The 57,671-nt window shown below is 64.6% G+C and carries 50 protein-coding genes and 2 pseudogenes (1 of these 52 running past the window's edge); 25 read left to right on the top strand and 27 right to left on the bottom strand.

Features of this window, described 5'->3' with window-relative positions; genetic code table 11:
• Positions 1-96, bottom strand: the beginning of a protein-coding gene (locus tag ILT46_RS11110; protein ID WP_199504714.1) for a hypothetical protein. Its footprint begins 423 nt before the window's first position; 96 of the gene's 519 nt are visible here — the first part of the coding sequence; it begins with the start codon at positions 94-96; its stop codon lies beyond the left edge, outside the window.
• 425 nt (positions 97-521) lie between these two features.
• Between ILT46_RS11110 and ILT46_RS11105 the strand changes: the two genes are divergently transcribed.
• The gene (locus ILT46_RS11105) at positions 522-1,130 is read left to right on the top strand and encodes an SOS response-associated peptidase (protein ID WP_199504713.1); all 609 of its coding nucleotides are present in this window, start codon (positions 522-524) and stop codon (positions 1,128-1,130) included.
• Between the two features lie 293 nt (positions 1,131-1,423).
• Here the strand turns inward: ILT46_RS11105 and ILT46_RS11100 are convergent, their stop codons facing one another.
• Positions 1,424-1,603 carry a hypothetical protein gene (locus tag ILT46_RS11100; RefSeq protein WP_199504712.1) on the bottom strand — a complete coding sequence of 60 codons (180 nt, stop codon included), beginning with the start codon at positions 1,601-1,603 and terminating at the stop codon, positions 1,424-1,426.
• Between the two features lie 182 nt (positions 1,604-1,785).
• On the opposite strand from ILT46_RS11100, the gene ILT46_RS11095 reads away from it, so the two are divergent.
• The 5 genes and pseudogenes from ILT46_RS11095 to ILT46_RS11075 all read left to right on the top strand — a co-directional run bounded on the left by ILT46_RS11095 (position 1,786) and on the right by ILT46_RS11075 (position 10,444).
• Positions 1,786-3,396, top strand: coding sequence for a carbamoyltransferase C-terminal domain-containing protein (locus ILT46_RS11095; protein WP_370592428.1), 1,611 nt, complete (start codon positions 1,786-1,788; stop codon positions 3,394-3,396).
• A gap of 26 nt (positions 3,397-3,422) precedes the next feature.
• Positions 3,423-4,256 (top strand): glycosyltransferase, encoded by an 834-nt coding sequence (locus ILT46_RS11090; protein WP_233397206.1) that lies wholly within the window; start codon positions 3,423-3,425, stop codon positions 4,254-4,256.
• Positions 4,257-4,281: 25 nt separating this feature from the next.
• The gene (locus ILT46_RS11085; protein ID WP_370592427.1) at positions 4,282-6,423 is read left to right on the top strand and encodes a family 16 glycosylhydrolase; all 2,142 of its coding nucleotides are present in this window, start codon (positions 4,282-4,284) and stop codon (positions 6,421-6,423) included.
• Positions 6,424-6,513: 90 nt separating this feature from the next.
• Positions 6,514-8,964: an SIR2 family protein gene (locus tag ILT46_RS11080; protein WP_199504710.1), complete on the top strand. Its 2,451-nt coding sequence runs from the start codon at positions 6,514-6,516 to the stop codon at positions 8,962-8,964.
• 201 nt (positions 8,965-9,165) lie between these two features.
• A pseudogene (locus tag ILT46_RS11075) lies at positions 9,166-10,444 on the top strand (transposase).
• A gap of 174 nt (positions 10,445-10,618) precedes the next feature.
• On the opposite strand, the gene ILT46_RS11070 reads toward ILT46_RS11075, so the two are convergent.
• From ILT46_RS11070 to ILT46_RS11055, 4 genes are all read right to left on the bottom strand, one after another.
• The gene (locus ILT46_RS11070) at positions 10,619-11,152 is read right to left on the bottom strand and encodes a hypothetical protein (protein WP_233397205.1); all 534 of its coding nucleotides are present in this window, start codon (positions 11,150-11,152) and stop codon (positions 10,619-10,621) included.
• 296 nt (positions 11,153-11,448) lie between these two features.
• Positions 11,449-12,891, bottom strand: a complete 1,443-nt coding sequence (locus ILT46_RS11065; protein WP_199504708.1) for an efflux transporter outer membrane subunit — start codon at positions 12,889-12,891, stop codon at positions 11,449-11,451.
• Positions 12,888-16,124, bottom strand: coding sequence for an efflux RND transporter permease subunit (locus ILT46_RS11060; RefSeq protein ID WP_199504707.1), 3,237 nt, complete (start codon positions 16,122-16,124; stop codon positions 12,888-12,890). The genes ILT46_RS11065 and ILT46_RS11060 overlap by 4 nt, the downstream gene beginning before the upstream one ends.
• Positions 16,125-16,127: 3 nt before the next feature.
• A complete protein-coding gene (locus tag ILT46_RS11055) occupies positions 16,128-17,309 on the bottom strand; it encodes an efflux RND transporter periplasmic adaptor subunit (RefSeq protein WP_199504706.1) in 1,182 nt (393 codons plus the stop codon).
• Positions 17,310-17,405: 96 nt separating this feature from the next.
• Here ILT46_RS11055 and ILT46_RS11050 point away from each other — a divergent pair, with 96 nt between their 5' ends.
• Positions 17,406-18,014 carry a TetR/AcrR family transcriptional regulator gene (locus ILT46_RS11050; RefSeq protein ID WP_233397204.1) on the top strand — a complete coding sequence of 203 codons (609 nt, stop codon included), beginning with the start codon at positions 17,406-17,408 and terminating at the stop codon, positions 18,012-18,014.
• A gap of 38 nt (positions 18,015-18,052) precedes the next feature.
• Here ILT46_RS11050 and ILT46_RS11045 read toward each other — a convergent pair whose 3' ends face one another.
• On the bottom strand, positions 18,053-18,529 hold the full coding sequence (locus ILT46_RS11045) for an Lrp/AsnC family transcriptional regulator (RefSeq protein WP_199504704.1): 477 nt from the start codon (positions 18,527-18,529) through the stop codon (positions 18,053-18,055).
• Between the two features lie 76 nt (positions 18,530-18,605).
• Here ILT46_RS11045 and ILT46_RS11040 point away from each other — a divergent pair, with 76 nt between their 5' ends.
• From ILT46_RS11040 to ILT46_RS11020, 5 genes and pseudogenes are all read left to right on the top strand, one after another.
• Entirely contained in the window at positions 18,606-19,529 is a 924-nt protein-coding gene (locus tag ILT46_RS11040; protein WP_199504703.1) for an EamA family transporter, read from the top strand.
• A gap of 280 nt (positions 19,530-19,809) precedes the next feature.
• Entirely contained in the window at positions 19,810-20,097 is a 288-nt protein-coding gene (locus tag ILT46_RS11035) for a hypothetical protein (protein WP_199504702.1), read from the top strand.
• The gene (locus ILT46_RS11030; protein ID WP_199504701.1) at positions 20,097-20,879 is read left to right on the top strand and encodes a Hachiman antiphage defense system protein HamA; all 783 of its coding nucleotides are present in this window, start codon (positions 20,097-20,099) and stop codon (positions 20,877-20,879) included. The genes ILT46_RS11035 and ILT46_RS11030 overlap by 1 nt, the downstream gene beginning before the upstream one ends.
• Positions 20,866-24,285 (top strand): DEAD/DEAH box helicase, encoded by a 3,420-nt coding sequence (locus ILT46_RS11025; RefSeq protein WP_199504700.1) that lies wholly within the window; start codon positions 20,866-20,868, stop codon positions 24,283-24,285. Before ILT46_RS11030 ends, ILT46_RS11025 begins: the two co-directional genes overlap by 14 nt.
• Positions 24,286-24,514: 229 nt before the next feature.
• Positions 24,515-25,408, top strand: a pseudogene (locus ILT46_RS11020) (YifB family Mg chelatase-like AAA ATPase); the annotation flags it as partial.
• Here the strand turns inward: ILT46_RS11020 and ILT46_RS11015 are convergent.
• Together ILT46_RS11015 and ILT46_RS11010 are read right to left on the bottom strand one after the other, a co-directional pair.
• Positions 25,377-25,664 carry a hypothetical protein gene (locus ILT46_RS11015; RefSeq protein ID WP_233397203.1) on the bottom strand — a complete coding sequence of 96 codons (288 nt, stop codon included), beginning with the start codon at positions 25,662-25,664 and terminating at the stop codon, positions 25,377-25,379. The pseudogene ILT46_RS11020 and the gene ILT46_RS11015 overlap by 32 nt on opposite strands.
• 59 nt (positions 25,665-25,723) lie before the next feature.
• Positions 25,724-26,209 carry a winged helix-turn-helix transcriptional regulator gene (locus ILT46_RS11010; protein WP_199504699.1) on the bottom strand — a complete coding sequence of 162 codons (486 nt, stop codon included), beginning with the start codon at positions 26,207-26,209 and terminating at the stop codon, positions 25,724-25,726.
• Between the two features lie 139 nt (positions 26,210-26,348).
• On the opposite strand from ILT46_RS11010, the gene ILT46_RS11005 reads away from it, so the two are divergent.
• Positions 26,349-26,660, top strand: coding sequence for a CC_3452 family protein (locus ILT46_RS11005; protein ID WP_199504698.1), 312 nt, complete (start codon positions 26,349-26,351; stop codon positions 26,658-26,660).
• 51 nt (positions 26,661-26,711) lie between these two features.
• Here ILT46_RS11005 and ILT46_RS11000 read toward each other — a convergent pair whose 3' ends face one another.
• The 3 genes from ILT46_RS11000 to galE form a co-directional block, all read right to left on the bottom strand.
• Entirely contained in the window at positions 26,712-27,299 is a 588-nt protein-coding gene (locus ILT46_RS11000; RefSeq protein ID WP_370592426.1) for an HAD-IA family hydrolase, read from the bottom strand.
• Positions 27,300-27,396: 97 nt separating this feature from the next.
• Positions 27,397-27,522: a type B 50S ribosomal protein L36 gene (ykgO, locus tag ILT46_RS10995; RefSeq protein WP_095998341.1), complete on the bottom strand. Its 126-nt coding sequence runs from the start codon at positions 27,520-27,522 to the stop codon at positions 27,397-27,399.
• 85 nt (positions 27,523-27,607) lie between these two features.
• Positions 27,608-28,648 (bottom strand): UDP-glucose 4-epimerase GalE, encoded by a 1,041-nt coding sequence (gene galE, locus ILT46_RS10990; RefSeq protein WP_199504697.1) that lies wholly within the window; start codon positions 28,646-28,648, stop codon positions 27,608-27,610.
• 108 nt (positions 28,649-28,756) lie between these two features.
• Between galE and ILT46_RS10985 the strand changes: the two genes are divergently transcribed.
• A complete protein-coding gene (locus tag ILT46_RS10985) occupies positions 28,757-29,905 on the top strand; it encodes a M14 family metallopeptidase (RefSeq protein WP_199504696.1) in 1,149 nt (382 codons plus the stop codon).
• 193 nt (positions 29,906-30,098) lie between these two features.
• Here the strand turns inward: ILT46_RS10985 and ILT46_RS10980 are convergent, their stop codons facing one another.
• The 3 genes from ILT46_RS10980 to ILT46_RS10970 form a co-directional block, all read right to left on the bottom strand.
• Positions 30,099-30,515, bottom strand: a complete 417-nt coding sequence (locus ILT46_RS10980; RefSeq protein WP_199504695.1) for a cytidine deaminase — start codon at positions 30,513-30,515, stop codon at positions 30,099-30,101.
• A 76-nt stretch (positions 30,516-30,591) separates the two neighbouring features.
• Positions 30,592-31,293, bottom strand: a complete 702-nt coding sequence (locus ILT46_RS10975) for a glycoside hydrolase family 25 protein (RefSeq protein WP_199504694.1) — start codon at positions 31,291-31,293, stop codon at positions 30,592-30,594.
• A 9-nt stretch (positions 31,294-31,302) separates the two neighbouring features.
• Positions 31,303-31,818 carry a UPF0262 family protein gene (locus ILT46_RS10970; protein WP_199504693.1) on the bottom strand — a complete coding sequence of 172 codons (516 nt, stop codon included), beginning with the start codon at positions 31,816-31,818 and terminating at the stop codon, positions 31,303-31,305.
• 155 nt (positions 31,819-31,973) lie between these two features.
• On the opposite strand from ILT46_RS10970, the gene ILT46_RS10965 reads away from it, so the two are divergent.
• Positions 31,974-33,482, top strand: coding sequence for a replicative DNA helicase (locus tag ILT46_RS10965; RefSeq protein WP_233397210.1), 1,509 nt, complete (start codon positions 31,974-31,976; stop codon positions 33,480-33,482).
• A gap of 42 nt (positions 33,483-33,524) precedes the next feature.
• Here ILT46_RS10965 and ILT46_RS10960 read toward each other — a convergent pair whose 3' ends face one another.
• Entirely contained in the window at positions 33,525-34,730 is a 1,206-nt protein-coding gene (locus ILT46_RS10960) for a phospholipase D-like domain-containing protein (protein WP_199504691.1), read from the bottom strand.
• A 117-nt stretch (positions 34,731-34,847) separates the two neighbouring features.
• Here ILT46_RS10960 and rpoZ point away from each other — a divergent pair, with 117 nt between their 5' ends.
• The 3 genes from rpoZ (at position 34,848) to ILT46_RS10945 (ending at position 37,167) form a co-directional block, all read left to right on the top strand.
• Positions 34,848-35,192, top strand: coding sequence for a DNA-directed RNA polymerase subunit omega (gene rpoZ / locus ILT46_RS10955; protein ID WP_199504690.1), 345 nt, complete (start codon positions 34,848-34,850; stop codon positions 35,190-35,192).
• A gap of 141 nt (positions 35,193-35,333) precedes the next feature.
• Complete coding sequence (locus ILT46_RS10950) at positions 35,334-36,068, top strand: ParA family protein (protein WP_199504689.1); 735 nt, start codon at positions 35,334-35,336, stop codon at positions 36,066-36,068.
• Between the two features lie 34 nt (positions 36,069-36,102).
• Positions 36,103-37,167, top strand: coding sequence for a DUF3667 domain-containing protein (locus ILT46_RS10945; RefSeq protein ID WP_199504688.1), 1,065 nt, complete (start codon positions 36,103-36,105; stop codon positions 37,165-37,167).
• A 146-nt stretch (positions 37,168-37,313) separates the two neighbouring features.
• Here ILT46_RS10945 and ILT46_RS10940 read toward each other — a convergent pair whose 3' ends face one another.
• Together ILT46_RS10940 and ftsH are read right to left on the bottom strand one after the other, a co-directional pair.
• Complete coding sequence (locus ILT46_RS10940) at positions 37,314-37,784, bottom strand: hypothetical protein (protein WP_199504687.1); 471 nt, start codon at positions 37,782-37,784, stop codon at positions 37,314-37,316.
• Positions 37,753-39,702, bottom strand: coding sequence for an ATP-dependent zinc metalloprotease FtsH (ftsH, locus tag ILT46_RS10935; protein WP_233397202.1), 1,950 nt, complete (start codon positions 39,700-39,702; stop codon positions 37,753-37,755). The genes ILT46_RS10940 and ftsH overlap by 32 nt, the downstream gene beginning before the upstream one ends.
• Positions 39,703-39,834: 132 nt before the next feature.
• On the opposite strand from ftsH, the gene ku reads away from it, so the two are divergent.
• Positions 39,835-40,749 carry a non-homologous end joining protein Ku gene (gene ku / locus ILT46_RS10930; RefSeq protein ID WP_199504686.1) on the top strand — a complete coding sequence of 305 codons (915 nt, stop codon included), beginning with the start codon at positions 39,835-39,837 and terminating at the stop codon, positions 40,747-40,749.
• Positions 40,749-43,283, top strand: a complete 2,535-nt coding sequence (ligD, locus tag ILT46_RS10925; protein ID WP_199504685.1) for a DNA ligase D — start codon at positions 40,749-40,751, stop codon at positions 43,281-43,283. Before ku ends, ligD begins: the two co-directional genes overlap by 1 nt.
• Here the strand turns inward: ligD and ILT46_RS10920 are convergent.
• Positions 43,280-43,732, bottom strand: coding sequence for a MaoC family dehydratase (locus ILT46_RS10920; protein ID WP_199504684.1), 453 nt, complete (start codon positions 43,730-43,732; stop codon positions 43,280-43,282). The two genes, ligD and ILT46_RS10920, sit on opposite strands and share 4 nt — an antisense overlap.
• Positions 43,733-43,743: 11 nt before the next feature.
• Positions 43,744-44,907 (bottom strand): acyl-CoA dehydrogenase family protein, encoded by a 1,164-nt coding sequence (locus tag ILT46_RS10915; RefSeq protein ID WP_199504683.1) that lies wholly within the window; start codon positions 44,905-44,907, stop codon positions 43,744-43,746.
• Positions 44,908-44,990: 83 nt separating this feature from the next.
• On the opposite strand from ILT46_RS10915, the gene ILT46_RS10910 reads away from it, so the two are divergent.
• Entirely contained in the window at positions 44,991-45,866 is an 876-nt protein-coding gene (locus ILT46_RS10910; RefSeq protein ID WP_199504682.1) for an alpha/beta fold hydrolase, read from the top strand.
• A 94-nt stretch (positions 45,867-45,960) separates the two neighbouring features.
• Here ILT46_RS10910 and ILT46_RS10905 read toward each other — a convergent pair whose 3' ends face one another.
• Both ILT46_RS10905 and ILT46_RS10900 read right to left on the bottom strand, forming a co-directional pair.
• On the bottom strand, positions 45,961-47,109 hold the full coding sequence (locus ILT46_RS10905; RefSeq protein WP_199504681.1) for a CaiB/BaiF CoA transferase family protein: 1,149 nt from the start codon (positions 47,107-47,109) through the stop codon (positions 45,961-45,963).
• 1 nt (position 47,110) lies between these two features.
• Entirely contained in the window at positions 47,111-47,872 is a 762-nt protein-coding gene (locus ILT46_RS10900; RefSeq protein WP_199504680.1) for a crotonase/enoyl-CoA hydratase family protein, read from the bottom strand.
• 94 nt (positions 47,873-47,966) lie between these two features.
• On the opposite strand from ILT46_RS10900, the gene ILT46_RS10895 reads away from it, so the two are divergent.
• Entirely contained in the window at positions 47,967-49,238 is a 1,272-nt protein-coding gene (locus ILT46_RS10895; RefSeq protein ID WP_199504679.1) for an acetyl-CoA C-acetyltransferase, read from the top strand.
• Positions 49,239-49,262: 24 nt separating this feature from the next.
• Here ILT46_RS10895 and ILT46_RS10890 read toward each other — a convergent pair whose 3' ends face one another.
• Positions 49,263-50,171 carry an acyl-CoA dehydrogenase family protein gene (locus ILT46_RS10890; RefSeq protein ID WP_199504678.1) on the bottom strand — a complete coding sequence of 303 codons (909 nt, stop codon included), beginning with the start codon at positions 50,169-50,171 and terminating at the stop codon, positions 49,263-49,265.
• Positions 50,171-51,325: an acyl-CoA dehydrogenase family protein gene (locus ILT46_RS10885; protein ID WP_199504677.1), complete on the bottom strand. Its 1,155-nt coding sequence runs from the start codon at positions 51,323-51,325 to the stop codon at positions 50,171-50,173. The genes ILT46_RS10890 and ILT46_RS10885 overlap by 1 nt, the downstream gene beginning before the upstream one ends.
• A gap of 94 nt (positions 51,326-51,419) precedes the next feature.
• On the opposite strand from ILT46_RS10885, the gene ILT46_RS10880 reads away from it, so the two are divergent.
• The 3 genes from ILT46_RS10880 to ILT46_RS10870 are packed head-to-tail and all read left to right on the top strand — an operon-like array spanning position 51,420 to position 55,386.
• On the top strand, positions 51,420-52,499 hold the full coding sequence (locus ILT46_RS10880; protein ID WP_370592425.1) for a S66 peptidase family protein: 1,080 nt from the start codon (positions 51,420-51,422) through the stop codon (positions 52,497-52,499).
• A 53-nt stretch (positions 52,500-52,552) separates the two neighbouring features.
• Entirely contained in the window at positions 52,553-53,770 is a 1,218-nt protein-coding gene (locus ILT46_RS10875) for an acetyl-CoA C-acetyltransferase (RefSeq protein ID WP_199504676.1), read from the top strand.
• Complete coding sequence (locus ILT46_RS10870) at positions 53,767-55,386, top strand: acyl-CoA dehydrogenase family protein (protein WP_199504675.1); 1,620 nt, start codon at positions 53,767-53,769, stop codon at positions 55,384-55,386. Before ILT46_RS10875 ends, ILT46_RS10870 begins: the two co-directional genes overlap by 4 nt.
• Positions 55,387-55,555: 169 nt before the next feature.
• Here the strand turns inward: ILT46_RS10870 and ILT46_RS10865 are convergent, their stop codons facing one another.
• The 3 genes from ILT46_RS10865 to ILT46_RS10855 form a co-directional block, all read right to left on the bottom strand.
• The gene (locus ILT46_RS10865; RefSeq protein WP_199504674.1) at positions 55,556-55,777 is read right to left on the bottom strand and encodes a hypothetical protein; all 222 of its coding nucleotides are present in this window, start codon (positions 55,775-55,777) and stop codon (positions 55,556-55,558) included.
• A gap of 139 nt (positions 55,778-55,916) precedes the next feature.
• Positions 55,917-56,366, bottom strand: a complete 450-nt coding sequence (locus ILT46_RS10860) for a hypothetical protein (RefSeq protein WP_199504673.1) — start codon at positions 56,364-56,366, stop codon at positions 55,917-55,919.
• Between the two features lie 153 nt (positions 56,367-56,519).
• A complete protein-coding gene (locus ILT46_RS10855; RefSeq protein ID WP_199504672.1) occupies positions 56,520-57,062 on the bottom strand; it encodes a recombinase family protein in 543 nt (180 codons plus the stop codon).
• Positions 57,063-57,671 lie beyond the last annotated feature (609 nt).

Below are 57,671 nucleotides of genomic sequence, written 5' to 3'. Positions count from 1 at the left end.
AGGCACTTGGATAACCGCAACAGGTGCCTCCTGCGCCACGGCCGGTACAGGCGAAACGGCTGCCAGCAACATGGCAGCGCCAAACACGTGCTTCATCGAATGACCCCCTAAAAATAGGCTGACCCCAGTCAGCCACTCCAAAGTGGTTATGGCTGCAGCTGGCGGCGGTCAATCGATTCGAGGTGTTGACCGCCGTTCCTGTTCCGTTCCATTCCGCAGCGATGGGGAATCACCGGCTCGATTTGCTCTGCGAGGTGGCGCGACATGGCTTCACCGTCGAGCTATCGTGCCGGTCTTGCCCGTGGACCATTGTGGTTGATCCCGACGAGTTGGGCAGGCGCTTCGACAAGCCAGGGGGGTTCGGGGTGAAGTTGTCGCTTGCTCAGGTCGGGCAGCGGGTCCGATGCAGCATCTGCGACCGGCGCGGGGCACGGGTCAATCCATCGCAGCGCCCTGTTGACCGGCAGCCCTCGGAGCGCAACATAAAGCGAATGCGCCGACTGCTGCGAGGGTAATGATTGATGTGCAACCTCTACAGCAACCGCCGCACCGCGGCCGAAATTGCCGACCTGTTCCGGGCGATCAATAACGCCGCCGGCAGCAATCATGGCGAGCTGGTCTATCCGCAATATCCGGGGCTGGTGGTGGCGGGGGGCGAGGTCCGTTCGATGACCTGGGGCTTTCCGCTGGCGCAGCGATCGAAGAAGACCGGTCAACCACTCAAGCCGCGCCCGGTCAACAATGCCCGCACCGACAAGCTCGACAGCTTTATGTGGCGCTTCAGTTTTGCCGAGCGGAGATGCCTGATCCCGGCTGATGCATGGGCCGAGGCCGAGGGCGAGCGCGGCGCGATGACGCGCACCTGGTTATCGCTGCCGGATCGCGAGGCCTTCGCCATTGCCGGCATCTGGCGCGATAGCGATGAATGGGGACCGGTTTATTCGATGGTGATGACGGATGCCAGCGAGGCGTTTGCCGCAGTCCATGACCGGATGCCGGTGTTGCTGGCCGCTGACGATCACGCTGTGTGGACCGATGGCTCACCTGAGGCTGCGTTTTCGCTGTGCAAGCCGTGGCGCGGGGCAGTGACCATAAAGCGCACCGAAGAAAGCTGGAGCCGGAGCAAATGAGAAAGCAGAAATAGCGCTTGGCCACCAGTGGCAAGTGCTTACCAATGCAGTGGAAAGTGCGGGTGGAGCACAATCGCCGTGAGTTCCGCTGCCTGTGGGGGCCCATGAGGGACGAAGGTGGGCACTCCAATCATGGGTGAATTTTCGTCAATCTGCCTCGCTGACGTCCGCTTTGGGCCCCAACTTTTGCCGTTGCATCATAGGGCCATGCAGCTTCAAAGCAGTCGTTGTGGCGTGGAGCCTTCCACACGCACTCGAGGTGAGTTGACGTCGCTTAATCGCAGGCCCGCCCTTTAAGTGCGCGCAAACTCTTTGAAGGAGGGTCCGTCATTGAGTCGGAACTCGACCTCGTAGCTTTTGAACGAGACTGAGGGCACCGCGATAAGCGCGTAGTGGAGCTTGTCTTCCGCGCCTGACGCGATCACTAGCCCCTCGACGATCTCACCGTCCTGACCGAGATGGGCCTTGATCACCCGGACAAGTCGTCTGACGCAGTCGTCGGCCAAATCCTCCACTAAATCGGATCCAGCGTACATTCACACGATTGGAAAGGAACTATTCGCTTGTCAAACCCGGAATGCCAGTAAAAAGTAAATCTCAGAGGGGGGAGGAAGACTTGCGCATCCTGTCGTACAATCCCGGCCATGACGGTGCCGTGGCCCTGATCGAGGAAACACGTCTGTGCTTTTCGATAGAGTCCGAGAAAGGATCGAACTACCGTCATTCCGCTGTCTCGGTGGCGGACGTTCTTGACGTCGCGGGCGAGCTGTCGAACGTTCCGGACGTCATTTGCATGAGCGGCTGGTGGCCGCTCGACCATTACGAGTTCCTCCACGGATCCCGCCGAAATGGGGGCTATCGCGGCACAGGCGAGGCGCTCGCCATCCACGAGACGGCACGGTTCCTGCGAGGGCAAGCCGACTATTTCTCGTCCTCTCACGAGCGCTCCCACATCATGTGCGCGTTTGGGATGTCGCCGCTGCCCAAGGGGACGCCCTGCTACGCCCTCGTGTGGGAAGGGGAGATGGGGACCTTCTACGAGATCGACATAAGGGGCGAAATCCGCATCCTCAGTGATGTCCTGACGCAGCCAGGCAACCGCTATGCCCTAATCTATGGGCTCGCGGATCCCACGTTCCCAAAGGACGGGCCCTATCCCCGGCAATCGGATGCCGGCAAGCTCATGGCGCTCGCCTCGTTTTCAAAGCGCTTGGCGGCCACGGCGGAAGAGCAGGCGCTTCTGGAGTTCCTCCTTGACGGACCTTACCGCAACCTTTCGGACTACCCGCTCCTAGAACAAGCTCCCCATCGCGATGCCGGGGTCGAAGATCCCGACTTTCGAGACTTCGCGGGTATCTATAGCGATGCCATCTTCTCGCGCTTCGAAGCTTTCGCGCGCGAGAACCTCGAGCCCGGACGCCCGCTCATCATCGCGGGCGGCTGCGGCCTGAACTGCGACTGGAATAGCGGATGGGCCAGGAGCGGCCTGTTCTCAGAGGTGTTCGTCCCTCCTGTCCCGAATGACAGCGGAGCAGCCATCGGCACTGCAATCGACGCCCAGTACCGGCTGACCGGCGACCCAAAGATCGCGTGGGATGTTTATGCCGGCCTCCGGTTCCGCGCAGATGTGCCGTTTGAGCGCGATGCCTACGACGTCCTCGAACGCGACAACGCGCTCGTGGCCGATCTCCTCGCGCACGACCTCATCCTGGGATGGGTACATGGCCGATACGAGATAGGACCGCGCGCGCTCGGCAACCGCTCGATCCTCGCCGCGCCGTTCCGCGATTCGACGCGTCAGCGGCTAAACGTCATCAAGCAACGTGAACAATTCAGGCCTATCGCTCCCGTATGCCTTATTGAGGATGCGGAGCGATGGTTCGGCTGCCACGGCGAGAGCCCGCACATGCTTTACACCTTTACGGCGACGACCGATCGCCTCTGCGCCGTCACCCACGTCAACGGGACGGCGCGCATACAGACCGTCACTGCGCAGTCCAACCGCGACCTGCACGCGCTGCTGACCTCCTTCCGGGCGAGAACCGGCTTCGGCGTCCTCTGCAATACCTCGCTGAACTTTAAGGGGAAGGGCTTCATCAACGACATCGGTGACCTCGACGTCTACACCAGGGATCACGGCCTCGATGGCTTCGTCGTGGATGGCCGTATACATCTCCTCAGGCAGTCGCCGAACTACCAAGCCTACCAGCGCCTCAGCGCAAAGGCACCCGTCCCGGTCCTATCGTGCCTTGCCACGCCAGCGTGACCCCGGGTGATTCCGAGAGGGCCCGGTTGCGCATCGCCTCGCTCCATCCCGGGTTCGAGAATGACGAGAAGCTTCGGTCATCCGCGATCCACGACATCGTCACGATGGAGATGGGCGCAGACCCTGCCTGCCAATCCTGCGGGCCTCCAGGAGACATACCGCGCAACCTAGTGCGCTTCTGGCACGACCACTCCGCGCTTCCGGAAGATGTGGCCGATTGCATGTCGACGTGGGATCGGCTTGCCGGAGACGGCTTCGCCATACGGATTTTCGATGATGCCGCTGCGCACGGCTACATATTAGAGCGCTACGATCACCTGCACGCACAGGCGTTCCTCCGCTGCAGCCATCCTGCGATGCGCAGCGACTACCTGCGGCTGTGCGTGCTGGCCTGCGAAGGCGGCCTGTACGTCGACTGTGACGACGTGCTTCTCGGCAACGGCTGGACCCGCCTTTTCGAGGACGGCAAGCTGAAACTGCAGCCACTGTGCTACGACATCTCCGCTGGCGGCATGATGGATTCCGCAAACATCTGGCGAAGCGACCTGCCAGCCGGCGAGCGCAACTTCTACGTGAACAACGATCCCATAGCCGGGCCTGCCGGACATCCGATCCTCCTGAAGGCCCTCCTGCGGGCGACTGATTTACTAGTGGCGGCCGAAGGCCGACCGGAGATTCAGGCCACGACCGGCCCCGGCAATCTCACGACGATCGTGGCCGCGCATGCCCGCGAGCTTCTCGCGCGAGACGACGCGTTAGACTTCAGCCTGATCCGCGACTGGGAGAAGATCGCGGAGATGCGCTGGGATCTCTCCTATCGCGGAGACGAGCGCAACTGGCGCAACGTCTACGGATGCTGAGGCGGTCGTTGGCAGGAATGGGAAGGTGAGGCTCGAGCGGCCCGCCAAGGCCTTCATGGCCGCCGCATTCCGGCTTTACCGTAGGCTGGCGACTACGCTGCCAGGTGGACGGTTGGACGCCTTCGGCAGCGGCGTTGGGCAGATCGGGACAATTGTCGTCATCAATCTCGACCGACAGCATCGTCGACTCACGCGGACGTTGCGCGAACTGAGCCGCTTCGAAAGCGCTGACGGCCGACGCCTAGCCGATTTGGTCACGCGTCTGCCGGCAGTTGACGCGCGGGATGGCAGGGCGATTGCCGCGACCGCGGACGTGGATCCGCGCTACGCATTGGAGCACCAGCTGCACGTGCAGCCGGACGAGAGGCTCAAAGCCTGCTTTGGAGGCGCCGCGGCCGTGACGATGACGCGCCAAGAGGTCGCAGTCGCCAAGTCCCACATCGAGGTCTGGAAGGCGATTGTGGCGGGCGACGCGGAGCACGTCCTCATCGTGGAGGACGACATTTGGTTCCGACTTGGGGCTGCCAAATCGATCGACCGGGCCTGGCGAGAGGCCACGAGCCGCAGCGATGGACGAGGGCCGACCATGCTCTATCTATCCTACGAGGACGCTGGCGGGACCTGCGAGCGCGCTGACGTCAGCGAGCACGTGTTCCGTCCAATTCGCGGTCTTTGGTTCCTGTGCGGCTACGTCATCTCCCGTCGCGGAGCCGAAATGCTCCTAAGCGCCATGCCGGTTGTGGGTCCCGTGGACATGTGGATGAACCGGCAATTCGATCGGATAGGGGCGCTCGCCATGACCAAGCCGGCGATCCTCCAGCGCCCAGACGCAGGATCCGACAACGCTTATTCCGTCTTACCCTTCCTCGCCACGGCGGGCATCGTCGATGCGCAGACCCTTCCCGGGCCCGTCAGGCCCTCCAAGGTCCGGTTGATCGCCTGGACTCGTCGCGGCGCGCGCGAGCCGCTAGCCATGGCGCTATCTATGCTGGGCCTGCGAGTGCTCGCGTGCGATGGCGCAGAGACGGTCACATGCGGAGATGCACTGGCAGACCTGTTCGACACTTTCGACGCCATCGTTGATCCGCCTTTTCCGCCTGAAGAGCTGCCCGCGCGGCTCGAAGAACTTGCCACCGGTCTGATCTTGGAACCCTCGAGCGCGAACGTGGTCGCTCCACCGCACGGTCGAGCCTTAGCATGGACCATCCTCCCGGAAGACGGCCCGGGGGATCACTGGTGGCCACCGATCTGCGCGCTTACGCAGACGAGTGCCCCGACCGAACCCTTCCCCCTCGGCCCGCCGAGCGATTGGCGGCTGTTCAGGGACGGCAGGATATCCGTCAGCTTCCCGACGGATGACCTTTCGACAGCCTCGCCTCTGCCGATGGACGATACTCCTTGGGCAATCGCCAATATGGAGGGCTGGCCAATACAGATTCGCAAATTGCGCTTCCCGAATTTCAGGGACCACCTCGAGGAACGGTGGCCGCTCACGACGCCTTCGAGCGAGATGCCAGCGATCCTCGGAACCTTTCCGGGCAATCGTGCCATGTTCCGACCAGACGCGGTCGATCACGGGGCATTGGGCGCGGCCGTCTCGCTAGCCCCGACTGACGCGGGCAATCGCCCCTTCCGCTCCGGCGCGCTGGCGTCGACGCGGCGTTTCCTTCACGGTTGCTTTGAGATCGAGATGCGCGCGGCGCGGGGCCCAGGCCTGGTGACTGGCTTCTTTCTGCACCGATCGGCTCCCCGACAAGAGATCGACGTGGAGATAACGGGCAATAATCTGCGACGCGTACTCCTCAACGTGTACTTCAACCCTGGGGATGAGGGGGCAGCTCTCGATTACGGCTATCGAGGCTCCCCCCACTCAATCGACCTTGAGTTTGACGCGAGCGAGGCGTTTCACCGCTACGCGATAGAGTGGTCACCCGACCGGATCCGCTGGTTCGTCGACGACATACTGGTTCACGAGCGCGGGAGTTGGGATCCGACGCCCATCCCCCACCTGCCGATGGCGCTTCACGCAAACCTGTGGGCACCACGCTCGGTAGAGCTAGCTGGAGCGGCAGAACCCTCCCTCCAAAAGGCGACGGCCTACTTCAGAAATGCAACGGTGAGCGATCAGCCGCAACAGCCAGGCGACACGAAATTTCGCCGCGCTTGATTCTTAAGTCGTTGCTTCTGCGTCCGACTTACAGCAACTTCATCGCTTGAAGCCGGTCGGCCGGCACGTTGAGCTTTGATCGGGGGATGCATGGAACTTGAGGCGCTTGTTCGGGAGTTGCGCCCGGATCATACCATTCTGTTGTTCGGAGCTGGCTCTTCGATACCCTCAAACGCTCCAACGCCCCAAGCAATCATCGATCACCTTTCGCGCCGCTTCTCAATTCCCTCTGCCGGGTTCAGCCTCGCCGAGTTTACGGAGCTCATAGAGCAACGCTCGAAGGACAGGCGGAGGATGATCACGGAGGTGCGCAGCCTCTTCAAGAACCTGAAGCCAACAGCCGGATTGCTAAATCTGCCTATCTACGATTGGAAATCAATCTACACGACAAACTACGATGACCTTATCGAGCAGACTTTCAAGAGAAAGGCGAAACCCATCGGCCTTTTTACCTCAAATTTCGACTTTGGAAACACGAGTCGGACTGCCGAGACTCGCCTCTACAAAATCCATGGAACGCTCGAAAAAGACGTCGCATTTGGTGACCAGTCTCGCATGATTTTGACGGAGTCAGACTACAATCTGGCCCAAGATTACAGAGAACACATGTTCACTGCGCTGCAGATGGACATGGCTGAGTCGGATCTGGTGATCATTGGCAGCTCACTGTCGGATGACGACATAAAGCCTCTCATCACTCGAGCACTTCAGCTTAACACCAAGGCGATGGTCGGCGGCCGAATTAGCCTGCTAATGTATCAGCGGGATGAGGCTCGCGCTGACCTGTACCGCGGCCAAGGGATTAATGTCGTTTTCGGCGGCATTGACGATTTCTTCGTTCAGTTGGCGAAAAGATCGCCGGGGCCTCAGTTCGACTACCTGCCTTCGGATTCAATCATCGAGAACTACCCCAAGCTGGTGCCGACCGTGACGGACGTTAAGCATCAGATCGATACGGCCGTTCCGGACGTAAGCCGCATGTTCACTGGTTGGCCGGCGAACTACGCTGACATTAACAAAGGGCTGACCTTCGAACGCTCTGTGGCGGCGAACATGATTGCGCAGGCGATGGGCGGAGAGAGCATTTGCCTGACGTTAGTAGGCGCTAGCGGCGTGGGTAAAACGACCGCAGGGCGCCAGGTGCTTACCTCATTGACGAAGCAGGGAATGAGCTGTTGGGAGCACCGCGTCGATCTCGCGCTAGACTCCTCGGAATGGGTTTCGTTAGCGCGTACGCTGGCAGAGGATGGGAGGAGGGGCGCGCTCTTCATTGATGAGGCTCATATGCACCTTCGTGAGGTCAACGACTTAGTCGATGGCCTTTCGCACGCTGAAATCTCATCTCTCGTCATAATTCTCGCGTCGAGCCGCAACCACTGGAAGCCGAGGATCAAGTCTCCGAATATTTACAAGCGCGGCAAGCTTTACATCCTCTCCAAGGTTGATGGCGCGGAGATCGAGAGGCTACTATCACTCGTGGACACCAGTGCCGATCTGGCAAAGATCGTGGAGACAAGTTTCTCAGGGTTTAGTCGAGCAGAGAAGCGCCGCCGTCTTACGGATCGCTGCGAGTCCGACATGTTCGTATGTATGCGTAACATCTTTGCATCCGAAAGCTTCGACAACATCATCCTACGCGAGTTTGCAGAGCTGCAGGAACAGTTCCAAGACGTATACCGTCTCGTGGCTGCCTTGGAGAACGCGGGCGTGAAGGTTCATCGCCAGCTGATCATCCGCCTGCTCGGCATCCCGATGCAGAGCACAATGGCCCTGCTCGACAACATGACCGATATCGTCAGCGAGTACACGATCAACGAAAAGCGCCATATCTATGGGTGGCGAGGACGCCACCCGGTCATCAGCGCTATCATCGCGAAATACAAATACGGCGAAGTGGACAAGGTCGTGGCTCTCTACGACCAGGTCATCGACACAGCGGCGCCATCCTACGATATCGAGGTACGTTCGCTGATCGAGCTCTGCAATGTCTACACCGGCATTCCGAAACTTGCGGACAAGAGCGTTCAGAACCGGCTGCTTCGCAAGATCGTATCTTTGATCCCGGGCCAACGCGTCCCTCGGCACCGCCTGATCCGAAACCTAACTGACATGGGCCACTATGATCAGGCCCAAACCGAGATCCGCATCTTCGAAAACGACTTCAAGATCGACGCGCCAGTCACTCGTATGAAGATCGAACTGATGATTGCACGGGCGACGAACAGCCTTGGCATTCTCCTCGAGGATCGGCTTGCCATCCTTGAAAAGGCGAAGGAGCTAGCGGTCGTGGGCACGCGGCGTCATCCCAACTCGGCCGGGGTCTTCTCGGCCTATTGCAAGGTTGGCATAAGTATTCTTCGCTATGGCGGAGAACGCGCGGCGTTCGATGATGCGATCGACAAGCTGTATAAGGCGGCAGACCGCTTGGCCGACCCGGAGATGAATTCGCTGATAAGGCACTTCGAGCGCCTCGAGGCGAATATCCTTTCCGAAATGGGGTCTGATCAGATGGAGGCAGAGCTGATTGGAGAGCTTGAATAACTGACGTCCGCTCTGAGGCGTTGGCCTCGGCAATTCGTCATGGGCATCTGCGATAATCAAGATCATAAAACAAAGGTCCGCTTACAACGCATAGTGACCCGAAATTTGTCAGACAGCTAACGGCCCTATTCTGTTGAAAAACTCCCCTTGCGGACGGGCTAACCTGCTGATTCATTTGACCCGGCATTCGGGAGATCGGTGATGATGGGTGAGCGGACGGTGATGCAGGAGGCGCTGTTCTACAGCTTCCGCATCGAGGACCATGTGCCGAACGATCACCTGCTGCGCGCGATCGACCGGTTCGTCGATCTTTCCGGCATCCGCGAGCACCTGCGGCCCTATTACAGCGAGACGGGTCGGCCATCGATCGATCCCGAGCTGATGATCCGGATGCTGATCATCGGCTATTGCATGGGCATCCGCTCGGAGCGGCGGCTGTGCGAGGAAGTGCACCTCAACCTCGCCTATCGCTGGTTCTGTCGGCTCGATCTGGACGGTGCGGTGCCGGACCACTCGACCTTCTCCAAGAACCGCCACGGCCGGTTCCGCAACAGCGACCTGTTGCGCAAGCTGTTCGAGATGACCGTCGAGCGTTGCATGGCCGAGGGGCTCGTTGGCGCCGAAGGCTTTGCGGTCGATGCCAGCTTGATCCGCGCCGACGTGCATCGCCAGCGTTCGGTGCCGGGCGAAGAAGGCCTGCCGCCCGAAGCCGCCGGACGTGCGGTCACCGAGTATCTCGAGGTGCTCGACGATGCCGCGTTCGGCGGATCGACCCCGGTTCGGCCCAAGCGCATCAACCTCACCGATCCCGCTGCGCGCTGGACCGCGGCGACGCGCGAGCGGGCGTTTTACGCCTACAGCACCAACTACCTGATCGATCTCGACCACGCCGTCATCGTCGACGTCGAGGCGACGACCGCCATCAGGCAGGCCGAGGTGCTCGCCCAGCGCCGGATGATCGAGCGCACGCAGGACCGCTTCGGCCTGTGGCCCGAGAAGCTGGTTGCCGATACCGCATATGGCTCCGCGCCGAACCTGGCCTGGCTGGTCGAAGAGAGAGGCATCGAGCCGCATATCCCGGTGTTCGAGAAATCCGCGCGCAACAACGGCACCTTCGAGCGATCGGCCTTCACTTATGACCACGAAGATGGNCCGCGCCCGGCAGCAAGACTGTCAGGCCTGCGCCCTGCGGCAACGGTGCACGCCCAACATGCCAGCCCGCAAGGTGACCCGGTCGGTCCACGAAGGCGCACGAGATCTTACCCGCGAGATCACCGCCAGCGATGCCTTCCTCGTCTCCAGTCGCCAGCGAAAGAAGGTCGCGATGCGGTTCGCGCACCTCAAGCGCATCCTCAAGCTGAACCGCTTGCGTCTGCGCGGTCCCAATGGAGCGAAAGACGAGTTCCACCTCGCCGCAGCAGCCCCGAACCTCCGCAAACTCGCCAAGACGAGGCCGAGGCCGGGCCTCGCACCCGCCTAGCCGGACGGCAAGGACGCTCGTCCGCTGTCAGTCGTCGCTGTCCGACCGCTTCAGCAGCGACTTCTTCAACGGACTAGGCCCAATTTCTGTCGGCGAAAATCTACAAAGAGGCCGCCAACGTCCAGACATCTGGTATTCCCATTGCAGGGTAGACGCTGCCGTAAATAAGGTGTCTCAGTGCAACTCGGCAACAAGCTTTCGCACCAATCTATCGATGCGTGCGTCATGGTCGGACTCTGCTTCAGGACTCCTCTTCGCACAGCCAGTAGTCCAATAGTCCGGTGGGACAGAGAAACCTTGGCTAAATTCTTCGCCACCCGGGGGGGCGTTGTACCAGCCGTAACCGAGAAACGCGTCTCCCTCCTCTATGCAATGGCAATCGAAAGCCAAAAGTGGAAAGTGATCTGCTAGGTCCTCAAAGAGATGAGTCGGAAATTCGCCATCGGTGTCGAAGCTAAATGAGAACTCGACAGGGCTATCCTGCGAAAATTGCTGAAAATTCAGGACCTCCTGGCCGTGACGTCGAACTGGCTCAGGTTCTGCGGAAGTCGATGCCGACGTCGGCACATCGATCGAGCACCAGCAACCGTCCCAGCCAGACTGGCCGTCCCTAATTACCGTCTCCATCGGATTCAGGCACTGGCTACGGAAACGTTCGATCTCGATCTGAGGACCGTATATGGTTACGTTGTTCCAGACATCGGACATGAGAATGTGCTCCACAGTTGAACAGTTATCCACCGGCGATTCTCGCTGGGTGTAGGCATATCCTACCTGCTCAACTTGGCGTCGCCGGTAGTTGCATTTAGCGCAATGACTGCTTTGCGCCCCAATTTCGGACATTCGCGTTGCTTGTGTCCGAACCCAAAAGCTGCCTTTCGCGTAGTTGTGAGGGATACAGGCTCAGCCATTGGAAGCCATTGGCTTGAAATTGCTAGCGATTGTGATTCGTCACCAAGCAATGGACGGGCCGGTCGCTGACGGCCGCTGTGCCTCGCTGATTCTCAGTCGGTTCGAACTGACCTCAGATTTGCATCTTCGAACCCACCGCCAAGTGTCACAAATAGCGTGGCCCTGTTTTGCAAGGCTGCCCTTCGCGTGGCGAGCAGCTGCTGGCGGGCGCTGAAAAGGTTGCGCTCGGCATCGAGCACTTCGAGATAGTCCGCAACACCTTCACGATAACGCAGTTGCGCAATCCGCGCGATCCGTTCCTGTGCCTCTACGGCCCGTTCCAGCGTGGCCACCTGTTCGTCGAGGTAGCGTCGGCCTGCCAGCGCGTCGGCCACCTCGCGGAAGGCACCCTGAACCGTCCGGTCGTAGATCGCGACTTGTTCAACCTCCAGCGCACGGGCGAGATCCAGATCGGCCTCGCGTGCGCCCCAGTCGAAGATGGGCAGGCTGATGCTTGGTCCGAAGCTCCATGTGAAGCCATCGTTATCGAACAATCCGTCGAGACTGCTCGATGCGATACCCGCACTGCCGGTCAGTGAAATCGACGGGAAGAAAGCGGCGCGCGCTGCACCGATATTTGCCCGTGCGGCGCGCAATTGCTCCTCGGCCTGGAGAATATCCGGGCGGACGAGCAGCAGTTCGGACGGCAGGCCCGCCTGCAACCTGCGGTCATCCATCTGCGCACCCAAGGTAAGTCCCAGCGGTAGCGCATCGGGGATCTGCCCGCCGACCAACACGGCAAGCTGGTTGCTGAGTTGGGCAAGCGCGAGGCGTTCTGCAGAAAGTTGCTGTTCTGCCTGCGTGAGCAGTGTCTCGGCCTGACGGAAGGGAAGCGCGGAGGTGACGCCGGCATCGAGGCGCAGCTTGGCGATGCGCAATCCTTCCTGCCGACTTTCCGCGGTCGCCTCGGCAAGGCGGACCTGCTGTTCGGTTTCGAGGATTTCGAAATAGGTCGTGGCCACATCGGCAACCAGCGATAGGTAGAACGCGCGCTGCGCCCAGATGGTCGACAGATACTGTGCCCGCGCGGCTTCGCTGAGATTGGCGACGCGTCCCCAGAAATCGAGTTCGAAACCGGTCACGCCCACACCGACCTGAAAGCGATTGGTGGTCACGGAATCGGTGATCGGCTGTCCATCGGCATCGACGCTGGACACAGGCTGCCGAGTGCGAACGCCGCTGCCATCGGCGACGACCGTCGGGAGGCTGCGGCTGTCCTGAATCTGGTATTGCGCCCGCGCCTGTTCGATCCGCGCGGTGGCGGCAACAAGATCGCGGTTGTTTTGCAGCGCGGCTGCAATCAATGCTTCGAGCCGCGGATCGGCGAACCAGTCGCGATAGGACAGCTGCGACGCGACTGCGCTGCCATCCGGACGCAAGCTTGCATCGAACGCCGGTGCGGTAGCAGGTTCGGGACGGACATGATCGGGGGCCATGTTGACACAGCCCGAAAGCGCGGCGGCCATGGCGACAACGCTTATCTGAAGCGGCTTCATGCGCTTTCTCCTTCGGCAGGTGTCGGGCTTGCACCGACACCGTGACCGGTTGGCTTGGGATTCTGGCGGCTCACCTTCCGGCGGACCAGCAGATACAGCATGGGGATCAGGAAAATACCGAACACGGTCGCGGCGATCATGCCACCTGCCACCCCGGTACCGACCGCGATGCGGCTGGCTGCGCCTGCACCGCTGGCGAGGATCAGCGGGACCATGCCCATCGTGAACGCAAGAGAGGTCATGATAATCGGGCGCAAACGCAGACGGGCCGCCGATTTGACCGCTTCTATTCGCGTCTTGCCTTCCGCCTCTTCCTCGATCGCGAACTCGACGATCAGGATCGCGTTCTTCGCCGCAAGCCCGATGATGGTGATGAGGCCGACATTGAAGTAGATATCCGCCGACAGCCCGCGCAACATCGAGAACAGGACCGCGCCGAGCACGCCCATCGGCACGATCAGAAGTACGGCAAAGGGCACTGCCCAGCTCTCGTACAACGCGGCAAGAACCAGGAACACGATGACGACGGACAGGCCCAGGAGAAGGCCGATCTGGCCACCGGCCTGCCGTTCTTCATAGGAAATGCCGGTCCATTCGAACCCGATGCCTGCCGGAAGCTGGCTGGCAAGCTGTTCCATCTCGTCGAGCGCGGCGCCGGAGGATTCTCCAGGCGCGGCCATCCCTGAAAGCGTCATCGAAGGATAGCCGTTATATCGCGCAAGGCTGTTCGGCGCGGCGGACCATTCGGCCTGCGCGAAAGTGCTGAACGGCACGAGTTCGCCCTGCTGGTTGGGGATACGCAGCGCCATCACGTCTTCGGGCGTCATGCGATATTGCGCATCGGCCTGTACCAGCACCTGCAACACGCGGCCATCGAGATTGAAATCGCTGGCGTATGCAGAACCGAAGTTGATCGACAGGGCATTGCTCACTTCCGTCAACGACAGTCCGAGCGCGCGGGCCTGAACACGATCGATGGTGACTTCGACGGTCGGGCTCGCGGCCTGGTCTTCTGGACGCAGGCCGGTGATGAGCGCGCTTTGCGATGCCATGCCCAAAAGCTGGTCGCGTGCCGCAGTAAGCTGTTCGCGCCCGACACCGCCGCGATCCTGCAGTTTGAGCGTAAATCCGCTCGCCTGACCGAGAGACTGGATCGACGGAGGCTGGATGACAAAAGCGATGGCGGAATCGAGCGCCGCGAAATTGCCCATTGCCTGCTGCATCAGCGATTCCGCGCTGCTTTCGGGTGCGGTGCGTTCTTCCCAGGGTTTGAACGAGGCGAACATCATTGCATTGTTTTGACCCTGCCCGAAGAAACTGAAACCGCGAATTACGACGAGGTTCTCGACCTCTTCGCGCGCCAGCCAGAATTCCTCGATCGGATCGACGGCCTCGTTGGTGCGGTCCACCGTGGCGCCCGAAGGCGCCTGGACGGCGGTGATCAGGTAACCCTGGTCTTCGGTCGGCAGGAAGCCACTGGGAAGCCGCATGAACAGCAGGAGAGTTACCGCGGCAAGCGCGAGGAATACGGCAAAGGCCCGCATCGGGCGCGCAAGTATGGTATCGTTGGCGCGCCCGTATTTTGTCGTCATGCGCGCGAACCACCGGTTGAACCGCGCGAAGAAGCGGGCGACCGCAGCGCGGACACGCTCCAGCATACCGCGCCAACCGGTTTTCGGTTCACTTTCAACAATTGATTCTGGGCTATCAAGTGCTTCATCCGCATCGTGATCGATCAGCTTGAGGAAGGTCGCGCACAAAGCGGGGGTCAAAGACAGCGCCAGCACGGCGGAGAAGAAAATCGAAATCGCCAGCGTGACTGAGAACTGGCGATAGATTCCCCCCGTCGATCCGGGGAAGAACGCCATCGGGATGAAGACAGCGATCAGCACCAGCGTGATACCGATGATGGCTCCGGTGATCTGGTCCATCGCCTTGCGCGTGGCCTGCAGCGGCGGCAGCCCCTCCTCGCGCATGATGCGCTCGACATTCTCGATCACCACGATGGCATCGTCGACCAGGATGCCGATTGCCAGCACCATGCCGAACAGCGACAACACGTTGATCGAGAAACCGAAAATCCACAGTCCCAGACAAGCGCCCGCCAGAGCGATCGGCACCACCAGTGTCGGGATCAGAGTCGCGCGCCAGTTCTGGAGGAAGAGGAACATGACGAGGAAGACGAGCGCCATCGCTTCGATCAGTGTTACGACAACTTCATCCACGGACGCCTCGACGAATGGCGTGGTATCGTAGGGAATAGACCAGGCGGTTCCTTCGGGTAGCCCGGTCGCTAGTTCCTCCATTCGAGCCTTGACGCCCTCTGCCGCAGCAAGGGCATTTGCCCCTGTAGCGAGCTGGATGGCCATGCCCGCCATGGGCTGGCCGTTCAGGGTGGTGGAGGTGGAATAGTTCTGTGCGCCCAGTTCGACGCGCGCGACCTCGCCAAGGCGCACGACTGCTGCGCCCGAATTTGCGCGCAGGATGATGTTTTCGAATTCCTCCGGCGTGGAAAAGCGCCCCTCGGTCGTGATGCTGGCCGTGATCTGCTGGTCGTCGACATAGGGCAGCGCGCCGATCGAGCCGCCAGCAGTCTGGGCGTTCTGTTCCTGAATGGCCGCTAGAACCGCGCTGGGAGAAAGATTGTAGGAAGCGAGTGCCTCGGGATCGAGCCAGATGCGCATCGCATATTGCGAGCCGAACAGCGTAACATCGCCAACACCTTCGACACGGCGCAACTCGTCGACCACCTGATTGGATGCGATATTGCCGAGATCGGTCGTGTCCAGCTGCCCGGATTCGGAGGTCAGCGCGACGATCATCAGGAAGCCGGCATTGGCCTGCCGCACCGTGATACCCTGACGCCGTACGGCCTCCGGCAAACGCGCCTCGACCGTGCTCAGACGGTTCTGGACTTCGGTCTGCGCAATATCGATGTCGGTTCCGGCCTCGAACGTCAGAGTGATGCTCGCCGTTCCGTTCGACTGGCTCGATGACGACATGTAGAGGAAGCCCTCCACGCCGTTGAGTTGCTGCTCGATGACTTGCGTTACATTCTGTTCGAGCGTTTCGGCATCAGCGCCCGGATAAGCCACGCTGATGGTCAGCGAAGGCGGGGCGACTTCCGGATATTGTTCGATCGGCAGCGAACGCAGGGCAATGAAGCCTGCCAGCAGGATGCCGAGAGAAACGACCCATGCGAAGATGGGCCGGTCGATAAAGAAGCGAGCCATGGCTTATTCGCCCCGACCGGCTGCACTGGATTGCTTGGCGGGCGTCGCAGGCTGCTTTCCGGCCGCAGGTTTTCCGCCAGAGCGCATGGCCTGGACGGGGACACCGGGGCGGATTTTCTGAAGATTGCTGACGATCACCGTATCGCCTGCCTTGAGACCTTCCTGCACGATCCAGCGACCGTCCACCAACGCTCCCAGTTTGATCTGGCGCACTGCCGCCATGCCTTCACCGTCGATCACGTAAACCGACCCGCCGGTATCGCTCACCGTTACCGCACGTTGGGGAATTGAAATTCCGTTTTGCCGTTGGCCAGCAAAGATCCGCGCACGCACGAACTCCCCGGGAAGAAGCAAGCCGCTGGGATTGGGAAATTCCGCACGAATTTCGACCGTACCGGTGTCCTGGTCGACGGAGAAGGCAAGAAAGTCTATGAAGCCTTCCACCGGGTGTTCCGCACCGTCCTGATAGGTCAGGCGGACAGGAACCCGATCGTTCTGGTCGAGGTCAATCTCGCCCGCGCGCACGGCACGGCGGATCTCGAGCACCTCGCTAGCCGATTGCGCAAAGCTGACATAGACCGGCGAAATCTGCTCGATAGTTGTCATCAGCGTACCTTCCGCCTGACTGACCAGAGCGCCTTCGGTGATGTCCGCGCGACCGGCGCGTCCTGCGATAGGGGCGCGTACCGTGGTGTAGCCGAGCTGGAGGTCTGCTGCTTCGAGCTGCGCGCGAATCTGCGCCACGTTGGCCGCCGCTTCGCGCGATGCAGCAACGGCGGCGTCGTATTCCTGACGGCTGATGGCGTTTTCGGCCACCAGTGGACGATAGCGTTCGACCACTGCGCTCGCGTTGGCAGCGGTGGCTCGGGCACGCTCGAGGCTTGCTTGCGTCTGGGCCCTGCTTGCCCGCAATTCACGCGGGTCGATGCGGAACAGCGGCTGGCCTGCACCGACATCGGTTCCTTCCTCGTATAGACGTTCCTGAACGATACCCGTCACGCGGGCGCGGACTTCGGCAGTGCGAACCGGCTCGACACGTCCCGGCAATTCGATGACGTTGGGAATCGACTGATTCGAAACGGTATAAACCTGAACGGGCACAGCCTGCTGTTGCGGGGCCTCTTCAGGCTGGGCACAGGCGGCGGCGAGCAGAGTAACGGCCATGCCGACGAACAGACGATTCATGCTAGGATTCCCAATACAGCTTGTGTGCAGGCTTCACGTGCAATGCTCATTACGCCATTTCTTCGCAAGTGCGGAAATTGCGGTTTGGAGATAAAATTGGCCGAATACGAATGTGGTAGGTTGGATAAACGCCGTGATGCGATCATTGCGGCAGCGCGAGACCTGTTTATCAAGAACGGTTATGAACGCACGACGCTCGGCCAGGTTGTTGAACAGGCGGGGGGATCTCTCGCAACGATCTACAAGCTGTTCGAGAACAAGGACGGGTTGCTCAGCGCGGTTGTGTTCGAAAGCGCGGCATCGAGCGAACTCCTGATCCAGAAAGCAGTGGCTGGATCTAGCGACCCGGCGACGATTCTGCATCGATTGGCACGTGACTTGAGGGACAGCTTTCTTTCAAACGAGGTGCTGGCACTCGTGCGGGTCGTGATTGCCCGAAGTGTAAGCGACGTGGATTTCGCACGCAGATTTTATGAAAAGACGGCAAGTTCCACGCGCACATCCTTGCAGGACCTGTTCGAGCATTGGCAGCGCGAGGGCCGCACGATGAGCTCCACACCCTTCGTCTTGACCGAAACTTTCCTGAGTATGTTTCTGGGCGACACGCACAAGGAGGCGATAACGCATGGAGCGGCACCGCAACTTTCACCCGAGGAACTGGATGCCCGGACCGACCTCTTCCTGAGAGGTGCGGGCCTGCTCTAAAGCAACAGGCCAGCCTCGCGTTCCGGCGCAACTGCCAGTCACTGCGTCGGCTTGACTAACGCCGAGTGGGCTTCGCGAATAACGACGAATGTCTTGAAACTCCGCACGCGTTCGTCATTGGCGAAAAGTTCGATCACGGCATCGTCGTAGTGCTCCATGTCACGCGCCACCATGCGGACGATCAGGTCGATTTCTCCCGTGACATTGGTGCAGTCGACCACCTGGGGGTGGTCCACGATCTTCGCCATCAGCTCGCGGATTGTCGGACCGTCTTCGCGGTCGAGCATCACGGTGACGATCACGGACAGGTTCCAGCCCAGCGTCCGTGGCTTCACGATCGCGACCTCGCCTTCGATCGCACCGATTTCGCGCAAGCGCCTGATACGGCGATAGCAGGCCGGCGCAGAAAGACCGACCGTCTCCGCAAGCACTGAGGCAGGCTGACGCGAATCGCGTTGTAGAAGTTCGAGAAGGTGGAGATCGAACCGGTCGAGATCGGATTTTTCAGCGGACATCGCTTACTCGATAAACTTTATCGCAAACGCTTCAACTTCGATCACGATTCAATCCGGCCGACGCTAAAATCAAGCGATGGAGAAACTCAGATCCCTACCTTCCGAAACCACGGAAAAATTCATGGCCTTAGGTGCGGTGCTGGTCGCGATGACCTGCATCAGTGGCGGAGCGACAATCGCCAAGCAGCTGTTCCCGTTAGTGGGACCGTCCGGAGCCACGACATTGCGACTTGGCTTCGCGGCGGTGATCATGGCCCTGGTATTCCGGCCCTGGCGGCTTTCGCTGAAAGGCAATTGGCGAACATTGGGCATCTACGGGCTGTGCCTCGCGGGCATGAACCTTGCCCTGTATTCGGCGTTGCAATTCATACCTCTTGGTATTGCCATTGCCATCGAATTCATCGGCCCCCTCGGCGTAGCCATCGCTACCTCACGGAAGAAAGCCGACTTTGTCTGGATCGGACTGGCAGCAACCGGCCTGGCCATGCTCCTGCCCATACATTCGGCTGCCACTGCGGTGGATTACCGTGGCCTAATTCTTGCAGCATTGGCTGGCCTGTTCTGGGCTTGCTACATAATCACCGGCAAGCGAGCAGGAGAACAGCACGGACCCGCTGCGAGTGCGGCCGGCATGATCGTGGCTGCAATCGTCGCTGCGCCTATCGGCATCGCGCAATCGGGTCAGGACCTACTGCTTCCGGGTGTCCTTGTTCTCGGACTGGTTGTCGCGATTGTGTCCAGCGCAATTCCTTACAGCCTAGAGATGGTCGCTCTGAGCAAGCTGCCTTCGAACACCTTTGGCACGATGATGAGCGCGGAACCGGCAATCGGCGCATTGATCGGGATGCTCGTTCTTGGCGAAGTTCTCGGCATCACCCAGTGGGCGGCAATCGGCCTAATAGCTGTGGCGTCGGCCGGAGCGGGGCTCAGGTCGAACCAGAAAAATCGTGAAGGGTCGTTGAAACTGGACCAGATTGGTCCGGGGCAGGCGCCTGTCTGACGCTGTTGTCGATGGCAGCTAAGATCGTGCACAGAGCCAATTCCAGACATTCCGCTACCGGCCCATTAGTTCGTCATCATCTTAGGTCCTCTAGATAAGCGAACAGTCGGATCGGTCACCACCATCAAGGTCGCTGAGCAGGACCAACCATCTGCCAAGACCGACGGCATCCCCATTGCGGCACAGTCGAATGACCCCCAAGGTTGTCCAGCCTTACGACGGGCAATTCGCGCAAGGCAGCGCGTGACACTGCAGGATGATCGCCTAATATTCACCCGTCATGCGCAGGAACATCCTCGTCACGTTCACCGATGGAGCGACACACGTCTATGAACCGGCCTCATCGGTGCGGATCGTCAACCGTGGCCCGCGATCCGGACCATACAAAGATTTCGAAAAGGTCTCGTCCGACCCTCCGCAGTGGGTCGGCTTCGGTTCGTTCGAGGCGCGCATCCTTGCCATCGGTCACGTCGTCGAGATGCACAGCGGATTGAAGACGGTCGTGAAGGTGACTCGGGACATCGACGCCCCGCCAGGCGACGCAGTTCCGCCGGGGATCTCGACCTGATGCCCATCTACGAGGAGTGGTGCGAAGTCGACAACACGGTCGATGGTCGGAAGCGGCTTTGGAAGCTGACCGAGCGTGACGGTGGACGCGCCGCCATCGCGAGTCGTCTCGCCGGCATCGTCCGCACCCACTATGACACGCAGGAGCGCATTGCCGACGACATCGAGCATCTTGGATACGAGCGGGCGGCAGAGATGTTACGCGCGCTCATGCCGCAGACGCCGCGCGCGCGAGCGGGTGACCTCGGCGAGATTCTGGCCGTCGAACTCACCGAGGAGCATTTGGAGTTCCGGGTTCCAGTCCGTCGGCTGCGCTACAAGGACGGTCGCGAGGTCCCGATGCGCGGCGACGACTTCATCGGGGTGAATTTCGCTGATGAGGACGGCGGCCTCTGGCTGCTGAAGGGCGAGGCGAAGAGCCGACGGCGGCTCGGGCGCCAGACCATCGAGGAGGCGCGAGAGGCACTGGCGCGCGATGGCGGCCGCTGCACGCCTCACTCTTTGCTGTTCATCGCCAATCGGCTGCTTGAAAGTGACGCCGAGGACAAGCGCGCGCTCGGACGGCTGATACGCAACGAGGTGGCGGAAAGTGCGCTTCCCCGGCGGCGCATAGACCACGCGCTCTTCACGATGTCCGGCAACGGAGTGCCCGCATCACTCGACGAGGACTTCGAGTCGGCCGACGGGCGGCGCGGACACGAGGTCGTCAACCTCCACATTCCTGACTACGACGAGTTCCTATTGGAAACCTACGAAGCGGCTGGCGCGCTTGGAGACGATTGAAGAGTTGACCGACTTCCTGCGCGACGCGACCGCGCCGGAGGCACGGGAGCGCCTGCTCGACCGCGGTGGCGCATGGTCGCTGATGCGGGAGGACGGCGTGCTACCCGACGGGGCACCCAACTTCGCCCGGAACATCGCCGTCGACCTGGCGGAATACGGCTTCTCGGTCCTGCGCGCAGCGCTTGCGCTCCAAGAACTCGGTGAGGAACGCGATCTCTCGCGAACGGGGTTCGAGAGAGCGGCGTCTGCCTTCGAGGCCCTCGTGCGGAACGGCGACCCGCAGGCCACCGAGCGGGGGTTCCATAGGACGGTGGCGGCGTGCTGCTACCACCTTGCAAGCTACTCCGCGATTGCATTCTCGATGTTCGCCGAGGCGCCGCCGGCTATCAACGCATCACCGGCCGAACAGGCACTTTCCGCCCTGATCCTGCGCGACCTCGACCGCCTGCGGCGCATCGCCCGCGATTGGCTCGAGGATCCCGAGCACGACGACGGGTTCCTAGCCGATGCGCTCGCCGAGCGAGACATCGCACCCGACGACGCCATCGCGACGATCCTCAACGGCGTGGTCTGCCGAGCGCTCGCCACCTTTGACCTGGCCCTGCAGTCTGGCGAAGCCGGGCTCGTCGCCGAGGCCATGGCGCTCCTCGCGCAAGGCCTTGCCATCGCGGACAACTCCGGCAACGTGCCGTTGTGGTGGATCCTCAAGCTCGCGCGAGCTCTTATCGGCGACCTGTGGTCGCACTCCCTCCACCAGACCCTGCCGCGCGACCCTCCGGCCGGCGGCGAGGAGCGATACGCCGAACTGCGGTCGCTGCTGATCTCGACGCTCTACGCGCGGAGGGCGGCCGAGCTCGAGCTCTGGCCTTCCCAGCTCGAGGCCGCGAGACGGGCGACCGATCTGACGGACGATCTTGTCGTCGCGCTGCCGACCAGCGCGGGCAAGACCCGCGTCGCCGAACTGACCGCGCTGATGACACTGGCGACCGGCAAGCGCGTGCTGATCGTCACACCGCTGCGCGCCCTATCCGCGCAGACCGAACGCTCGTTCCGTCGCACCTTCGGCCCGCTCGGCTTCGCGGTGTCGTCGCTCTACGGCGCCAGCGGGGTCTCGGAAGGCGACCAGGACGCGCTGCGCAGCCGGCCCATCGTCATTGCGACGCCGGAGAAGCTCGACTTCGCCCTTCGGTCGGACCCGGCCATAATCGACGACGTCGGGCTAATAGTGCTCGACGAAGGACATCTCATTGGACCGACCGAACGCGAGATCCGATACGAGATCCTCGTACAGAGACTGCTGCGCCGGGGCGACGCCGCCGATCGGAGGATCGTCTGCCTTTCGGCGATCCTGCCGGACGGCGAGGCGCTAGACGATCTTACCGCCTGGATCCGGGACGACGCGGAAGGAGAGCCGATCAGATCGCGCTGGCGCCCAACGCGGCAGCGGTTCGGGTCGATCGCCTGGTCTGGCCGGACTGCGAGGCTCGCATTCGACAATCGCGCCGACGGGCCCTTCGTCGGCCGCTTCCTTGATCGCCTGCCCGCGATACGGCCTGAACGGAACGCCCGGCCCCGGGACGTTAAGGACTTGACACTCATGTCGGCGTGGAAGTTCGCCGAGCAGGGTAAGCGCAGCCTCATCTTTTGCACGCAGGCCAACTGGGTGGAAGGATACGGGACCCGCGCCGTTGAGCTGGTCGAGCGCGGATATCTCGAGAGCCTGATCGACGACCAGGCGCCGCTCGCGCGCGCTGTTGAGGTCGGTGCCGAGTGGCTCGGCGCGGACCATCCAGTAGTCGCCGCCATGCGCGTCGGGGTCGCGATCCACCATGGGAAACTTCCGCAGCCGTTCCTGCGCGAGATGGAGCTACTGCTCGGCTCAGGTTCGCTGAAGGTGATCGTGGCCTCGCCGACGCTGTCGCAGGGCCTCAATCTGAACGCGGCCGTTCTCTTAGTGCCCTATCTCGTACGCGCGCAGCAGACGATCTCCGGGGAGGAGTTCGCGAACGTCGCCGGACGCGCGGGGCGCGCCTTCGTGGACGTCGAGGGGTATGTCGCGCATGTCATGTTCGACCGGCTCGACTACAGGCTCGGCGAGTGGAGGAGGTTGGTGCGGCGCGCGCGGGCGCGCGATCTCACGAGCGGCCTCTTTCAGGTCGTCGCCGCTGCTATCGACCGCCTCGCGGATCAAGGCGTCTTCGACCGCGACGACGCCTTCGAGTACCTCGCCAACTCGCGCGATGCTTGGACTGGCGTCGCAGATGCCGCGCCGGAAGAAGAGGAGGACGAGGACACCGAGGCGCAGTCGCTGGAGGACCTCGTCGACCGGCTTGATGCGATCGTGATCGGTCTGGTCGAGGCGCTAGATGCGGATAGCGCCGAACTACCGAAACTCCTCGACGAAGCGCTCAACGGCTCGCTATGGTCCCGCCGCCTCGCGCGTGAGGACGACGCGGAACGTGAGTCGCAGCGAGGGCTGATCATCGCGCGCGCCAAGCTCATCTGGCAATCGACGACGGCCGAGACCCGGCGCGGACACTTCGCTATGGGCGTCGGACTGGAATCGGGTCTCGCGCTGGACGCCGTCGCCGACGAGCTGGGCGACCTTGTCGACGCCGCCGACCGCGCCGCGCTAGGCGGCAATGCCGACGCCCTCGGTGACGCGCTGATGTCGTTAGCGGAACGGCTGCTCGCGATAAGGCCTTTCGTGCCCAATCAGGCGCTGCCCCCGGACTGGGGACGCACACTCAGGCGTTGGGTATCTGGCGGCACCGTTGCCGAGATTGGTCCACAAGGGGTCAGACTGGTGGAAGAGGCCTTCGCCTACCGGCTCGTATGGGGCCTAGAGGCCGTTCGCGCCCGCCGGATGGTGACCGGCTGGGATCCCGAACCCGGTGCGGGCGGAGCGGCCGCGTCGCTGGAAACGGGAGTGCCGCAGACGATGATGTCGATGCTCGTCCGCGCCGGACTGCCGTCCCGCGAGGCCGCGATGGCCGCCGTGCGAACGGGTGGCGCCCAATACGTCGACAGCGCGGAGATGCGAGAATGGCTGGCAAGCGAAGAAGTGGCAGAGCTAACCAAGGGCGCGTGGCCGACCCCGGCGACCGCCGAGCTCTGGCGGCGCTTTCGCGCGGAGGCGACAGGCGCGAGCGCCCCGCGCTGGAACCACGACGTCGTCAGGCGCCAGGTGGCAGGCGGCGAACTGCCCGCGACCGGGACCTACCGCGTCGAGCTCGATCCCGCGACGCGATCCGCATGGCTGTTGAGTGGCGACTTTAGGCGGGTGGCCCGCCTCAGGATGCCGGTCCGGGACAGGCGCGATGCTGTCTGGCGCGCGCGCGTGGAGGAGGGAGATGATCGCGTGATCGTCGAGCGGCTTGGGCCCGGCCACGCGCGATGGGGGTAGGCGGCAGTCCGCTTTGGCGGGCTGGAGCCGAGGGACACCGGCCCGATGCAGGAGGGCGCGTTACGGACACTACGCGCCCGAATGCCTGACAGTCGGGGAATTAAACGCCAGATGCGATAGCGCGCTAAACGATCGTCCGATCTCCATCTTCGGTAGCCCACGAGCCGCCATTCCGCTTTCGGCCCAATTCCCGCCATTTCGCCACTCTTCCACAGCAAATGTCTGAGTGAGTGTAGGCATATCTAACCTGCTGATGAGCGGGCCGCCGGGCGCGGGCAAATCGCTGATGGCGGCGTGCCTGCCGGGCATCCTGCCGCCATTGACCCCGGCCGAGGCGCTGGAGGTCAGCATGGTGCAATCGGTCGCCGGCACGCTCGAGGGCGGCGCAATCAGTCGCCGCCGCCCGTTCCGCGCGCCGCACCATTCGGCCAGCATCGCGGCGCTGACCGGCGGCGGGCTGAAGGTGCGGCCGGGCGAGGTGAGCCTGGCGCATCTGGGGGTGCTGTTCCTCGACGAACTGCCCGAATTCCAGCGTGCGGTGCTCGATTCGCTGCGACAGCCGCTGGAAACCGGGAAGGTCGATGTGGCGCGGGCCAACGCGCATTTGTCTTACCCTGCGCGGGTGCAATTGGTGGCGGCGATGAACCCGTGCCGCTGCGGCCATCTGGGCGACCCGGCGCTCGCCTGCAGCCGCGCGCCGCGCTGCGCGGCCGATTATCAGAGCAAGGTATCGGGCCCGCTGCTGGACCGGATCGACCTCCATGTCGAGGTGGACCCGGTGCGCGCCGCCGATCTCGCTTTGCCGCCGCCGGCAGAAGGCAGCGCCGAGGTCGCCGCGCGGGTGGCCGCCGCGCGCGCCCGGCAAACGGCTCGCGCCGCCGAATCCGGCGCGCGGACCAATGCGGAACTCGATGGCGAGGCGCTGGAACGCTTCGCCACACCCGACGATGCCGGCCGCACCCTGCTGTTCCAGGCGGCCGAAGCGATGCGGCTATCGGCACGGGGATATACGCGGATGCTGCGTGTGGCACGGACAATCGCCGACCTCGCCGGGGTGGAGCAGGTCGGGCGCATCCATGTCGCCGAAGCGCTCAGCTATCGGCGGCAGGCGCCTCGGGCGTAAGCGCGGCGTACCAATCGGCGTAGGGCGTGTTCTTCGCCATGCGGCGGTTGTAGTCGGGCGCGCCGTCGTCCCACCAAACCGGCCCGCGTTCGCCCAATGCCAGCTTGGCCTGATGGACCGAGGCGCGCGCCTCCTTGAGTGCAGCCTCGTCGCCGCCGCGCAACGCGGCTCCGACCGCGCGCCGCGCCGCCATCAGAGCGCGGACCAGCGCCTCGCGCTCAGTAGCTGGCAGAGCCGGATTCGTGCAGCGCCACAAGCGCCCCCGGACCACAAAATAGCGGCCGTCGGGCGTAATCGGCGGAGGCGCGGCCTCGCTCAGGCGGCTTCGGCGTGGGCATGATCCGGCTTGCCGACGCTCGCCCGGTCGATCAGGCACAGATCATGCGGGCCGAGCACGCGCCCGTCATGCGCCAGCATCGATACCGGACCGATCGGCATATGATCGCGCTCATCGACCAGCACCGGGTTTTCGATTACTTCGCCGCCATATTTCTGGCCCCATTGGCGCAGCGCGACCATCGCGGGGAGCAGATCCAGCCCCTTTTCGGTCAGCCGGTATTCCACCCGACGGCGGTCTTCCGGGCAGGGTTCGCGCAGCAGGATGCCGTGTTCGACCAGCTTGACCAAACGGTTGGAGAGGATGTTGCGGGCGATGCCCAGTTCCGACAGGAATTCTTCGAAATGGCTGACGCGGTTGAAGGCCGCGCGCAGGATCATGAACGACCAGCGTTCGCCCATGACCTCGAGCGCTTCAGGCAGCCCGCAGGCGCAGATTTCCTTCAGTGGTTCGCGCATAGCCATCGGCGATATCTCCCGGCCGGAATGTAACCGGTTTGCAAGGAACGGCAAATCGCAATGTAAGTTTCACATTGCAACTTTGTTCGCCGCAAAGTAGGTGGCGATTCGCAACTGACCATCCCTCTGCCAAGGAAGCTGTGTTATGTCCATCACCCATTACGCCCGCGCGCTCGCGCCGATTTTCGCCGCTGCCCTGTTTGCGGCGCCGGCGCTCGCCCAGACGAACGCGGCGCCATTCTACCGCGCCGAGCTGGCCGCCCCGGCCACCGCGCCGCGGGCCATCGCCGGCGGGGTCATCTGGCAGTGCAGCGGCACCACGTGCACCGCGGCCAAGGGCAATTCGCGCCCGCTGGTGATGTGCGCCCGCCTTGCCCGCGAAGCCGGCCCGATCACCAGCTTCACCGCTGGCGGGGAAGCACTGGCGGCCGAACAATTGGCCCGCTGCAACCGCTGAACCGCACCCTCTCCTCACCTCGCCCCCGGCCGCAACGCCGGGGGTTTTTTGTCAAAGCAAACCGCGCGTCACCAGCTCGGCTTCGAGCGCCCCCGCATCGACAAACAAATGCGTCTGCCACCCTTCGCGTGCTGCCGAGGCGATGTTGGCGGCATTGTCGTCGATGAACAGCATCTCGGCGGGGGCGAAGCCGAAGCGGCGGGCGGCGAGCGCGAAGATCGCCGGGTCGGGCTTGGCCAGCTTCTCCACCCCCGACACCACGATATCGGCAAAACGGTCGAGCATGGGCAGGGTCGGACGGAATTGCGCCCAAAATTCGGCCCCGAAATTGGTGATGGCAAACAATGGGATAGCGCCCACGGCCAGCCGTTCGACCAGCGCCTCCATCCCGGCAACCGGGCCGGGGATCGTCTCGAGAAAGCGGGTGCGATAGGCCTCGATCAGCGCGCGATGCTGGGGGAATGCGGCGATGCGTTCGGGAACCATCTCGTCGAGCGGGCGGCCGGCATCGTGCTGGAAGTGCCATTCAGGCGTGACGACCGTCGCCAGAAACGCCTCCAGCGCGGCCTCGTCATGGATCAGCTTGGCATAAAGATGGCGCAAGTCCCACTCGACCAGCACGCGGCCGACATCGAACACGACGGCCCGGATCTTAGCATCAACAGCAAGCGGCCCGCGCTCCGGCGTGGAGGGGGGCCTGCTGCTTGACGCGGCCGGCATTGCCGGCACCGGCGAATCAGCCCTGGCGGGCCTTGAACCGCCGGTTCGTCTTGTTGATCACATAGGTGCGCCCACGGCGACGGATCACGCGGTTATCCCGGTGGCGATCCTTCAGCGATTTGAGGCTGTTGACGATCTTCATGGCTATACCTGCAAAACAAACCGGCACCGGAAGACATATCCGGTGCCGTCATGGGCGGCGCAGGTAGAGGCCGCCCCCCAACAAGTCAAGCGCCCGGCGCGGGCGCGCGCTGGGCCAAGTGCCGCTCCCACGCCAGCGCATGGGCAACGATCGTGTCGAGCTCGGCAAAGCGCGGCTGCCAGCCCAGCTTGGCGAACAGCAGCGCGGGGTCGGACACCAGCTCGTCGGGGTCGCCTGGCCGGCGCGGGGCCAGCTCGCGCTTGATGCTGGTGCCCGCCACGCGGTCGACCGCATCGAGCACCTCGAGCACCGAAAACCCCCGGCCATAGCCGCAATTCATCACCAGCGACCGCGCCGGGTCGGCCATCAGCGCGCCCAGCGCCAACACATGCGCATCGGCCAGATCGGCAACGTGGATGTAATCGCGCACCCCCGTCCCGTCGGGCGTCGCGTAATCGGTGCCGAACACGCTGACCGCCGCGCGCTTGCCCAGCACCGCCTCGACCGCGACCTTGATCAGATGCGTCGCCCCGGCGGTGGATTGCCCGCTGCGCCCCGCCGGATCGGCCCCGGCGACGTTGAAATAGCGCAGCGCGCCGTAATTGAAGCCATGCGCGGCGCTGGCATCGGCCAGCATCCGCTCGGTCATCAGCTTCGACCAGCCATAGGGGTTGATCGGTACGGTCGGCGTGGTCTCTGTCACCCGGCTGACCTGCGGCACGCCATACGTCGCCGCGGTGCTCGAAAACAAAATATGCGGCACTCCGGCGGCCACCGCCGCGGCGATCAGCGTGCGGCTGCGACCGGTATTGTTGTCGTAATAGGCCAGCGGATCGGCCACCGATTCGGGCACCACCACCGAACCGGCAAAATGCATGATCGCCCGCGTGCCCTGTTCGGCAAAGATCCGCGCGAGCAGCGCGCTGTCGGCGATATCGCCTTCATAGAACGCCGCCCCGTCCGGCACCGCCCAGCGAAAGCCGGTGACGAGATTGTCGATCACCGAGACCGGCCAGCCCGCATCCAGCAGCGCCAGCACCGCGTGGCTGCCGATATAGCCAGCGCCCCCCGTGACAAGCACGGGGACGCGATCGGGTTGGGGGCAAGCGGAAAGTGCGTCAGTCATGCCCGCCGCCTAGCTGCCGTGCGGCCAGTTGCAAAGTGCCGCTGGCGCGGCCGCTGCGCCGGGGCTAGGACGCGGCCCGCATCCCTTCCCCAAGAGAGTGTCCCCAACGTGACCGATATCCAGATCGACGCCCAGTTCGACAGCGGCAATATCGAGGTGCTGAGCGTCAAGGGCGCCACCGCCCGCCTCGCCATCCGCCGCGATCACCAGTCCGAATTTGCCCAGTGGTTCCACTTCCGGGTGGCCGGCGCAGCGGGGCGCGAGCTGGAACTGAAGATCACCGGGCTCGAAGCGAGCGCCTATCCGGCCGGCTGGCCGGGTTACCACGCGGTCGTCACCGAGGATCGCGACTATTACGCCCGCGCCGCCTCGACCTATGACAAGGACGAGGATGGCGGCACGCTGACCATCCGCTACGCCCCAGCGAGCGAGCTCGCCTGGTTCAGCTATTTCGCGCCCTATTCGATGGAGCGCCATCACGATCTGGTGGCCGAAACCGCCGCCAGCGAAGGGGTCGATTATCGCAGCCTTGGCCGCACGCTGGATGGGCAACCGCTCGACTGTCTCGAACTGGGCGAAGGCAGCTTTCAGGTCTGGCTTTACGCCCGCCAGCATCCGGGCGAGAGCATGGCCGAATGGTGGATGGAAGGCGCGCTCGAACGCCTGACCGATCCGGCCGACCCCATCGCCCGCGCGCTGCGCCAGCAGTGCCGGTTCCACATCGTCCCCAATGTGAACCCCGATGGGTCGCGCCGCGGGCATTTGCGGACCAATGCGGCGGGCATCAACCTCAACCGCGAATGGGCCAATCCCAGCGCCGAAAAATCGCCCGAAGTGCTGGCGATCCTGGCCGCGATGGACGAAACCGGGGTCGATTTCGCGATGGACATCCACGGCGACGAGGCCATCCCGGCCAATTTCCTCGCCGGCTTCGAAGGAATCCCCAACTGGACCGACGTGCTCGGCGAGAAGTTCTATCGCTACCGCGCGATCCTCGCCCGCCGCACGCCCGATTTCCAGACCAACAAGGGTTATGCCGTCTCGGCGCCCGGCGAAGCGAACCTGACGATGAGCACCAACCAGCTCGCCAACCGCTTCGGCGCAGTGTCGATGACGCTGGAGATGCCGTTCAAGGACAATGACGATCTGCCCGATCCCGAACAGGGGTGGAGCCCGGAACGCTCGATGCAGCTCGGCCGCGACTGCCTCGGCGCGCTGCATGAATGGCTGGCGGGCGGCCAGCAGGGTGACAGTTGAGGGGGTCGCCGTAGTGTGACTTTCAGTGCGGACTTCCTTTCTCTATCCGTGGTTTAACCGTAGTTTCAGCGGCGGGCGTTGTGACCTTTCGGGGCATAGGTGTCACCCGCCGCTGGATTGCCACGGCGCCTTGCGGCGCCTCGCAATGACGAGCGGGCGCTTTGCCACAGTCCGCCCGCTGTAGGACAGTGCGCTAGACCAGATCGGCCGGGCCGAAAGCGTGCGGCAGCAAAGCGGAGAGCTTGACCCGCCGCACCTCGGCCGGTCCGACGCACAGGATATCGGGGTCGGTTCCGCCGAGCTGCGCCAATTCATTGAGCACCTGCCGGCAGCGGCCGCACGGGGTGATCGGCGCGTCGCCCTCGCCCATGCGCGGGCCGGTGACGGCGACCGCTTCCAGCCCGCCACGCAGGCCCTGCCCCAACGCGCGGGCGACCGCGACCGTCTCGGCGCACAGCGACAGGCCATAGCTGGCGTTTTCGACATTGGTGCCGGTCACCACCGCGCCCCCGGCAAAGCGCAGCGCCGCGCCCACCGGGAAGCGCGAATAGGGCGCATAGGCACGTTCAGCCGCAGCGCGCGCAGCGGCGATCAAGTCGTCGTCAGTCATCCCCGACCTATGCGGCGGCGGGAAGGCGGATGGCAATACCGGCGGCGTGTGGCGGCAAACGTCGCCCGCCGCCCCCCTACCGCCGCGCAACCACCCAGCGCAGCGGCTGTTCGCCGGCCAGCGTCGGCAGCGCCGCATTGGCGGTCCACAGCATCCACGGCCGCCCGGCATAATCGGGCTCGAACCGTGTGCGCGTCAGCCACAGATGCCGCTCGAACCGCGCGGCAAGGCCGTAGGTTTCCTCGAACGCCGGGGCGACTTTCAGGATCGCCGGTTTGCCGGCATGTGTTTCGAGCTGGTTGATGAGGATCGTCAGCTCGCTTTCCACCGCCGCATCGCTGACGGGCTGCGGGCACTCGCTGCCCAGCGCGGCGAGTTCGATCGCCGGGGGCAGCAGCCGGTCATCGCGCGGCACCAGCACCGAAAAGCGCGCGGTCTGCCGGTCGGCGGGGACGCACGGGTCGAAACTGTGCACCGCACCGACCAGCAGCCCCGCCTCGCGCGCGGCGGCGAGATTGGCGGCAAAGGCCGGGTCGCCCCGCCCGCCCCCGCGCGTCGCGTCGAGATAAGCGAAGCTGCCGCCCAATGCCTTGACCGCGCCGAAATCGACCGCCCCATCGGCGGCGGCAACCTCCACCCCCTGATCGGGCCAGCGTGCCTCGTCGGGGCGGAAATTGCGCGTCGTCCACCAGTACCAGCCGCCCGCCAGCAATGCGGCCAGCAGCACCGCGCCCGCCAGGTGCCAGCGCCACCGCGCGCGTGAAGCCTTGCGTCCCAACTTCGCCCCTCAGCCCTTGATATGCAGCACGCAGATCAGCGTGAACAGCCGCCGCGCGGTGGCGAAATCGGTTTCGACCTTGCCCTCCAGCCGTTCGAGCAGCAGCTCGGCGGCGTGATTGTGGATGCCGCGCCGAGCCATGTCGATGGTTTCGATCTCGGCCGGGGTCGCCTTGCGGATCGCCTGATAATAGCTGTCGCAAATGGCGAAATATTCGCGGACCGGGCGGCGGAAGCGCGCAAGGCCCAGCACCAGCACCTCGAGCGGCGCGCCGCTCTCGTCGGCGATCTCCATCGCCAGCCGCCCGTCGCGCACCGCCAGCAGCAAACGATAGGGGCCCTGATGCCCGGCTTCGGACGCGCGCAGCGGGCGGAAGGTATTTTCCTCGATCAGATCGAAGATCGCGATCCGCCGTTCCTGTTCGACATCGGCATTGCGCCACAGGATCGTCGCCTCGTCGAGCGCGATATGCGCGATCCGCCAGCTGGCGAGCGGCGGGGAAGAGGGCGTCGGGACGGCGGTCATGGCGCGGCTGCTTTCGCAGAGGTGGGGGGATCGGGGCAAGGGGCGATGATGCCATCCCCGCTATCCACAGGGCGGCCAGCGCGATTGCCGCCAGCGCCCCCTTGCGCCGCGCCCGGCCCGGCCGCAAGGCTGCCGACATGGCCCTTCCCGACCTGATGATCCGCCCAGAGAGCAGCGCCGCCGCCAGCGCGGGCGAATCGCCTGCCGGCCGTGCGCTGCCCGCCAATCTCGAGGCCGAGGCGGCGTTTATCGGCGCGGTGCTGATCGACAACCGCATCGTCGAGGATCTGCCGACTCCGCTGAGGGCCGAGCATTTCTTCGAACCCGTCCACCAGCGCATTTACGACCGGATGCTGACGCTGATGGATCGCGGCGCGGTGGTCACCCCGGTCACGCTGAAACCCTATTTCGACAGCGACGAAGGGCTCGGCGCGCTGGGCGGGGTGACCTATCTGGCCCGGCTGACCGCCGACGGGCAGGGGCTGCTGGCGCCGCGTGAACTGGCCGAACAGATTTACGATCTCGCCTTGCTGCGCGAACTGGTCAGCGTCGGGCGCGGGCTGGTCGAAGGCGCGCTCGACACCTCCGACGCGGTCGCCCCGATGGAGCAGATCGAAAAGGCCGAGGCCGCGCTGTATCAAGTCGCCGATGGCGCGGGCAATGCGAACGAGGCGGAAAGCTTCGGCGGCGCGACGCGCAAAGCGCTCGGCATGATCGAGCTGGCGATCCAGTCGGGCGGCAGCATTTCGGGCAAGACCACGGGCCTTGTCAGCATCAACGAGCGGATCGGCGGGCTGCACGACAGCGATCTGATCATCCTGGCCGGCCGGCCGGGCATGGGCAAGACCTCGCTGGCGACCAATATCGCCTTCAACTGCGCCGACCGTTTCCTGCGTGACAAGCGCGACGGGATCGACAAGTCGGTCGGCGCCGCGGTGGCCTTCTTCAGCCTCGAAATGAGCGCCGACCAGCTCGCCACCCGCATTCTGGCCGAACAGGCGGGCATCAGCTCCGAAAGCCTCAGGATGGGCAAGATCAGCCGCGACGAATTCCAGTCGCTGTCGTTTGCCAGCCAGCGTTTGGCCGAACTGCCGCTCTACATCGACGATACCCCCGCGCTGACCATGGCCGGCCTCCGCACCCGCGCGCGGCGGCTGAAACGGCGACATAATATCGGGCTGGTGGTGGTCGATTACCTTCAGCTGCTGCAAGGATCGGGCCGGGCGAACGACAACCGCGTCAACGAGATTTCCGAGATCAGCCGCGGGCTGAAAACGCTCGCCAAGGAACTGGGCGTGCCGGTGATTGCGCTCTCGCAGCTCAGCCGCGCGGTCGAACAGCGCGAGGACAAGCGGCCGATGCTGTCGGACCTGCGCGAATCAGGCTCGATCGAACAGGACGCCGACATGGTCTGGTTCGTCTATCGCGAGGATTATTACGTTGCCGCGCGCGAACCGAAGATTCCGCAGGGCGACGACGACATGAAAGCGCACGAAGCGCACGCCGCCTGGGCTGCCGAAATGGAGCAGGTGCATGGCCTGGCCGAACTGATCGTCGCCAAGCAGCGCCACGGCGCCACCGGCAAGGTGCGGCTGCGGTTCGAGGCCAAGATCACCCGCTTCTCCGACCTTGCCAGCGGGGAGCATCCGGGCGGCTACGACTGATCGCGCGGGCCGTCCGCGCGGCGGCGTCACTGGCCGAGCCCGTCACTGGCCGAGATTAAGCCGCCGCGTCACCGTGTAATCGACCACACCGACCAGCGCCCAGCTCGCCCCCCAGCGCAGCCGGTTGAACCAGGTCGCGTGCTGGCGATGGAGCGCCGGCGTGATCGCCTCCGCCCCCGCAAGGTGCCCGTCGATAAAGGCGCGCAGCTGTGCAGCCAGCGCCGCATCCTCGATCCGCACCATCAGTTCGAGATTGATCAGCAGGCTGCGCATGTCGAAATTGGCGCTGCCGAAATAGCAGACATCATCGACCACGATCAGCTTCGTGTGCAGCTTGCAGGCGCCGAATTCCCAGATCGCCACCCCGCGCTTGAGGAGATAGGTATAAAGCGAGCGACTGGCCCCGATGGTCGCGCCATTGTCCGACTTGCCGGCCAGCACCAGCCGCGCTTTGCCGCGTTTCTCGACCGCCGCGATCCGGTGCAGCAGGCGGGGCGGCGGGGTGAAATAGGCCATCATCAGATCGAGCCGGCTGGCCCTGATAAGGTCGCGCGCGACAGTGCGCGCCCAGCCGCGCCGCAGCCGCCTGGGCCCGCCCAGCAGCACCTGCACCGGCCCGTCACCCGGATCCCAATCGCGCAGCATCCGGCGAATCAGTCGCCACCGTTGATGTTCTGCGGCGGACCAGGTCTTTAGCTGATCAAACCACCGATCGATGGCTGCTGCCACCGGCCCTTCGATCACGATGCCAAGATCGGTCCACCTTTCGTTCGGACGGTCGGCGAAATAGGATTCCTCGACATTGAATCCGCCGATCATCGCCCGCGCACCGTCGGCGATGACCATCTTCTGGTGATTGCGCACCAGGTAACGGCGCGACCAGCGATCGGAAAACACCGCAAAGGCGCCTCCCGCCTGCAGCAAATCGGCGAAGAACGCCTCGCGTGCATCGGCCCCGAACCCGTCGACCAGCACGCGAACCTCAACCCCGCGCCGCGCCGCAGCGACCAGCGCGTCGCGCACCTGTGCACCCGCCTCGTCGCGGGCGTAGATATAGAAGCACAGATGGAGGCTCGCCCTGGCCCCCGCGATCAGGTCGAGCAGTGCGGCCAGTCGTTCCGCGCCCCTCGCAAGGAAGGTCAGCCGGTTGCCATGCGCCTCCGCGGTGAAGGCGGGGGGCTCGGTGAAACCTGCCGCCGCTACCGGCGCCGCGGCAGGCTGAGTGCAGGCGGGATCGGCGGGTTCCATCGCCGCCAATTTGCCTGCCCGCGCCGCCGCCAGCAACCGCGCGATTTCCTTGACTGCTCGCCCGCCTGCCGCTAGGGTGCGCGCTTTCCCGCAGCAACCGTATCTATGGAGTGCCGGATGGCGCGCGTTACCGTCGAAGATTGCGTCGACAAGGTTCCCAACCGTTTCGACCTCGTCCTGCTCGCCGCCCAGCGCGCGCGCGAGATTTCGGGGGGTAGCGAGCTGACCATCGACCGCGACCGCGACAAGAACCCCGTCGTTGCCCTGCGCGAGATCGCCGAGCAGACCGTCCGTCCGGGCGAACTGGGCGAAGCAATCGTGAGCGGGTTGCAGCGCATCCTTCCCGATGAAGAGGACGAGGCGGATGAAATCGGCAGCCTCAGTCAGTCGGCCGAAGCGTTGCGGATCACCGCTGCCGCACCCGCCCGCTCCAATTCGGTCGGCGGCGATTACGACGGCTGATCGGCTGCCCGTCATTCAACACAACAGGCCCGCCCGGCACCGCCGCGGCGGGCCTTTTGTTTGCGACACGCATCTGACCGCGATGTTACCACGACGCCGGGGGCTTGCGCGCAGCGCCCTTCCCGCGCCACAAGCGGCGCCATGGCGGTAATCGCGATCCATTCGGCCAAGGGCGGCGTCGGCAAGACCACGCTGGCCGCCAACCTCGCCTGGTGCGCGGCGACCATTTCGTGCCGGCGGACATTGCTGTGGGATCTCGACCCGGCCGGCGGGGCGGGCTTCCTGTTCGAAATAGAGGCGAAAGCGGGCAAGGATGCCGGCGCCGTGTTCGACAAGAGCCGTGACCCGGCCAAGCTGATCCGCCGCACCGCCTATCCCCGGCTCGACCTGCTGCCCGCCGATGAAAGCATCCGCGCGCTCGACAGCCAGCTTGCCACCATCGGCAAGCGCAAGCGGCTGGCCAAGCTGACTGCCGGCCTGGGCAAGGATTATGACCGGATCGTGCTCGATTGCCCGCCCGTGTTGGGCGAATTGGCGGCGCAGGTGATCCGCGCGGCAGACCTGGTGATCGTTCCCCTGCCGCCCTCGCCGCTATCCGTCCGCGCGCTAGATCATGCCCGGGCAGCCATCGGCGCGGAAGAGGGCCATGCGCCGACCCTGCTGCCGGTCATCACCATGCTCGACCGGCGGCGCGCGCTGCACCGCGATTTCGCCGCGGCCAACCCCGATTGGCCGGTCGTCCCGCTCGCCAGCACGGTCGAACAATGCGCGGTGCGCCGCCAGCCGGTTGGCGCCTTTGCCCCGCGCAGCGCCGCTGGCCGCGCCTTTGCCCAATTGTGGGCGGCCATCGAACGGCGGCTGGCCGAACGGCGCTGACCCGCGCTATGGCGCCGCGGCGGAGGGCGCGTGAATGAGCGATATGAGTGAGCTTGCTGGCGATGCGGCAAGCGGGGCGTTGCTGGCCGGCGCCGTCGAACCGGCAACCGGCCATGCGCGGCCCGCCAACGCCGGAAACTGCGCCAATTGCGCGGCGCCGCTCACCGGTGACTACTGCGCGCAATGCGGGCAGAAGGCGCATCTCCACCGCACGATCGGCGGCTTCCTGCACGATCTGGTGCACGGCGTGCTCCATTTCGATGGCAAATTGTGGCGAACCTTGCCGCTGCTCGCGCGCCGTCCCGGGCAACTGACCCGCGATTACATCGACGGCAAGCGCGCCCGCTATATCTCGCCCGTCGCATTGTTCCTGTTCACCGTGTTCGTCAGCTTTGCGCTGTTCAACGCCGCTGGCGGAACCCATCTGCGGACAATGGCGCCGGAAAGGGTTGCTGCTGATGCCGAGGCCGGTGTCGCTAGCCTCGAGCGGGAGATTGCCACGCTCGAACGGCAGCGGAACGCTGCGGTTGCGCAAGCGGCATCGACGGCTAAAATCGAAGCGGACCTTGCCGAAGCCCGCGCGGACCGCCACGCGATGCGTCGGATTGCCGCGAGCGAGGACCCGGTCGCCGCCGCGCTCGATTTTGCAGGCGATCAGAGCGCGAGCGGTTCGCTATATGGCATGGTCAGCAACGCGTGGCGCAAGGCCAAGGCAAATCCCGGCCTGCTGATCTACAAATTGCAGACCAACGCCTACAAGTTCAGCTGGCTGCTGATCCCGTTAAGCCTGCCTTTCATGTGGGCGCTGTTCCCGTTCAGCCGCCGGTTCCGAATGTACGACCATCTGGTGTTCGTCACCTATTCGATAGCGTTCATGACCATGCTGGTAGTGGCGGCGAGCCTGCTTTATGCCGCCGGGCTGAGCGCGCTGGTGGCCATCCCTGCGCTGTATGCCCCGTTCCACCTCTATCGCCATCTACGCGGCGCCTATGGGCTGACCCGCGCAGGTGCCTTGTGGCGCACAGCGGCGCTGCTGGCGGTGATCGTCGCCGTGCTGGTGCTCTTCGGGCTGGCGATGGTCGCGCTGGTGATGAGCTGACCCCGCTGCCGGCGCTCCACGCGCGGTCCGCAACCATCCGGTAATCGAATGGCGTTGCCAAGGCGCGGGGTCAGGCGCCTTCCAGGCACGGCGCGGGGACCTTGAGCACGAAACTCCCCGTCACCGACAGGGATAGCGGCGGCGCATCAGGTCGGCAAAGGCCTGCGTGACGGTGACGCGCGGGCGCTGGGCGGCGGGATAGCTTTCGAAATGGCCGAGAAATTCGTTCTGGCCAATCTGCTCGCGCGGCGGTGGGCAGGAATGCGGCGCGCGGCCGGCCGCGCGGTCAGCGGCGAGGCGCCCCCGGTAGAGACGCGCGCCCGCCCCGCTTCGGACCGCAATAAGCGGTAATCGGCATGAACCAGCGCCAGCGGCCCACGCCGTTTGAGCCCATTGGCTTTCTCAAGGAAGGTCGCGACGCTCATGTCACCAGGCGCGGCCAGCGCCGGCGGGGCGAGCGCGGCCAGCGGCAGGGCCAGCGCCAGCGCGAAAAGAGCCAGGCGACAGGTCATACGAGGTCCGTTCAGGAAAGCTCCCGCGATCTGACGGGCGCTGCCTGTATGGCGCATGACCGGCGCCGCGTTATCAGGCACCTTGCGGGGCAGCGTCGCCTTCACCGCGAAACCGCTTGCCCGCGCGCGGGATCGACGATCCAGTCACCGGGCGCACCACCGCTGGGCCGCTCGGCTCGTCGGGCCGGTCGAGCTTGCCGTCAGCCAGCAGCTGCTTGATTTCCTCGCCGTTCAGCGTCTCGTATTCGAGCATCGCCTGGGCGAGTAGATGGAGCTTGTCCTCCTGTCCCTTCAGCACCTCGGTCGCGCGGGCGTGGGCACCATCGACCAGGGCCTTGATCTCGCTGTCGATCAGCTTGTTGGTCTCGTCGCTGCCCATGGTCCGGGCGCGCCCGCCCATGCCGAGATAGCCTTCCTGCTGCTCTTCGTACTGGAGCGGCCCCAGCTTGTCGCTCATGCCCCATTTGGTGACCATGTTGCGCGCGAGGCTGGTGGCGTACTGGATGTCGGAACTGGCCCCGCTCGATACCTTGTCGTGCCCGAAGATGATCTCTTCGGCCACGCGGCCCCCCATGCTGACAGCAAGGTCGGCGTGCATCTTGTCGCGGTGGTACGAATAGTTGTCGCGCTCGGGCAGGCGCATCACCATGCCCAGCGCGCGGCCGCGCGGGATGATCGTTGCCTTGTGGATCGGGTCCGATGCCGGCTCGTTCATGCTGACCAGCGCATGGCCCGCCTCGTGATAGGCGGTCATCTTCTTTTCATCCTCGGTCATCACCATGCTGCGCCGTTCGGCGCCCATCATTACCTTGTCCTTGGCGTCCTCGAATTCCTGGTTGGCGACCAGCCGCTTGTTGCGTCGCGCCGCCAGCAGCGCAGCCTCGTTGACGAGGTTGGCGAGGTCCGCGCCCGAAAAGCCGGGGGTGCCGCGGGCGATCGTGCGGGCGTTGACGTCGGGCGCCAGCGGCACCTTCTTCATGTGCACGCCGAGGATCTTCTCGCGCCCGTCGACATCGGGGATCGGCACCACCACCTGGCGATCGAACCGGCCGGGCCGCAGCAGCGCCGGATCGAGCACGTCGGGCCGGTTGGTGGCGGCGATGATGATGATGCCTTCGTTCGCCTCGAACCCGTCCATTTCGACCAGCAGCTGGTTCAGCGTCTGCTCGCGCTCGTCATTCGAATTGCCGAGGCCGTGGCCGCGATGGCGGCCGACCGCGTCGATTTCGTCGATGAACACGATGCACGGCGCGTTCTTCTTCGCCTGTTCGAACATATCGCGCACGCGGCTGGCGCCGACGCCGACGAACATCTCGACGAAGTCCGAACCCGAGATGGTGAAAAACGGCACGCCCGCTTCACCCGCGATGGCGCGGGCGAGCAGCGTCTTGCCGGTGCCGGGCGAACCGACCAGCAGCGCGCCCTTGGGAATCTGCCCGCCGAGTTTGGCAAAGCGGCTGGGATCGCGCAGGAATTCGACAATTTCCTGCAATTCCTCGCGCGCTTCGTCGATGCCGGCGACATCGTCAAAGGTTACGCGGCCCTGCTTTTCGGTCAGCAGCTTGGCCTTGGACTTGCCGAACCCCATCGCCCCGCCCGCGCCGCCGCCTTTCTGCATCTGGCGCAGGGCGAAGAAGGCGATGCCCAGAATCAGCAGGAACGGCAGCGACTGGATCAGGATATACATCAGCACATTGGGCTGCTCGGCCGCCTGCCCCGAATAGCGCACGCCGTTTTCCTGCAACAGATCGGGCAGACCCGTATCGTTGCCGATCGGCACGGTGGTGAAGGCCTCGTCATTCTTCATCGTGCCGCTGATGCGGTCGGGCGCGATACGCACTTCCTGCACGGCACCTTCGGCCACCTTGGCGCGGAAATCGGAATAGGGGATCGAGGCCGCCGGGGTCTGCGCCCCGCCGCCGAACATCGACACCATCAGAAGCAGCGCGAGAAACACCCCGCCCCACACCATCAGGCTCTTCATCCAGGGATTGGGGGCCTTGGGCTCCTTGTCCTCGCTCATGATCCGGCAGTTCCTCGCATTGGGGGGTGGGGAGAATGTAGGAGAGCGCGGGTGAATGACAAGCTAATCAACCCTAACTGGCGGAACCGAATCGTACCCGGCGCGCTGACTCGGCGCACAGGGGAGGCAGTGATGGCAGCAAGGGCGTATTGGCAGGGGCAGATCAGGCTGGCGCTGGTGTCGATCCCGGTGGAGATTTTCAGCGCGACCAAATCCGGCGCGCGCGTCCAGTTCAATCAGATACATGAGCCCACGGGGAAGCGCGTATCGTATGAAAAGGTCGTACCCGGGATCGGCCCGGTAGACCGCGACGATATCATCCGGGGCTACGAAATCTCGAAGGGCAATTACGTCCTGCTCGAGGATGCCGAGCTCGATGCGGTGAAGCTCGAAAGCAAGAAGACGCTCGAATTGGTCCAGTTCGTCGATAGCTGCGAGATCGACCCGCTCTACTACGAAAAGCCCTATTACGTCGTCCCCAAGGACGATCTCGCGGAAGAAGCGTTCATCGTGCTGCGCGATGCATTGCGGCAGGCGAAGAAGGTTGCAATCGGCCAGCTCGCGGTGCGCGGCGGCGAAAAGCTGGTGGCGATAAAGCCCTGCGGCAAAGGGCTGCTGCTCGAAACGCTGCGCTATGCCGACGAGGTGCGCGCCGGGCACAGCTTCTTCACCGAAATCGACGACATGACCCCGCCGAAGGAACTGCTCGACCTGGCAACCACGCTCATCGACCAGAAGACCGCGCCGTTCGATGCCAAGGAATTCACCGATCGCTACGGCATCGCGCTGCGCGAACTGATCGAGCAGAAGGCCAAGGCCAAGGGCGGCCAGCTCGCCATCGAAGATAATGGCGACGCCGGCGGGCGCGGCGGTTCGAACGTGATCGACCTGATGGCCGCGCTCAAGAAGTCGGTTGGCAAAGCGGCCAGTGGCAAACCTGCGACAAAAAGCGAAGGCAAAGCAGCCGCAGCCAAAAAGCCGGCGGCGAAGAAGGGGGCAGCCGACAAGTCCGCCACCACGCCCTCCCGGCGCCGCAAGAGCGCCTGATGGCGAAAGCAGCCACGCCGCAGACAGACCCGCTGGCCGCCTATAACGCCAAGCGGGATTTCGGCCGCACGCGCGAACCCGCGGGCAAGGCCGCCCGCAGCGACAGCGGCAATCTGTTCATCGTCCAGAAGCACGATGCGACGCGGCTCCACTGGGATTTGCGCTTGGAAGCCGGTGGCGTGCTCAAAAGCTGGGCGGTGACCAAGGGTCCCTCGCCTGATCCCGAGATCAAGCGCCTGTCGGTCCGTACCGAGGATCACCCGCTGGCCTATGCGGAGTTCGAAGGCGTCATCCCCAAGGCCGAATATGGCGGCGGTACGGTGATGCTGTGGGATCGCGGCACGTGGGAGCCGATCCCCGGCAAGAGCGCCGACACGATTGAGGAAGGACACCTGCATTTCATCCTCCACGGCGAGCGGATGAAGGGTGAGTGGCTGCTGATCCGCCTGAAACCGCGCCCCGGCGAAAAGCGCGAGAACTGGCTGCTGCGCAAGATCAAGGACGAGTTTGCGGCCGAGGGCGATCCGCTGGTCGAGCGCGAACTGACGAGCGTGCTGACCGGGCGGACAATGGCCGAAATCGCCGCCGATACCGCCGGCACCTATGCGCTGGCGGGCAAGAACCGCGATGCCTTCACCGCGGAGATGACCAAGGCTGCCAAGCGCAACGCCAAGGCCCGCGCGCCGGCTCGGCGCCGCAGCAAGGCCGGCAGCAAGCCGCCGTCTTTCCGCCAGCCGCAGCTCGCCACGCTGGTTGACAGCGTGCCGGTGGGCAATGGCTGGATGCACGAGATCAAGTTCGACGGATACCGCGCGCTGATCGCGGCCTCGGGCGCGGAGGTGCGCGTCTATACCCGCACAGGGCAGGACTGGACTGACAAGTTCGCCCCGCTCGTGGCGGAATTTGCGGCGCTCGATCTGCCGCCCGCGCTGATTGATGGCGAGATCGTCGCGGCGGGCGATGATGGTAGCCCCAGCTTTTCAACGCTGCAAGGGATGCTCAAACGCGGACATGGCGCGCAGAAAGCGGGCGATGCGCTGCAGTTCCACGCCTTTGACCTGCTGGAGGCAGACGGCGAAGACCTGACCGCGCTGCCCAATATCGAGCGCAAGGAACGGCTGGAGGCGCTGCTCGCTAATGCCGCGCCGCCGATCCATGTCGCGGATCACGTGATCGGCGCGGGCGAGAGGCTCTATGCCGCGATGTGCGGCGCGGGTCAGGAAGGGATCATTTCCAAGCGCATCGACGCCAAATATTCCGGGCGGCGCGGCAAAGCCTGGGTGAAGGTCAAGTGCACTCGCCGGCAGGAATTCGTCATCATCGGCTACAAGGCCTCCACCGCGCGTGGGCGGCCCTTCGCCTCGCTGCTGCTCGCCCAGCATGAAGGCGGTGCGCTGGTTTACAAGGGCAATGTCGGCACCGGATTCACGCAGGAGACCATGGCCAGCGTCGCCGCCGCGATGAAGCCGCTCGAACAGGACATGCCGGCGGCGGAGGTGTCACGCACGGCGGCACGCGGTGTCACCTGGCTGGCGCCGGAACTGGTGGCGGAAGTCGCATTTGCGGAGTTTACCGGCGACGGCAATGTCCGCCATGGCAGCTTCCTCGGCCTGCGCGGGGACAAGCGCGCGGCCGATGTGTCGCCGGAAGCCCCCGTCGCCGCGCCGGAGGAGGCCGACGTAGCGATCTCCAGCCGCGAGCGGGTGATCTTCCCTGAAACCGGCCAGACCAAGGGCGAGCTGGCCGACTATTACGCCGCCATCGCGCCGGTGATGCTGCATTTTGCCGGGCGCCGTCCGATCAGCCTGGTGCGCTGCCCGCAGGGTCGGGGGAAGAAATGCTTCTTCCAGAAGCACGATAGCGGCGCGTTTGGCGACGGCGTTCACCAGATTGCCATTCGGGAAAAGGACGGCGGGTCGGAAGATTATATCTTCGTTGAGGATACCCGCGGCCTGCTGCAATGCGTGCAGATGGGCACCATCGAATTCCACGGCTGGGGTGCGCGATCGAACGATGTCGAACTGCCCGACCGGATGGTGTTCGACCTCGACCCCGACGAAGGGCTCGATTTCGCCGATGTGAAGCGCGCGGCGGTGGACATTTCCGACCGGCTGGCGGACCTCGGGCTGGTCAGCTTCCCGATGCTGTCGGGCGGCAAAGGCGTGCACGTGGTGGTGCCGCTGACGCCCGGCCATTCATGGGAAGCGCACAAGGATTTTGCGCGCCGCTTCGCCGAGGCGTTGAGCCTCGCCGAACCTGACCGTTTTGTCGCCACGATGAGCAAGGCCAAGCGCGTCGGGCGCATCTTTATCGACTGGCTGCGCAACCAGCGCGGCAGCACGGCGGTGCTGCCCTATTCCGCGCGCGCCCGCGAAGGGGCGCCGGTGGCGGTGCCGATTGCCTGGGGCGAACTGAAGGACATGGACAACGCCCACCCGTTCAACATCGGCGACGCCAAGCGTCTGCTGACGCGGGCTTCTTCTAAATCGCTGACCGGATGGGGCTTTGCCGACCAGACATTGCCCGACCTCTAGGTCGGGCGCTTCTTCACCAAAGCCGAGCGTTCGCAGCGGCACACCAGTTCGCCGCGCTGGTTGTGGAGCTCGTGACGGAAGGTCACGATTCCCGCATCGGGCCGCGAGCGCGAGGGGCGCAATTCCGCGATTGCGGTCGAGGCGCGCAGCGTATCGCCGATGAACACCGGCGCGGGCATCACCACCTTGTCATAACCGAGATTGGCAACCAGCGTCCCCAGCGTGGTGTCCCCCACCGACACCCCGACCATCAGCGCAAAGGTGAAGGTGCCGTTGACGAGGATCTGCCCGAACTCGCTCGCCGCCGCCGCCTCGGCATCAAGATGCAAGGGCTGCGGATTATGCGTCATGGTCGAAAACAGCAGATTGTCAGTCTCTGTCACCGTGCGGCGGATCGCGTGTTCGATCCGCTCGCCCAATTGCCACTCGTCGAAATACTTTCCGCCCACGGCCGCGCCTCTCACATCGCCCGCGCGATGAGCATCTTCATGATCTCGTTCGATCCGCCATAGATCCGGCTGATGCGGCTGTCGCGGTACATCCGGGCGATCGGGTAATCGTTGATGTAACCCCAGCCGCCGTGGAATTGCAGGCACTTGTCGACCACCTCGCTCTGCAATTCGGTGACCCAATATTTGGCCATGCTGGCGGTGGTCACGTCAAGCTCGCCCTTGAGCAGCTTCGCGATGCAATCGTTGATGAAGATGCGCGCGGCGGTGCCCTTGGCCTTGAGGTCGGCCAGCACGAATTGCGTATTCTGGAAATCCCAGATCGTCTTGCCGAACGCCTTGCGCTGCTTGACATAGTCGAGCGTGGTGTCGAGCGCCTTCTCGATCCCCGCCATCGCGCCCATCGCGATCACCAGCCGTTCCTGCGGCAATTCGCCCATCAGCTGATAGAAGCCGCGCCCCTCGACCCCGCCGAGCACGTTTTCCGCCGGCACGAACACATCGTCGAAGAACAATTCCGAGGTGTCCTGCGCGTCGAGCCCGATCTTGTCGAGCTTCTTGCCGCGCTGAAAGCCTTCGGCGCCCTCTGTCTCGAGGCACATCAGGCTGATCCCCTTGGCGCCTTCGTTGGGATCGGTCTTGGCGACGACGATGATGAAGTCCGCTGTCGCGCCGTTCGAGATAAAGGTTTTCGATCCGTTCAGCCGATAGCCATTGCCATCCTTGAGCGCGGTGGTGGTGATGTTCTGGAGATCGCTGCCGACACCCGGCTCGCTCATCGCGATGGCGCTGACCAGATCGCCCGAGACGAGGCGCGGCAGCCATTTCTTCTTCTGTTCTTCGGTGCCGTGGCGGACCACGTAAGGCAGGATGATGACGTTGTGTAGGCTCGACGCGAAGCCTTCCACCTCGTGCTTGGCCTGCTGGTCGAGCACCACCATGTCATGCCGGAAATCGCCGCCATGCCCGCCATATTCGGCGGGCACCGACACGCCGAGCAGCCCCGCCGCGCCGGCCTCGCGCCAGAATTCGCGTTCGACCTGCCCCGCCTCGCGCCAGGCGAGCACCCGTTTCTCCGGCGCGTGCTGGGCGAAGAACTTGCCCACCGCATCGGCATAGATCGCGATCTCCTCGTCATCCATGAAGGCGGGCTGGGGAACGTCGATCACGGGCATGAAGGGCTCTCCGGTTGATTATCGCTTGCCCCCCACCGTATCATCTCGGTAGCGATCCGCAACGCAATCTGCCGGAGAGAATGATGGAGCTGATCGGCCCGACCTCGCAAAGCTTCATCTCGCAGCGCACAAGGCTGCATTATGCCGATTGGGGCAATGGCGATGCGCCGCCGCTGATCCTGCTGCATGGCGGGCGTGACCATTGCCGCAGCTGGGACTGGACCGCCGAGGCGCTGCGCCGCGACTGGCACGTCATCTGCCCCGATCTGCGCGGCCATGGCGATAGCGGGTGGAACGAAAACGGCCATTATCCGATGGCGGGCTATGTCTACGATCTGGCGCAGCTGATCCATCAGCTGGGCCTCGCACCCGTAACCATCATCGCCCATTCGATGGGCGGCAATGTCACCTTGCGCTATGCCGGGCTCTATCCCGACAATGTCCGCAAGCTGGTGGTCATCGAAGGGCTCGGCCCCGGCCCCAAATACGAGGCGGAGTTGGCGGCCAAGCCGTTCCACCAGCATTGGCGTGACTGGATCGACAAGAAACGCGAAGCCTCGGCCCGGACGCCCAAACGCTATGCCAATTTCGACGAGGCGCTCGACCGGATGCACGAGGCCAATTCCTACCTCAGCCGCGAGCAGGCGCGTCATCTGACGCTGAACGGCGCGATCCGCAACGAGGACGGCACCTGGAGCTGGAAGTTCGACCCCCACCTCCACGCCTGGCCACCCGACGACCTGACCCGCGCGCAACTGCACGAGCTATGGGCGCGGATCACCTGCCCGACGCTGCTGATCAATGGCGCCGACAGCTGGGCCGGCAACCCCATGCGCGATGGCCAGCTGGCGCATTTCGGCGCCAATGCCAAGACGAGCGAATATGACCGCGCCGGCCACTGGGTCCATCACGACCGGTTCGACGATTTTGTGGCGGAGGCGGGCGCGTTTATTGGTTGATCAGCCAAGCCATATGTCAAGTACGGGGCGATTATCTGGAAGCTTGATGTTCTGGGCGGTCTGCGCGTGAGCCACAAGGCTTCCGCGTATCGACTCACCCCACCGTACCAGCCTCGCGCAGTGTCGCGATTTCTTCCGTGCCCATCCCCAGCGAGGCGAGCAACGCATCGCTGTCGGCGCCCGGCATCGGGGCCGGCGCGGGCGTGGCTGTGGCGGTTCGCGAATAGCGCGGCGCGGGGGCGGGCTGCGTGTCGCCGGCGACCTCGACGAAGGTGCCGCGCGCCTGGTTGTGCGGATGGGCCGCCGCCTCGCGCATGGTCAGCACCGGGGCATAGCAGATATCGGTATGCTCCATCGCCGCGTCCCATTCGGCGCGGGTTCTGGTCTTGAACAGCGCGGTAAGCTTCTCTTTCAGCGCCGGCCACTGGCCGCGGTCGTGCTGCGCGTCGAAGGCGGGATCGTCGGCCAGCCCGGCGATGCGGCGCAGCTCGGCATAGAATTGCGGCTCGATACTGCCGATGCTGACGAACTTGCCGTCGGCGGTTTCATAGGTGTCGTAGAAATGCGCGCCGGTATCGAGCATATTGGTGCCCAGCCCCTCGCCCCAGATGCCCATATTGGCCATGCCGTGGATCATCGCCATCAGCACCGCGGTGCCATCGGTCATCGCCGCGTCGATCACCTGCCCGTCGCCGCCGCGCGCGACATGGAGCAGCGCCGAAACCATCCCGAAAGCGAGCATCATCCCGCCGCCGCCGAAATCGCCGACCATGTTGATCGGCGGTGTCGGCTTCCCGCCTGCGCGGCCGAAATGCGCCAGCGCGCCAGCGAGCGCGATGTAATTGATGTCATGCCCGGCATAGGGTGCGTAAGGGCCGGTCTGGCCCCAACCGGTCATCCGGCCATAGACCAGCTTGGGATTGTCGCCGAGCAGTTCGTCGGGCCCCAGCCCCAGCCGCTCCATCACGCCTGGGCGGAAGCCTTCGATGATGCCGTCGGCGCTCGCCGCCAGCCGCCGCGCCAGCGCAACGCCCTCGGCGCTTTTGAGGTCAATGGCGACCGACTTGCGCCCGCGCGCCAGAACATCCTTGGGCGAGACCGGCTGCGAGCCGCCGCGCCCGCCGCTGGCGCGGTCCACCCGGATCACCTCCGCGCCGTGATCGGCCAGCATCATCCCGCAGAACGGACCCGGCCCGATGCCGGCAAATTCGACGATCCTGAGGCCAGCGAGCGGGCCCGCCATCTTACTTGCCCGTCCAGTTCGGCTTGCGCTTCTCGGCAAAGGCGGCCGCGCCTTCGCGGGCATCGGCCGAAGCGAACACCGGCAGGATCAGCTGCGTTTGCCGGTCATAGCGTTCGCCCATCGGCCAGCCGCGCGATTCCTTCATGATCTGCTTGGAGATACGCACCGCCAACGGACCGTTTTCGGCAATCCGGCGGGCGAGTTCCAGCGCACCGTCGAGCGCCGGGCCATCGACCACCCGGTTGATCAGGCCCAGCTCGTAAGCGCGCTGGGCCGTGATGAAATCGCCGGTCAGCGCCAGTTCCATGGCGATCCGTTCGGGGATCTGGTCGGGCAGCATCATCACCCCGCCGGCGGCGGCGACGAGGCCGCGCTTCGCCTCGGGAATGCCGAACTGCGCGCCGGCATTGGCGACCACCAGATCGCAGGCGATCATCAGTTCGAGCCCGCCGGCCAGCGCATAGCCCTCGACCGCGGCGATCAGCGGCTTGACCGGCGGCTTCTGCACGATCCCGCCAAAGCCGCGCCCTTCGATATGCGGGCTTTCGCCGCGCAGAAAGCCCTTGAGGTCCATCCCCGAACAGAAGGTGCCGCCCGCCCCCGTCAGGATGCCGACGCGCAGATTTTCCTCCGCATCCAGCCGGTCCATCGCCGCCGCGATCCCTTCGGCCGCGGCCTTGTTCATCGCGTTCTTGGCTTCGGGCCGGTTGATCGTGACGATCAGGACGCCGTCTTCCTCGCGGGTCTGCACTTCTTCGGTCATCGCGCCTCTCCAATCCCAATCTGCAACCTATTGTGCCCTTGCTGGCCAAGCCTTACGCATACGTCAACCCGATTCCCATCAGAGAGGATTGAGCATGGCAGAGGCATATATCATCGACGCGGTCCGCACCCCGCGCGGCATCGGCAAGGTCGGCAAGGGCGCGCTGGCCGCCAGCCACCCGCAGCATCTCGCCGCCACCGTCCTCAAGGCGATCAAGGATCGCAACAATCTCGACACCAGCACGGTCGATGATGTGATCTGGTCGGTATCGACCCAGCGCGGCAAGCAGGGCGGCGATCTGGGGCGGATGGCGGCGCTCGATGCGGGGTATGACGTGACCTCGTCGGGCATGACGCTCGACCGGTTCTGCGGCGGCGGCATCACCACGGTCAACCTCGCCGCGGCGCAGGTGATGAGCGGGATGGAAGATTGCATCGTCGCCGGCGGGACCGAGATGATGAGCCTCACCGCGCAGATGATGCAGGAGGACATGGCCAGCGGCAAGCCGCCGCTCGGCATGGGGTCGGGCAATGCGCGGCTGCAGAAGGTGCATCCGCAATCGCATCAGGGCATTTGCGGCGATGCCATCGCCAGCAAGGAGGGATTCACCCGCGAGGAGCTGGACGAGGTCGGCTATCGCAGCCAGCAGCGCGCCGCCGCGGCGATTGCCGAGGGGCGCTTTGCCAAATCGCTGGTGCCGGTGGTGAGCGATGATGGCGCGACCATCCTTGACAAGGATGAATATCCGCGCCCCGAAACCACGCGCGAAGGGCTGGCCGAATTGCAGCCGGCCTTCACCAAGATCGCCGACGTCCCGCTCGACCAGGACGGCACCACATTTCGCGGGCTGGTGAACCAGAAATACCCCGATCTCGAAATCCAGCATTTCCACCATGCCGGCAATTCGTCGGGCGTGGTCGATGGGGCGGCGGCGCTGCTGATCACCAGCGGTGATTATGCGCGCGAACACGGGCTGAAGCCGCGCGCGCGGATCGTCGCCACCGCCAATATGGGCGACGACCCGACGCTGATGCTGAACGCGCCGGTGCCGGCGGCAAAGCGCGTGCTGGAGAAGGCCGGGCTGAGCGTCGAGGATATCGACCTGTGGGAAATCAACGAGGCGTTCGCAGTGGTCGCGGCCAAGTTCGTCCGCGATCTCGGGCTCGATTGGGACAAGGTCAACGTCAATGGCGGCTCGATCGCCCTGGGCCATCCGATCGGCGCGACCGGGGCGATGCTGATTGGCACCATCGTTGACGAGCTGGAGCGGACCGGCGGTCGCTATGGCCTCGTCACCATGTGCGCGGCGGGCGGAATGGCCCCGGCGATCATCGTCGAGCGGGTGGACGGTCTCAGCGAAGGATAATAGCGGCGCACGCCGGCGCGCCGATCAGAGCGCGCCGACCTCGGCAAAAATTTCCGCGCGCAGCCAGTCCACGCAGGGCGCATCGCTCGCCAGCCGCAGCGCCCCCAGCACGCGCTGCCAATGGCTTTCCGACCCATGCGCCAGCCGCATCGCGTGCAGCCGGCGCGTATAGAGCTGCAGGTCGTGCTCGGCGCTGATGCCTATTGCGCCGATCACCGCGTGGGCGGCTTCGGCCATGTCCGCCGCGGCGGCGCTGGCCACTGCCTTGGCCGCAGCACACGAGGCGAGGTTCGGCACCGCGCAGGCCTGCTCGACCATCAGCCGCACGGCGACGACCTGCTCGGCCATGACCGCCAGCATATGCTGCACCGCCTGCTGGCGGCCGACCGGCTTGCCGAACTGGACGCGGGTATTGGCGTGATCGATCGCGAGCGCCAGCACCCGCTCGCTCGCCCCGGCAATCGCTGCGGCCGCGATCAGCGCCGCGAGATGCGGCCCGGCGCCGGAGGGTGGCAGCTGCGCGCCGCTAAGCGCGCTCTCGATCGTGAGCCCGCCGCTATCCACAACCAGCACGTGATTGGCAACCAGCCGGAAAGGTTCGGCCCCGAAAATGCCCGCTTCCGGTGTCGCCAGTGCGATGCGTCCGTCGGGCGGCGCGTCCAGCCAGGCGCGCGCAAGCATCGTCTGGCCAACCGGCAGCGGCACCGCATGGCGGCCGAGCGCGATCAGCAGCGGGGCGATGTCCGCCAGCGCCAGCCCCGCACCGCCTCGCGCCTCGGGCACCAGCGCGTCGAGAAAGCCCGATGCGGCAAAACCTGCCCACATCGCCTGCGCCGCGCCGGTGTCGCCCGCCTCGACCGCGCGCACCGCTGGCGGCGGGCAGAGTTCTTCCAGCATCCGCTCGAACGGTGCGGCGAGTTCGGCAACGTCCATCAGCGTAGCCCCAGCCCGCGCGCAATGATCCCGCGCAGCACCTCGCGCGTGCCCCCGCGCAATGAAAAGCTTGGCGCGATTTGCGTGAGATAGGCCAGCGTGCGGAGCAATTCGGGCGCCACCGCCTCGCCCTTATGGCCTGCGAGAGCGTCGGCGATAACGCGCGGCACATCCTGTTCGAACCGTGTGCCGAGATCCTTGACCAGCGAGGCCTCGACCACCGGGCTGTCGCCTTCCGCCAGCCGCGCGGTGCAGGCGATCGACATCGTCCGCAAAGCAGCCATCCGCGCGGTCAGCTCGCCGACCAGCGCCAGCGCGGCATCATCGCTGCGCCCGGCGGCGCGCAGATGGGCGATCCAGGCATCGAGCAGCACAACGCTCGAATAGATCCGCTCCGGCCCGCTGCGTTCGAAAGCCAGTTCGGCGGTGACCTGCGCCCAGCCCGCGCCCTCTTCGCCGATCAGCGCATCGGGTCCAAGCGCCACATCTTCGAAAAACACCTCGCAGAAATGTTCATCGCCGGTGAGGTCGGCAATCGGGCGAATGGTGACGCCGGGAGCCTTCAGATCGACGATCAGCTGCGACAGGCCGCGCTGCCGGTCGTCCGCGCTGCCGGAGGTGCGGACCAGCGCGATCATGTAATCGAAATGCTGCGCCCCGGTGGTCCAGATTTTCTGGCCGCTGAGCCGCCACCCGCCCACCCCGTCCCGCTCCGCGCGGCTGCGAACGGCGGCAAGGTCCGAGCCCGCTTCCGGCTCGCTCATGCCGATGCAGAACAGTTGCTCGCCCCGGCAGATCGCCGGCAGATGGCGCGCCTTTTGCGCCTCGGTGCCGTAATGAAGGATCAGCGGCGCGCTCTGCCGGTCGGCGATCCAGTGCGCCGCAACCGGCGCGCCGACCGCCAGCAATTCCTCGACCACCGCGAAACGCGCAAAGGCGCCGCGCCCCTGCCCGCCATATTCGGCCGGCAGCGTCAGACCGAGCAATCCGGCCGTGCCCAGCCGCCGGCTGAAGGTAGCATCGAACCCCATCCACGAGCGCGCCCGGCGGTCAGGCGGCAGGTCCGCGATCTGCTCGCGCACCACCGCGCGCACCCTCTCGCGCAGATCCGCGTCGCTATCGGGCAGGCGCGCCCAGCCGAAGCTTTCGAACATCGCTGTGTGCGCCCCTGCTGCCCGTGACCGGCCTTGCGCCTATCGGCTGGCCATGCTCCAAGTCCAGCGCGAAGGTGGGTGAGGGAGCGTGGCGGTGATCGACCGGCGGGAGGCATTGGGGGCGCTGACGTTGGCAGCGGGTGCGGCGCTCGCCCCGCTGACGCTCCACGCCCGCCCCCGAACCGACACGCGTCTGCCGCCCGCGCTGTCTCCCGGCGACATGGTCGGGATCATCGCACCTGCCGGCGCCAGTGGCGGGGCCGAGCGGCTCGAACGGGTGCGCCATACCATCGCTGGCATGGGCCTTGTGCCGCGCATGGGGCAGTTCGTGGGCGAGCAATTCGGCTATCTCGCGGGCACCGATTCCCAGCGCGCCTTGGACATCAACGCCTTCTATGCCGATCCGGAGGTGAAGGCGCTGTTCGCCATTCGCGGCGGATGGGGCTGCGCGCGGCTGCTGCCGCTGCTCGATTGGGAGAGTATCCGCCGCCATCCCAAGCTGCTGATCGGCTATTCCGACATCACCGCGCTTCACCTCGCTTTCGCCGCGCGCGCCGGCTTTCCCACGCTCCACGCGCCCAATGCCGCCAATAGCTGGCCGCGCACGAGCTGGGAGAGCCTGTGGTATCTCGCCTTTGCCGGCGCCACGCCGCTGCTCGGGCCGGCAGGTGTCGCGCTGGCGGGCCGCATGCCCACTGCGCCCGACGGGCCGGTGACCGGGGGGATCACCACGATCACCCCGGGCCGCGCGACCGGCAGGCTGCTGGGCGGCAATCTGACCGTGCTGACCGCGCTGGGCGGCAGCCCCTACCTGCCCGATTTCGCCGGCGCGATCCTGTTCCTCGAAGATGTCGGGGAAGAAGAATACCGCATCGACCGGATGCTGACCCAGCTGGCGCTCGCCGGCGCGCTGGGTCGCGTGGCCGGGGTGGTATTCGGCCAATGCAGCCGCTGTACCGCACCGACCCCGCCGACGCCGGGCACCGGCTTCGCGCTGGACGACATACTTCGCCAGCATCTCGCCCCGCTCGGCGTGCCGGTGTTCACCGGCGCCAATATCGGCCACGTCCGCGACCAGCTGTCGCTGCCTTCGGGCGCGTTGGTGGAGATGGATGCGGATGCCGGCACGATCCGCCCCCTCGCACCGATCGTGCGCCGTATTGGCAGCGATTGAACGCGCCGATGGCGCTCGATAAGCCGCCTGATGCTGAAAGGACCGTCCCGCTCATGACCCAGCTCCGCCGCGCCGCCATCGTCGCCCCGCTCCGCACTGCTGTCGGCAAATTCGGCGGCGCGCTGGCCGATGTCCAGGCGGGCGATCTGGCCGCGACCGTCATCCGCGCGCTGATCGAACGCACCGGGATCGATCCCGCCCGGGTCGATGACGTGGTGTTCGCCCAAGGGTACGGCAATGCCGAGGCCCCGGCGATCGGGCGCTGGGCATGGCTCGCGGCCGGCTACCCGATTGAAGTGCCCGGCTATCAGCTTGACCGGCGTTGCGGTTCCGGCCTGCAGGCGGTGATCGATGCGGCGATGATGGTGCAGACCGGCGCGTCGGACATCGTCGTCGCCGGGGGCGTCGAGAGTATGTCGAATGTCGAACATTACACCACCCGGCTCCGGAAAGGGGTGCGCGCGGGCAGCCTCGAACTGCACGACCGGCTGACACGCGGGCGGCTGATGTCGCAGCCCCCGGCGCGTTTCGGGGTGATCAGCGGGATGATCGAAACAGCCGAAAACTGCGCCCGCGATTACGGCATCACCCGCGAGGCGGCGGACGCCTATGCCGTGCGCAGCCATCAGTGCGCCGCCGCCGCCTGGGCAGCCGGGCGGTTCGATGACGAACTGGTCCCCGTCGCCGTGCCGCAGCGCAAGGGCGATCCGGTGATCTTCGCCCATGACGAAGGCTACCGCGCCGATGCCAGCATGGAAACGCTCGGCGCGCTGCGCCCGCTCGAGGGCGGGGTGGTGACGGCGGGCAATGCCAGCCAGCAGAACGATGCCGCCGCCGCCTGCCTGGTCGTGGCGGAAGACCGGCTGGAGGAGCTCGGCCTCAGCCCCATCGCCTGGTTCCATTCCTGGGCCGCCGCCGGGTGCGAGCCGAGCCGGATGGGAATCGGACCGGTACCGGCGGTCGAGCGATTGTTCGCCCGCAGCGGGCTTGGCTGGGACGATATCGGCGTGGTCGAGCTGAACGAAGCCTTCGCCCCGCAAGTGCTCGCGGTGCTCAAGGGCTGGGGCTGGTCGGAGGATGACAGCCGCCACGACATTCTCAATGTCAACGGCTCGGGCATTTCGCTGGGGCATCCGATCGGCGCGACGGGAGGACGGATCCTCGCCAATCTGACCCGCGAAATGCAGCGGCGCGAGGCGCGTTACGGCCTTGAAACCATGTGCATTGGCGGCGGCCAGGGGATTGCTGCCATGTTCGAACGCGCGGCATGACGGCTGGCGCCACGATTGATGCGGCGCAGCGTGCTCACGCGCTGGAGGCGGCGCGCGACTATCGCAGCGCCGCGCTGTCGGCACTCGAGCAGCGCCTTGCAACAGCGCCGATGGCCCAGCAGCAGCGCGCGGTGCATGGCTTTGCCTGGATCGCAACAGCGGTGGCTGCCCTCGAAGCGGTGCACCAGTGGGCCGCAGCCGGCGGCGGCGCGAACCCGGTGGACGCGCTCGTCACCACGCTCGCTTATGCCGAAACGCTGGGGCAGCTCATCGGCGGTCTGCCGATGGGTCAGAACGAGCTGCTGCGCCCGGCCGATCTCGACCTCACCGATGCTGCCGCGCATTTACGCGACGCCTCGGCGGCAATTGTCAATGCCGATTACGCAGCCCTGCGTGCCGAATTGACCGCTGCGCTGGCTGCCGGACAATGGCCGTCCGAGAGTTTCGGTGATGCCGACCTCGACGCGATCCGCGAGCAATTCCGCCGCTTCACCGACGCCGAAATCCTGCCCCACGCGCATGGCTGGCACCTCGCCAACGCGTTGATCCCCGATGCGGTGGTGCAGGCGATGGCGGATCTCGGCACCTTCGGCGTGTGCATTCCCGAGGTGCATGGCGGGCTTGGCCTCGGCAAGCTGGTGATGTGCGTGGTGACCGAGGAACTGTCGCGCGGCTGGATCGGCGCCGGATCGCTCGGCACAAGATCCGAAATCGCCGGCGAGCTGATCGTGCTGGGCGGCACCCCGGCACAGCAGTCGCGCTGGCTGCCCCTGATCGCCAGCGGTGCGGTGCTGCCGACGGCGGTGTTCACCGAACCTGACACCGGCTCCGACCTTGGCGCGCTCGAAACCCGTGCCCGTGAGCGCGCTGACGGAAGTTGGGAAATCCACGGCGCCAAGACCTGGATCACCCATGCCAGCCGCTCGGACCTGATGACCATGCTCGCCCGCACGCTGCCCGACGCCGCCGGTTATGCCGGCCTGTCGATGCTGCTCGTTCCCAAGCCGCGCGGCACCGAGGCTGATCCCTTCCCGGCCGCCGGAATGGCAGGGAGTGAGATCGAGGTGCTGGGCTATCGCGGAATGCGCGAATATGCGCTGTCCTTTGACGGCATGACCGCCCCGGCAGACGCGCTGCTCGGCGGCGAGCAAGGCAAGGGCTTCAAACAGCTGATGCAGACCTTTGAAGGGGCGCGCATCCAGACCGCCGCGCGCGCTGTCGGTGTGGCGCGCCGGGCGCTCGAGCTGGGGCTGGATTACGCCCAGGCGCGCCGCCAGTTCGGCCAGCCGATCCTGGCTTTCCCGCGCGTTTCCGACAAGTTGGCGATGAGCATGGTCGATATCGTGCTGGCGCGCGAGCTGACCTATGCCGCCGCGCGGGCCAAGGATGCGGGCCGGCGCTGCGATATCGAGGCCGGCATGGCCAAGCTGCTCGCCGCGCGCACCGCGTGGAGCAATGCCGATGCCGCGCTCCAGGTGCATGGCGGCAATGGCTATGCCCTCGAATTCGAGATCAGCCGCGTGCTGTGCGACGCGCGCATCCTCAACATCTTCGAAGGGGCGGCGGAAATCCAGGCGCAGGTAATCGCCAAGGGTCTGGTCGGCCGTCGCGATTGACCGGCCCCGCCACCGGCGAGCCCCGACCGGACCTGATCTGCTGCAGGGTGGTGCCCAGAAGAGCACCCGAACCGTCAGGGTCGGATGATGAAGGTTGACGGTCAACCTTGGCGATGTCGGGTGCGTCTTCATTGGTCATCAGATCAGCGTTGCACAGATTGGTGTGGCGTCAAGCGGTGTGCCGTAGGTTAGTGCGTGAGTGGCCGGGAAGATCGTGGACATGACCGTGCATATCGACGCCGAGGATAGTCGTGCAGACCGGCGTGATCGGGGGTTCGGGAAGCTTCGGTGTGCGGCGGTGCAGGATGATCAAGCTGGCCACGGCAGCTATGGTGTAGATACCGGCAAAGACCACTCCGATGACGGCGACGATGAGGGTGGGATCGGGCATTCATTTCTCCTGTTTTGATGTCCGCCTTTTACCATCAGACGATTCCCAACTCCCGGGGTTTTGGGGTCCACCGCGATGCACCGCGCATACAAAAAGGGCGGCCCCTCGGGACCGCCCTTCTCGTCATCGGTAATGCCGGTCAGTCGAGCTTGAAGTAAGCCCGGAGCGAGCGGAAGGTCGTCGGCGTCACGGCATACTGACCAATGCCATCCTCCGCACTGTGCCAGTCATCCCACGCGAACAGATAGGCTTCCTTATCCCCGGTCACCGTGCGGGTGCGCTTGGTCACCCGACCTTGGAAGTGACCGTAGTTCTCGATCCCGGCGTCATCGAGCAGCTTGGCGTGGATTACCGGCCCGTGCTCGGCGAAGACCTTGAGGCCCGCGATCGTCTCGTCAGAGCAGCCAGCCATGAACTCATCGATCTGGTCGGGCGCGAGATCGATGACATCTTCGAAGTCGTCCTCGTCGAAGCCGACCGGTAATTCGCCGGGGACCGCCTTGGGCTTCGACGACAGGGAGGCGAGCAATTCTGCTCGCGTTGAAGGGGAGAACGAGTTAAAGTCTTCCTTGGTAAGCACGATAAGCATGGTTTTGACTCCGTGTTTGGGTTTTCCATTTGAGGGGCCAAATTGCCGTTTGGCCCCTCAACACCTGATTTGACCTATCCAGTTTGGATAGTCAAACGGTTTTTTCGCACCCCCAACGGATTTTTTCACCGGCCAAAATCCAGTTCGGCTTCATTATGCCGACAACGCTCGATAGACGCTTGCCCGAGCGATCCCCATCTCGCGTGCGATAGCTGCTGGGCCGAGCCCGGTGCTGTGAAGCTCCTTCACGCGGGCAGGATCGATGGTGGCCTTGCGTCCCTTGTAGCGTCCGTCTGCCTTTGCCTTGGCGATTCCTTCGGCCTGTCTTTCTCGCCGGATGTCATTTTCGAACTGAGCAACGGCTCCGAGGATGGACATCATGAGTTTCCCGGTCGAGCTATCGGTATCGACACCCGACTGGTTCAAGCACTGGAACGCGACCTTCTTCTCGGTCAGCTTCTCGATGATCCGGTGAAGATCGCCCACCGACCTTGCCAGACGATCGAGCCGGGTCACCACCAGCGTGTCGCCTTCCCGCACGAAGTCCATCGCCTGCGCCAGTTCGATCCGATCCTTGGTCGAGCGTCCCGAGACCTTCTCGGCGAAGACCTTCTCGCACCCGGCCTTGCCCAGATGATCAAGCTGGATGTCGAGCGATTGCGAGGATGACGAACAGCGCGCGTAACCTACCAGCATCGGGTCTCCTGTCTCGTTTGAGCTTAGACCTCGATTCTCACACGCCTCATATTTTGTCGAACTATTTCAATGAGACAGCTATTCCGTGTCACCGCAGGTGACCAGTGCGGGTTTACCCATATGGACGCATGGATGACATTCCCGTCCACGGCCCATCTATCGGGGCTGCGCCCCAGATCGTCACAGGGAGGGTGAGGGACCGAGGACGACAGCACTCGATTCCTCGCGCCATCTGCAAGTTCAACATGCCAACTGGGCGAAGGCGGGACATCTCGATGTCGCGGCTTCGAACCAGTTGCGAAGGGTGAGACGGGATCGCGCAGCGAGACCGGTGAGCCCGCCGTCCATCATCCCATGGTGACCCCCATTGCCACGATAGCATTGGCCAGCCCTGACGGGCTTGCCGCTGGTTCGCTCGGATCGGCTCGACTTCCTGCTGGCGCAGGAACCGGGCGCAAGCGCCCTGTCGCCCCAACCCGTCGCGACCAGTCTTTGTGTCCGACCTAATCCTTATCTCTCTTAGAGCATTCAATCGGACGCTTCGAAACAGATGGGCGGAGGATAATTCAGGGAAAAAGGACTCTCGGCTGTCCGTCGTCAGAACATTTG

The organism is Qipengyuania sp. YIM B01966, assembly GCF_016461955.1.
GTDB lineage: Bacteria > Pseudomonadota > Alphaproteobacteria > Sphingomonadales > Sphingomonadaceae > QFOP01.
The sequence above is the reverse complement of the archived record's forward strand: the minus strand, read 5'-3'. Positions and strand labels throughout refer to the sequence as shown.

Coding starts and splice junctions, on each gene's coding strand:
- ILT46_RS11105 (WP_199504713.1), top strand. CDS start 522: ATGTGCAACCTCTACAGCAACCGCCGCACCGCGGCCGAAATTGCCGAC.
- ILT46_RS11080 (WP_199504710.1), top strand. CDS start 6,514: ATGGAACTTGAGGCGCTTGTTCGGGAGTTGCGCCCGGATCATACCATT.
- ILT46_RS11070 (WP_233397205.1), bottom strand. CDS start 11,152: ATGTCCGATGTCTGGAACAACGTAACCATATACGGTCCTCAGATCGAG.
- ILT46_RS11065 (WP_199504708.1), bottom strand. CDS start 12,891: ATGAAGCCGCTTCAGATAAGCGTTGTCGCCATGGCCGCCGCGCTTTCG.
- ILT46_RS11060 (WP_199504707.1), bottom strand. CDS start 16,124: ATGGCTCGCTTCTTTATCGACCGGCCCATCTTCGCATGGGTCGTTTCT.
- ILT46_RS11055 (WP_199504706.1), bottom strand. CDS start 17,309: ATGAATCGTCTGTTCGTCGGCATGGCCGTTACTCTGCTCGCCGCCGCC.
- ILT46_RS11045 (WP_199504704.1), bottom strand. CDS start 18,529: ATGTCCGCTGAAAAATCCGATCTCGACCGGTTCGATCTCCACCTTCTC.
- ILT46_RS11040 (WP_199504703.1), top strand. CDS start 18,606: ATGGAGAAACTCAGATCCCTACCTTCCGAAACCACGGAAAAATTCATG.
- ILT46_RS11035 (WP_199504702.1), top strand. CDS start 19,810: ATGCGCAGGAACATCCTCGTCACGTTCACCGATGGAGCGACACACGTC.
- ILT46_RS11030 (WP_199504701.1), top strand. CDS start 20,097: ATGCCCATCTACGAGGAGTGGTGCGAAGTCGACAACACGGTCGATGGT.
- ILT46_RS11010 (WP_199504699.1), bottom strand. CDS start 26,209: ATGGCTATGCGCGAACCACTGAAGGAAATCTGCGCCTGCGGGCTGCCT.
- ILT46_RS11005 (WP_199504698.1), top strand. CDS start 26,349: ATGTCCATCACCCATTACGCCCGCGCGCTCGCGCCGATTTTCGCCGCT.
- ykgO (WP_095998341.1), bottom strand. CDS start 27,522: ATGAAGATCGTCAACAGCCTCAAATCGCTGAAGGATCGCCACCGGGAT.
- galE (WP_199504697.1), bottom strand. CDS start 28,648: ATGACTGACGCACTTTCCGCTTGCCCCCAACCCGATCGCGTCCCCGTG.
- ILT46_RS10980 (WP_199504695.1), bottom strand. CDS start 30,515: ATGACTGACGACGACTTGATCGCCGCTGCGCGCGCTGCGGCTGAACGT.
- ILT46_RS10970 (WP_199504693.1), bottom strand. CDS start 31,818: ATGACCGCCGTCCCGACGCCCTCTTCCCCGCCGCTCGCCAGCTGGCGG.
- ILT46_RS10965 (WP_233397210.1), top strand. CDS start 31,974: ATGATCCGCCCAGAGAGCAGCGCCGCCGCCAGCGCGGGCGAATCGCCT.
- ILT46_RS10960 (WP_199504691.1), bottom strand. CDS start 34,730: ATGGAACCCGCCGATCCCGCCTGCACTCAGCCTGCCGCGGCGCCGGTA.
- rpoZ (WP_199504690.1), top strand. CDS start 34,848: ATGGCGCGCGTTACCGTCGAAGATTGCGTCGACAAGGTTCCCAACCGT.
- ILT46_RS10950 (WP_199504689.1), top strand. CDS start 35,334: ATGGCGGTAATCGCGATCCATTCGGCCAAGGGCGGCGTCGGCAAGACC.
- ILT46_RS10945 (WP_199504688.1), top strand. CDS start 36,103: ATGAGCGATATGAGTGAGCTTGCTGGCGATGCGGCAAGCGGGGCGTTG.
- ftsH (WP_233397202.1), bottom strand. CDS start 39,702: ATGAGCGAGGACAAGGAGCCCAAGGCCCCCAATCCCTGGATGAAGAGC.
- ku (WP_199504686.1), top strand. CDS start 39,835: ATGGCAGCAAGGGCGTATTGGCAGGGGCAGATCAGGCTGGCGCTGGTG.
- ligD (WP_199504685.1), top strand. CDS start 40,749: ATGGCGAAAGCAGCCACGCCGCAGACAGACCCGCTGGCCGCCTATAAC.
- ILT46_RS10915 (WP_199504683.1), bottom strand. CDS start 44,907: ATGCCCGTGATCGACGTTCCCCAGCCCGCCTTCATGGATGACGAGGAG.
- ILT46_RS10910 (WP_199504682.1), top strand. CDS start 44,991: ATGGAGCTGATCGGCCCGACCTCGCAAAGCTTCATCTCGCAGCGCACA.
- ILT46_RS10905 (WP_199504681.1), bottom strand. CDS start 47,109: ATGGCGGGCCCGCTCGCTGGCCTCAGGATCGTCGAATTTGCCGGCATC.
- ILT46_RS10900 (WP_199504680.1), bottom strand. CDS start 47,872: ATGACCGAAGAAGTGCAGACCCGCGAGGAAGACGGCGTCCTGATCGTC.
- ILT46_RS10895 (WP_199504679.1), top strand. CDS start 47,967: ATGGCAGAGGCATATATCATCGACGCGGTCCGCACCCCGCGCGGCATC.
- ILT46_RS10890 (WP_199504678.1), bottom strand. CDS start 50,171: ATGGACGTTGCCGAACTCGCCGCACCGTTCGAGCGGATGCTGGAAGAA.
- ILT46_RS10885 (WP_199504677.1), bottom strand. CDS start 51,325: ATGTTCGAAAGCTTCGGCTGGGCGCGCCTGCCCGATAGCGACGCGGAT.
- ILT46_RS10875 (WP_199504676.1), top strand. CDS start 52,553: ATGACCCAGCTCCGCCGCGCCGCCATCGTCGCCCCGCTCCGCACTGCT.
- ILT46_RS10870 (WP_199504675.1), top strand. CDS start 53,767: ATGACGGCTGGCGCCACGATTGATGCGGCGCAGCGTGCTCACGCGCTG.
- ILT46_RS10865 (WP_199504674.1), bottom strand. CDS start 55,777: ATGCCCGATCCCACCCTCATCGTCGCCGTCATCGGAGTGGTCTTTGCC.
- ILT46_RS10860 (WP_199504673.1), bottom strand. CDS start 56,366: ATGCTTATCGTGCTTACCAAGGAAGACTTTAACTCGTTCTCCCCTTCA.
- ILT46_RS10855 (WP_199504672.1), bottom strand. CDS start 57,062: ATGCTGGTAGGTTACGCGCGCTGTTCGTCATCCTCGCAATCGCTCGAC.